General features: G+C 37.7%; 49 protein-coding genes and 2 riboswitches (1 of these 51 running past the window's edge). Of the genes, 1 reads left to right on the forward strand and 48 read right to left on the reverse strand.

What is annotated here, in order from left to right; translation table 11 throughout:
* On the forward strand, positions 1-278 hold the 3' portion of the coding sequence (locus I0Q91_RS10160) for a TlpA family protein disulfide reductase (RefSeq protein WP_270454409.1). Its footprint begins 259 nt before the window's first position; the window shows 278 of its 537 coding nt (coding positions 260-537); its start codon lies off the left edge, out of view; it ends in the stop codon at positions 276-278.
* 48 nt (positions 279-326) lie between these two features.
* Here I0Q91_RS10160 and I0Q91_RS10165 read toward each other — a convergent pair whose 3' ends face one another.
* From I0Q91_RS10165 to I0Q91_RS10400, 48 genes are all read right to left on the reverse strand, one after another.
* Positions 327-1,673 (reverse strand): FAD-dependent oxidoreductase, encoded by a 1,347-nt coding sequence (locus tag I0Q91_RS10165; RefSeq protein WP_270454410.1) that lies wholly within the window; start codon positions 1,671-1,673, stop codon positions 327-329.
* A gap of 67 nt (positions 1,674-1,740) precedes the next feature.
* Positions 1,741-4,077: an amino acid permease gene (locus I0Q91_RS10170; protein ID WP_270454411.1), complete on the reverse strand. Its 2,337-nt coding sequence runs from the start codon at positions 4,075-4,077 to the stop codon at positions 1,741-1,743.
* A 1-nt stretch (position 4,078) separates the two neighbouring features.
* Positions 4,079-5,560, reverse strand: a complete 1,482-nt coding sequence (locus I0Q91_RS10175; RefSeq protein ID WP_270454412.1) for a TrkH family potassium uptake protein — start codon at positions 5,558-5,560, stop codon at positions 4,079-4,081.
* Entirely contained in the window at positions 5,560-6,222 is a 663-nt protein-coding gene (locus tag I0Q91_RS10180; protein WP_270454413.1) for a potassium channel family protein, read from the reverse strand. Before I0Q91_RS10180 ends, I0Q91_RS10175 begins: the two co-directional genes overlap by 1 nt.
* Positions 6,222-6,635 (reverse strand): NAD-binding protein, encoded by a 414-nt coding sequence (locus I0Q91_RS10185; RefSeq protein ID WP_270454414.1) that lies wholly within the window; start codon positions 6,633-6,635, stop codon positions 6,222-6,224. The genes I0Q91_RS10180 and I0Q91_RS10185 overlap by 1 nt, the downstream gene beginning before the upstream one ends.
* Positions 6,636-6,637: 2 nt before the next feature.
* Complete coding sequence (locus I0Q91_RS10190; RefSeq protein WP_270454415.1) at positions 6,638-7,339, reverse strand: sigma-54-dependent transcriptional regulator; 702 nt, start codon at positions 7,337-7,339, stop codon at positions 6,638-6,640.
* A 15-nt stretch (positions 7,340-7,354) separates the two neighbouring features.
* Positions 7,355-7,717 carry a response regulator gene (locus I0Q91_RS10195; RefSeq protein WP_270454416.1) on the reverse strand — a complete coding sequence of 121 codons (363 nt, stop codon included), beginning with the start codon at positions 7,715-7,717 and terminating at the stop codon, positions 7,355-7,357.
* A complete protein-coding gene (locus I0Q91_RS10200) occupies positions 7,710-9,584 on the reverse strand; it encodes a HAMP domain-containing sensor histidine kinase (protein ID WP_270454417.1) in 1,875 nt (624 codons plus the stop codon). Before I0Q91_RS10200 ends, I0Q91_RS10195 begins: the two co-directional genes overlap by 8 nt.
* A gap of 124 nt (positions 9,585-9,708) precedes the next feature.
* A riboswitch (cyclic di-AMP (ydaO/yuaA leader) is annotated at positions 9,709-9,850 on the reverse strand.
* A 296-nt stretch (positions 9,851-10,146) separates the two neighbouring features.
* Entirely contained in the window at positions 10,147-11,808 is a 1,662-nt protein-coding gene (gene hcp, locus I0Q91_RS10205; RefSeq protein ID WP_345790978.1) for a hydroxylamine reductase, read from the reverse strand.
* Positions 11,809-11,904: 96 nt separating this feature from the next.
* Positions 11,905-12,459, reverse strand: a complete 555-nt coding sequence (locus I0Q91_RS10210; RefSeq protein WP_270454419.1) for an ECF transporter S component — start codon at positions 12,457-12,459, stop codon at positions 11,905-11,907.
* Between the two features lie 4 nt (positions 12,460-12,463).
* Positions 12,464-13,255: a DUF368 domain-containing protein gene (locus I0Q91_RS10215; RefSeq protein ID WP_270454420.1), complete on the reverse strand. Its 792-nt coding sequence runs from the start codon at positions 13,253-13,255 to the stop codon at positions 12,464-12,466.
* Positions 13,245-15,545 (reverse strand): family 65 glycosyl hydrolase domain-containing protein, encoded by a 2,301-nt coding sequence (locus tag I0Q91_RS10220; RefSeq protein WP_270454421.1) that lies wholly within the window; start codon positions 15,543-15,545, stop codon positions 13,245-13,247. The genes I0Q91_RS10215 and I0Q91_RS10220 overlap by 11 nt, the downstream gene beginning before the upstream one ends.
* Positions 15,529-16,455, reverse strand: a complete 927-nt coding sequence (locus tag I0Q91_RS10225; protein ID WP_270454422.1) for a glycosyltransferase family 9 protein — start codon at positions 16,453-16,455, stop codon at positions 15,529-15,531. The genes I0Q91_RS10220 and I0Q91_RS10225 overlap by 17 nt, the downstream gene beginning before the upstream one ends.
* Positions 16,456-16,583: 128 nt before the next feature.
* Positions 16,584-18,971: a glycosyltransferase N-terminal domain-containing protein gene (locus tag I0Q91_RS10230; RefSeq protein ID WP_270454423.1), complete on the reverse strand. Its 2,388-nt coding sequence runs from the start codon at positions 18,969-18,971 to the stop codon at positions 16,584-16,586.
* Positions 18,972-19,862 carry a lysophospholipid acyltransferase family protein gene (locus I0Q91_RS10235; protein ID WP_270454424.1) on the reverse strand — a complete coding sequence of 297 codons (891 nt, stop codon included), beginning with the start codon at positions 19,860-19,862 and terminating at the stop codon, positions 18,972-18,974. It lies immediately after the preceding gene.
* A 1-nt stretch (position 19,863) separates the two neighbouring features.
* A complete protein-coding gene (locus I0Q91_RS10240) occupies positions 19,864-20,862 on the reverse strand; it encodes a KpsF/GutQ family sugar-phosphate isomerase (protein ID WP_270454425.1) in 999 nt (332 codons plus the stop codon).
* 18 nt (positions 20,863-20,880) lie between these two features.
* Entirely contained in the window at positions 20,881-21,708 is an 828-nt protein-coding gene (kdsA, locus tag I0Q91_RS10245; RefSeq protein ID WP_270454426.1) for a 3-deoxy-8-phosphooctulonate synthase, read from the reverse strand.
* Position 21,709: 1 nt separating this feature from the next.
* On the reverse strand, positions 21,710-22,450 hold the full coding sequence (gene kdsB, locus I0Q91_RS10250) for a 3-deoxy-manno-octulosonate cytidylyltransferase (RefSeq protein WP_270454427.1): 741 nt from the start codon (positions 22,448-22,450) through the stop codon (positions 21,710-21,712).
* Positions 22,451-22,462: 12 nt separating this feature from the next.
* Entirely contained in the window at positions 22,463-23,593 is a 1,131-nt protein-coding gene (gene lpxK / locus I0Q91_RS10255; protein ID WP_270454428.1) for a tetraacyldisaccharide 4'-kinase, read from the reverse strand.
* Positions 23,594-23,597: 4 nt separating this feature from the next.
* Entirely contained in the window at positions 23,598-24,215 is a 618-nt protein-coding gene (locus I0Q91_RS10260) for a lysophospholipid acyltransferase family protein (protein ID WP_270454429.1), read from the reverse strand.
* Positions 24,216-24,240: 25 nt separating this feature from the next.
* On the reverse strand, positions 24,241-24,714 hold the full coding sequence (locus I0Q91_RS10265; protein WP_270454430.1) for a HutP family protein: 474 nt from the start codon (positions 24,712-24,714) through the stop codon (positions 24,241-24,243).
* An 80-nt stretch (positions 24,715-24,794) separates the two neighbouring features.
* The gene (locus I0Q91_RS10270) at positions 24,795-25,766 is read right to left on the reverse strand and encodes a YbgA family protein (RefSeq protein ID WP_270454431.1); all 972 of its coding nucleotides are present in this window, start codon (positions 25,764-25,766) and stop codon (positions 24,795-24,797) included.
* Between the two features lie 29 nt (positions 25,767-25,795).
* A complete protein-coding gene (clpB, locus tag I0Q91_RS10275) occupies positions 25,796-28,381 on the reverse strand; it encodes an ATP-dependent chaperone ClpB (RefSeq protein ID WP_270454432.1) in 2,586 nt (861 codons plus the stop codon).
* A 417-nt stretch (positions 28,382-28,798) separates the two neighbouring features.
* Positions 28,799-29,836, reverse strand: a complete 1,038-nt coding sequence (locus I0Q91_RS10280) for an ATP-binding cassette domain-containing protein (protein ID WP_270454433.1) — start codon at positions 29,834-29,836, stop codon at positions 28,799-28,801.
* Complete coding sequence (locus I0Q91_RS10285; protein ID WP_270454434.1) at positions 29,829-30,530, reverse strand: GTP-binding protein; 702 nt, start codon at positions 30,528-30,530, stop codon at positions 29,829-29,831. Before I0Q91_RS10285 ends, I0Q91_RS10280 begins: the two co-directional genes overlap by 8 nt.
* Before the next feature lies 1 nt (position 30,531).
* Entirely contained in the window at positions 30,532-31,758 is a 1,227-nt protein-coding gene (locus I0Q91_RS10290) for an ABC transporter substrate-binding protein (protein ID WP_270454436.1), read from the reverse strand.
* Positions 31,759-31,872: 114 nt separating this feature from the next.
* The gene (locus I0Q91_RS10295; RefSeq protein WP_270454437.1) at positions 31,873-33,318 is read right to left on the reverse strand and encodes an NAD(P)/FAD-dependent oxidoreductase; all 1,446 of its coding nucleotides are present in this window, start codon (positions 33,316-33,318) and stop codon (positions 31,873-31,875) included.
* 18 nt (positions 33,319-33,336) lie between these two features.
* Entirely contained in the window at positions 33,337-33,897 is a 561-nt protein-coding gene (locus I0Q91_RS10300) for a hypothetical protein (RefSeq protein WP_270454438.1), read from the reverse strand.
* A 29-nt stretch (positions 33,898-33,926) separates the two neighbouring features.
* On the reverse strand, positions 33,927-34,844 hold the full coding sequence (gene sppA, locus I0Q91_RS10305) for a signal peptide peptidase SppA (RefSeq protein WP_270454439.1): 918 nt from the start codon (positions 34,842-34,844) through the stop codon (positions 33,927-33,929).
* Positions 34,845-34,924: 80 nt separating this feature from the next.
* Positions 34,925-35,365 carry a universal stress protein gene (locus I0Q91_RS10310; RefSeq protein WP_270454440.1) on the reverse strand — a complete coding sequence of 147 codons (441 nt, stop codon included), beginning with the start codon at positions 35,363-35,365 and terminating at the stop codon, positions 34,925-34,927.
* 98 nt (positions 35,366-35,463) lie between these two features.
* A complete protein-coding gene (gene cobC, locus I0Q91_RS10315; RefSeq protein WP_270454441.1) occupies positions 35,464-36,075 on the reverse strand; it encodes an alpha-ribazole phosphatase in 612 nt (203 codons plus the stop codon).
* Positions 36,076-36,096: 21 nt separating this feature from the next.
* Positions 36,097-36,876, reverse strand: a complete 780-nt coding sequence (gene cobS / locus I0Q91_RS10320) for an adenosylcobinamide-GDP ribazoletransferase (RefSeq protein WP_270454442.1) — start codon at positions 36,874-36,876, stop codon at positions 36,097-36,099.
* Positions 36,873-37,469 carry a bifunctional adenosylcobinamide kinase/adenosylcobinamide-phosphate guanylyltransferase gene (gene cobU / locus I0Q91_RS10325; RefSeq protein ID WP_270454443.1) on the reverse strand — a complete coding sequence of 199 codons (597 nt, stop codon included), beginning with the start codon at positions 37,467-37,469 and terminating at the stop codon, positions 36,873-36,875. The genes cobS and cobU overlap by 4 nt, the downstream gene beginning before the upstream one ends.
* Entirely contained in the window at positions 37,469-38,392 is a 924-nt protein-coding gene (locus tag I0Q91_RS10330; RefSeq protein ID WP_270454444.1) for an ABC transporter substrate-binding protein, read from the reverse strand. The genes cobU and I0Q91_RS10330 overlap by 1 nt, the downstream gene beginning before the upstream one ends.
* 18 nt (positions 38,393-38,410) lie before the next feature.
* Complete coding sequence (locus tag I0Q91_RS10335) at positions 38,411-39,169, reverse strand: hypothetical protein (RefSeq protein ID WP_270454445.1); 759 nt, start codon at positions 39,167-39,169, stop codon at positions 38,411-38,413.
* Positions 39,153-39,644, reverse strand: coding sequence for an ECF transporter S component (locus I0Q91_RS10340; protein WP_270454446.1), 492 nt, complete (start codon positions 39,642-39,644; stop codon positions 39,153-39,155). The genes I0Q91_RS10335 and I0Q91_RS10340 overlap by 17 nt, the downstream gene beginning before the upstream one ends.
* A gap of 158 nt (positions 39,645-39,802) precedes the next feature.
* A riboswitch (cobalamin riboswitch) is annotated at positions 39,803-39,941 on the reverse strand.
* Positions 39,942-40,004: 63 nt separating this feature from the next.
* Positions 40,005-41,291: an MFS transporter gene (locus I0Q91_RS10345; RefSeq protein ID WP_270454447.1), complete on the reverse strand. Its 1,287-nt coding sequence runs from the start codon at positions 41,289-41,291 to the stop codon at positions 40,005-40,007.
* A gap of 155 nt (positions 41,292-41,446) precedes the next feature.
* Entirely contained in the window at positions 41,447-42,190 is a 744-nt protein-coding gene (gene nadE / locus I0Q91_RS10350; RefSeq protein ID WP_270454448.1) for an NAD(+) synthase, read from the reverse strand.
* A 17-nt stretch (positions 42,191-42,207) separates the two neighbouring features.
* Entirely contained in the window at positions 42,208-43,716 is a 1,509-nt protein-coding gene (locus tag I0Q91_RS10355; RefSeq protein ID WP_270454449.1) for a protein kinase domain-containing protein, read from the reverse strand.
* Between the two features lie 28 nt (positions 43,717-43,744).
* Positions 43,745-45,415: a glycoside hydrolase family 13 protein gene (locus I0Q91_RS10360; RefSeq protein ID WP_270454450.1), complete on the reverse strand. Its 1,671-nt coding sequence runs from the start codon at positions 45,413-45,415 to the stop codon at positions 43,745-43,747.
* 15 nt (positions 45,416-45,430) lie between these two features.
* A complete protein-coding gene (locus tag I0Q91_RS10365; RefSeq protein WP_270454451.1) occupies positions 45,431-46,828 on the reverse strand; it encodes a glucose-6-phosphate isomerase in 1,398 nt (465 codons plus the stop codon).
* A gap of 16 nt (positions 46,829-46,844) precedes the next feature.
* Positions 46,845-47,780 (reverse strand): pseudouridine-5'-phosphate glycosidase, encoded by a 936-nt coding sequence (locus tag I0Q91_RS10370; RefSeq protein ID WP_270454452.1) that lies wholly within the window; start codon positions 47,778-47,780, stop codon positions 46,845-46,847.
* A gap of 2 nt (positions 47,781-47,782) precedes the next feature.
* Positions 47,783-48,742 (reverse strand): carbohydrate kinase family protein, encoded by a 960-nt coding sequence (locus I0Q91_RS10375; protein ID WP_270454453.1) that lies wholly within the window; start codon positions 48,740-48,742, stop codon positions 47,783-47,785.
* Positions 48,743-48,824: 82 nt separating this feature from the next.
* Positions 48,825-49,175, reverse strand: a complete 351-nt coding sequence (locus I0Q91_RS10380; protein ID WP_270454454.1) for a class II SORL domain-containing protein — start codon at positions 49,173-49,175, stop codon at positions 48,825-48,827.
* A gap of 40 nt (positions 49,176-49,215) precedes the next feature.
* Entirely contained in the window at positions 49,216-49,770 is a 555-nt protein-coding gene (locus I0Q91_RS10385) for a rubrerythrin family protein (protein WP_270454455.1), read from the reverse strand.
* A 113-nt stretch (positions 49,771-49,883) separates the two neighbouring features.
* Complete coding sequence (locus tag I0Q91_RS10390; RefSeq protein ID WP_270454456.1) at positions 49,884-52,289, reverse strand: glycoside hydrolase family 31 protein; 2,406 nt, start codon at positions 52,287-52,289, stop codon at positions 49,884-49,886.
* Positions 52,282-53,163 carry a DUF4438 domain-containing protein gene (locus I0Q91_RS10395; protein WP_270454457.1) on the reverse strand — a complete coding sequence of 294 codons (882 nt, stop codon included), beginning with the start codon at positions 53,161-53,163 and terminating at the stop codon, positions 52,282-52,284. Before I0Q91_RS10395 ends, I0Q91_RS10390 begins: the two co-directional genes overlap by 8 nt.
* Positions 53,164-53,167: 4 nt before the next feature.
* Positions 53,168-53,659 carry a GAF domain-containing protein gene (locus I0Q91_RS10400; RefSeq protein ID WP_270454458.1) on the reverse strand — a complete coding sequence of 164 codons (492 nt, stop codon included), beginning with the start codon at positions 53,657-53,659 and terminating at the stop codon, positions 53,168-53,170.
* Positions 53,660-53,891: the final 232 nt, after the last annotated feature.

The raw sequence follows: 53,891 nt of genomic DNA on the forward strand, positions 1-53,891 counted from the left end.
TTCCACATTTAGAAGATCTCCAGAATAATTATCCTGATGATGTCAGGGTGCTGGCAGTTAATTTTGGTGAAAACCAGGCCACAATCAATGAGTTTATGGCTGATATGGAATTTGAAGATTTCATGGTCCTCCTGGATGAAGATCAGGCAGTCGGCAGGGAATATCTGGTTAGAGGTGTGCCAACCAATATGTTTATAGACCGGGATGGAACTGTAATAGACCGAATTGTCGGTTATATGGAATATGAAGATCTAATAGCGATATTTGAATTAAATTAAATCTAATTTCCAAATATTTTAGCGGGCCTGACCGGCCCGCTTTTTAAATTATATCTTCTTTTTAGCTAACATACCCAGGATTGCAACTGGATCTTTCGGCACTGAATAAGGAGGAGCATAACCGAGATCAATTTGGAAAAGATCATCTGCTGTCTGCTCGGCATAAATCGCTGTTGCCAGGACATCTATCCTTTTATCTACTCCACTCCGGCCAACTCCTTCTGCTCCTAAAATTCTTCCAGTCTCTTTATCAAAAATACCTCTTAAACTGAAATATTCAAAACCTGGATAATATCCTGCATGATTAGGTGCCTTAATTGTAATCGAAAATGGATCAAAGCCAGCTGCCTTAGCTTCATCTTCTTTAATTCCAGTTGTTGCAACAATGTAATCAAAGACCTTGGTAATACCGGTACCTAAAATCCCTCTATGAAAATTATTGCCGCCAACAGCATTCTCACCAGCGACTCTGCCCTGTTTATTAGCAGTCGAACCAAGAGGAACCCAGGCTGGATGACCACTGACTAGATTAACTGACTGAACACAATCTCCACAGGCCCAAATATCATCAAGGTTTGTTTCCATCCGACCATTAACCTTTATAGAATCTTGCACCCCTAGTTCAATGCCTGCTTCTTTGGCCAGCTTTGAAACTGGACGAATTCCAATCGCTATTAAAACCATATCTGTTTCTATCTCTTTTCCTGAGTCAAGAATTACCTTTTCAACTTTGTCTTTTCCTTTAAATTCAGTAACTCCCTGACCAAGAAAGAACTTAACCCCATTTTCTCTACAATGATTTTCAACCTTTTCAGAAAGCTCACTATTTATCAAGGACAGAATGTGTTCACTTTTTTCTACAACTGTAACTTCAAGGCCAAGCTCAGCATAAGCTTCTGCCATCTCCATACCGATAAGTCCTCCACCGACTATTGTTACTTTATTAACCTCTGAATTCGTTGTGATTCTTCTATGACGATCAGCATGGTTTACTGTCCTTAAAGACACTATATTCTTAAGATCAATCCCTGGTATTGGAGGCATTATCGGTTTCGCCCCTGTAGAAATAATTAGTTTATCATAACTATCAGTTCCTTCTTCATCATTTACTAAATCCTTATAATGGATCTCCTTTTTTTCTGGGTCGATTTTAGTAACTTCATGAGAAGCCTTCATAGTAATACCATATTTATCTGAAAACTTTTCAGGCGTATTAATGATTAAACTGCTCCGCTCATCAATAACCCCTGAAATATAATAGGGAAGCCCACAGCCTGAATAAGAAATATCATCATCTTTTTCATATAGAGTGACTTCAACGTCTGGATTTACTCTAGTTGCCCTGGCCGCTGCACTGGTCCCAGAGGCAACTCCACCAATAACAATTAATTTCATGTTATATCAATCCTCCTGCTCTTCTTTTTACTTATTATACCATTAATAAGATTAAAATAACAGGATCTTATATTTTTTCAGGTTCATCGCTCTTTTCAGCTTTCTCCTGGTCTTCTTTGCTAACTTTTTCAACTTCCTTTGAAATCTTCTTATCATAGGTTCTAACCATCAATACAGAACTTTCAACACTATCAGCAACAACATCAGGTATAGAACCAAATAAGATATTCTTAAATCGAAATTCTTTTGAAGCACCGATAATTGTTAAATCATATCCGCCCTGATTGGCTTCTTCAACAATACCCTCTGCAACAACATCATTTTCAACTACTTTGATTTCATAATTGACCTGTCTATCTTCTGGAAGAATTTTATCGACCTCTTTTTTGGCCCGAGATTTTTCTTTTTCAACATCAGTACCTGGTTTTACGACTCTTAGAATCGTGACCAGACAATCTTCAGTTTCACTGAAATCTCCAGCAAGGTCCAGACCAAATTCAGCATGTTCACTGCCTCTGAATGGAACAAGAATTTTACAGATCTCATCTAAACCCCTATCCTTTAAAACCCCAACTTTACATGGAGCTTTCCTGACCAGCTGGCCAACCATACTTCTAGATATTTTTGATAGGTTAATACTTCCATGCCAGCCAAGCATTAAGAAATCAACATTTTCATTTTTAATTGTATTAATCATTGTATTATATCTGTCTCTAGCATATTTAACCCGGGGATTAATCATCGTACCAGTTTCAGCTGAGATTTCCTGTACTAAATCAAACAGATCTTTTTGAGTTTTTTTACGTTGCTCCATAAAGCTTTCCCGGTCTCTGGCTGTATTCAAAGGAAGTTGTTCCGGAATCTCTATGATGTTAAGTACAGATATTTCTGAATCAAGGGCAGACCTTTCAAGTAATTTATTACTAATATTTAATAATGAACGACCACTTGCAGGATTGGCCACTGCTGTTAATAAATGATAAGGCGAAAATTCTCTTTTTGTACTAATTCCTGCAGTTGCACCATTTAATACCGGTGTTAAATTATCTTGAGTATTGAAAAATGAATATTCCTCTTTCCAATCAATATTTTCTGAAATACCAGATACTGTTGATCTCTTTTTACTGTAGACAAAAAACCAGGCCAGACTCAAGACCAGTAATACTGCTGCACTTATCTGGGCCGGTCTATCTGCTAAAAAGATTACTCCAACAGACGAAACTGTACCAACTATCTGTAAATAAGGATAACCTGGAGTTGTATAACTTGGCCGATAATCTTCTGGTGGCCTCATTCTTAAAACGATTACAGCAATATTTACCAGTGCATAATTAACTAAAGTTAAAACACCGGCTGCACTTGATAGGCTTTCGACATCTGCAGCAACAACTAAAAATATTGTGATACCACCTGTAAGTAAGATTGCCTTAGATGGGGTAAAGTATTTTTCATGGATATCATTAAAGAATTCTGGCAAGATTTTATCCCGGCCCATGGCAAAACTAATTCTGGAAGAAGCCAGAACAGAAGCATTGGCTGAAGAAGCAGTAGCCATTAAGGCTGCAAAGGTAATCGCAAGTGCTCCAAATGTACCGCCAAATACTCTTGCTGCCTCAACAATAGGGGCCTGCATATCAATAATTCCTTCTAATGGTAATATTCCAGCAGCAACTAATATTACTGCAACGTATAAAACTGTTGGTATTATTACAGAGCCAAATAAAGCAAGGGGCAAATTTCTTCCAGGATCTTTTATTTCTTCAGCTACAGCTGCAATTTCTCCAAAACCAATAAAGGAAACAAATACTAATGCTGTAACTGGAAGGATTTCGCCACCTCCATAGGGGAAGAAAGGAGTCAATTTAGTTGTGTCAACATTAAATGCTCCCCAGGTAACAAAACCGACTAAAATTGCCAGTAAGACTGCTGTAATTAAATTCTGGGTCGTGCCACTTTCTTTGACACCACGATAATTAATTGCTACAAACATAACCCCTATTATCAATGCGATAGCAATATGGTTTGCTCCAAAGGGCAATAACATCGCCATATATTCTCCAAAACCCTGGAGGTAAAAGGCGACAGCAAATGAAAGACTTAACCAGAGAGCCACCCCGGCAATAGTTCCCCAGAATGTTCCTAATGCTCTGGAGATAAAATAATATAATCCACCACTTTTAGGCATTCCAGTGGCTACTTCAGCTGTACTGGCTGCTGAAATTAAAGCTATAACCCCGGCCAGTAGATAAGCAAAAATTGCTGCTGGACCGGCGTTGCCTATTGCAAACCTCGGCAGGATAAAGATACCTGCACCGATCATCACTCCAATTCCTATCGTTAAAGCTTCAATTAAGCCTAAATCTTTAGCTAATTCGTCTTGTTTTTGAACATTTTCTTCTGCCATATTATTTGCCTCCTAAACTAACTTTTAAATCTTTAAATATTTTGCTTAATGAGAATATAATTATTAAAAATTCTAACCTTCCAAGAAACATTCCAATAACCTGAACCCAGAGTAAATGAACAGGTAAATCAGGCCCGGTTATTCCTATCGATAAACCTACTGTACCTAGAGTAGATGCAAATTCAAACATGCTGTCTCCAATCGAATAGCCTGCATGGACAAAAAAAGCAGATCCAATTAGGAATGTTACAAAATAGATAAATATATAGATAAATGCTTCTTTAATATGCTCTGGCCTTATATATACTTTATTCTCTCCTCGCCAGAGATAATCTTCTCTAACTGACCGCCTGGGCAGAAATTCATCCCTAACTGTCCATAACACTGCTTTAAAAGCCAAAAATATTCTGAACTGTTTAATACCTCCAGCAGTAGAGCCGGTCCCGCCACCAATTAACATCAATAGAATTATTAAAAAAATACCTATTGGAGACCAGGTTGCAAAATCAATAGTTGAAAAACCAGTGGTAGAAAGAGCAGATAATATTTGAAAGGCTGATATTCTTAGCTCACTTAACCAGTTTAAAGTTTCTCCAGGCCTGATTACAAAAGTATATAAGGACAAAAATATAATTGAGAGCCAGATCATCACCTTTATTTCAGCATTTCTTAGAAACTTTTTATATTCACCTTTTATCAATGTATAATGGGTTGCAAAATTTATTGTTCCTATAAGCATTAAAAGAATTGTTATAATCTCTATTGGCAGGCTATTGTAATGGCCTATACTTCCACCATAAATAGAAAAACCTCCTGTTGAAAGAGCTGCCATTGAATGATTGATTGCACTAAAGGGCTCCATTCCAGAGATTATGTAAGCTATAATTCCAAAAATAATAAAGACTGAATAGAGTTTAACAATCAATCTAGTCGATTTCTTAACATGGGGCAATAATTTATCGCTCCTGGCTTCTGCTCGATAGAGGCTCAGATTATTTACTGGCAAAATTGCAGATAGTGCAATAACTGTTATTCCAGCACCGCCTAAAAACTGCATTATACTCCTCCAGAGCAGAAATACTGCTGGAGTTTCTGACTCAGTAACAACACTTAAACCGGTTGTAGTCCAACCACTAACAGCCTCAAAGGTAGCCTGAGTAAAATTAAGTCCCATCCCCAGGATAAAGGGAATAGTCGATAATAGGATCAGAATTATCCAGCTAAATACAACAACAATCCCGCCTTCTTTTGTTGTAAGCTGAAGATTATCAGCTCTATTTTTAAAATAAAGATATAATGTCCCTCCAATTATTAAGCTGAGGATAATCGAGGGAATAAAAAACCTGAATAAACTTATTTCTGCTGGATAAAAAATAAAGCTGATCAGAGGTAGCAAAAATGCAAAACTGGCAAAAAAGATTACAAGTCCGCTATAATAGAATATCTGACTGTACTTTTTCTTTAGGTAACTAACAGCCGGCATTAATTTTCACCTCTTAATGCTGAGATCGCAGCTCCCTGTTCGGCAGGCAGTGAAATTATTATTACTTTATCTCCAGATTTGATCTTTGTACCACCTCTTGGAATTAGCATCTCACCATCCCTTAATATTCCACCTAAAACAATACTCAATGGCAGCTCCAACTCTTTCAGAGTTTTGCCATCAGCTGGTGCTTCCTCTGGAATTAAGCATTTAGTTACAGATAGATTGCCCTCTTCTATCATAAAGAGGTTGGTGACCTCTTCATGGGAGATATTCTGCTCTAAGAGTGATCCAAGTAAAGATGTGATATTGAATAAAGAATCAATATTTAAGTCATTAAAGATAGCCTGATTATCTGGGTCATTTATAAGTGCTGCAGTTCTGGGGATTTTATAATATTTTTGAGCCAGTCTGCAGATAATTAAATTATCCTGATCTTTATGGGTCAAAGCTGCCAGCATATCTACTTCTCTAATATTGGCATCCTCCAATACATCTGGATCAACGGCATCACCACAGACAATAGTAGCATTTAAATTCCTGGCAAGTTCTTTACTATATTCACGGTCTTTGTTGATAATTGTAATTTCATGGCCCTTTGAAATCAAGCGCCTGCTAAGATGATATACAAGCTCATCTCCGCCAACAATCAGAAGTTTCATTATCCTGACACCTCATTACTAACAATAGAATTATAAATCTTATCTACCAGTATATCTTTCTCTGAAAAGACAGTTACTTTATCGTGATCATAAATATCTATTAATTTAGGCTCAATACCCTTTACTATTATTTTTGTTCCTGGGTATTTATTCTGAATCAACTGACTGATCATAAAGTTGACTTTATCTTTATCTGTAGAAATAATGCATAAATCAGCCGTTTCAAGCCTTGCCTCTTCCAGGGTATTATGGACCAGAGCATTCCCTGTTATTTCAAAGCCAGAAAATTCTACCGGGAGATCCTGAAAGGTCTCTTCATTCTGATCAACTACAACTAAATCGTGGCCGGCCGAAGATAAATGTCCGGCCAGTCTGGAACCTGTTCTGCCACAGCCGATTATTACTATAAACATATCTATTCCTCCTGGTCTTTGATATCTTCACCTAAATTAGCATCATCAGGATAACTTTTAAAATCACTGGATCTTTCTAAATTTTCCTGGGCAGGTTTATAGGTTGGATCAATATCAAGAGCTGCCCGATACATTTTCATTGCCTGCCCTGAATCACCCCTGACTTCTGCTAAAACGCCCAGGAGATTAAAGGGTTCAGGCCGTTCTGACTTAATATTATTGGCTTTTTGCAAAAGGTTTTCTGCCAGCGAAAAATCTCTCTGATTAATTGCAGACTTTGCCCTTATTATTAGTGAATCATAGTCTTTAAAATCTTCAGCATCTTTGCCTGAAATCTCTTTTCGGTCAATTATCTGCTGAATCTGTTCTTTAATCTCTTCTGGATTAAAGGGTTTCTGGAGATAATCGATGGCTCCTAATTTCATAACCTTTACGGCACTATCAACACTTCCATACCCTGTAATTATTAATACAGGAGTTAGATTATCTTCTTCTCTTAACTGTTCTAAAACCTCTATACCATCCATGCCAGGAAGGTTGAGATCTAAAAGAATTAAATCAAAATTACCACCTTTAACTTTTTCAAGACCCTCTTCTCCATTGAGTGCAAGCTCAATTTGATAATTTTCAGCTTCTAAGGATTTCTTCAACATCTTTCTAATGTTCTCTTCATCATCTATAATCAATAGTTTTTTGTCTGTCATTTTATTCACCTCTAATTATATATATTTATCAACTTCGGCTAAAAGTTTGTTCCGATCTACTGGTTTGACTAGATAATTTTCTGCCCCGGCTTTTAATGTCTCTTCTATACTCTCATTATCAGAGCGGGCTGAAATGATTATTACAGGAATGTCTTTAGTATTCTCATCATCTTTAAGGGTATTTAAGATTTTAAACCCATCAAGTTTCGGAAGGACTAAATCCAGTAAGATTAAATCTGGAAGTTCGTCCTGGGCAAGCTCTAAACCTTTTAGCCCATCCTCGGCAGATATTACTTTATAGCCTTTATTCTCTAAGAGTCTTGAAAAAACAAATAGAATATTCTTTTCATCTTCAACAATGAGAATTTTTTTATTCATCTTTAATTTCCTCTATCTCTGGATTATTGTTTTTAGCCACAGGTAATGAGAAAGTAAATTTAGTCCAGCTACCTTTCTCGCTATCTACCCAGATCCTGCCATTATGAGCAGTAATAATCTCCTTGGCAATAGTTAAACCTAAACCTGACCCAGTTTTTGATTCATTACTTTCGCTCCGATAAAACTTTTCAAAAATCCTGCTTAAATCGGATTTTTTAATGCCTTTACCTGTATCATATACTTCTACATAAACCAGATTTCCCCTCTGTGAGGCAGAGATTTTTATTTGATCACCTTCACCGGTATACCTGAGAGCATTACCAACTAAATTTGAAATAACCCAGCTAATTTTGTTGGGATCAACATCTACTGTTAAATCCTCTGAAATATCGTCAATATAAAGATTTATTGACTTTTCTTCAGCCTGATCTGCAAAATGTTTAATAGTATTCTGAGTCAATTTTTTCAATTTTACAGATCTAATATCTAACTCTATCTTGCCTGATTCCATCTTGGAAAGATCAAGTAAATCTTCAACTAAACTTGTTAAACGATCGCAATCATCAAGAGAGTTCTGCAGGAGCTCTTCCTGGTCAGAATTAATATCTCCTAGATCTTCAGCTACCAGCATATTTAGAGCCATTGTAATTGAAGTTAATGGCGTTCTAAATTCATGGGAGACAGTTGAGATAAAATCTGATTTTAACTGGTCTATCTCTTTTAAGCGGGTTATATCTTCTAGCAATGTAACAGAGAATTTAAGTTTATTGTTATCTGATTTTATTTCTTTATAAACTCTTTTATTTAAGATCTTGTAATAATTTTTTGAATTATTTTTTTCTAGCTCTAAAACTGGTGTTCCTGCTTCATTTTTTTCACATTCTATTTCCCCTGTGATACAGGCAAAAAGTTCCTGATTATTTATGACTTCAAGGAAATGTTTATTTAAATCTTCATCTTTTAAATCAAAGAGGTCTTTACTTTCCTGGTTAAATAATATTAAATTATTTTCTGCATCTGTAACTAATAGGGGACTTGATATATGGTTGACAATAGCTTCAGACTTTTCTTTTTCAACAAGAAGTTTTCTGACATTTACATTTTCATATTCCTGAAGCTTATCGATCATTTTATTGAATTCTTCTGTTAATTCTCCAATTTCATCCTCAGAATTTACAGGAAGTTTCTCCTTAAAGTTCTTTGCTGCAACTTTTTGAATACCTGACTGGAGTTGCTCAACTGGAGCTAAAATTCTTTTTGTTAAATAAAACCCGGATAAAATTGCTATTATAATTCCGGCAATAGAGATTAGGGCTGTAGACAGCATTGCCCTGCCGGCTCTAAAATCTGCTGCCTGTTGAGCAGATATCATTTCATCCTGATTAATACTTCTTAATTCTCTTATTTTTTCTTTGGTCTCAAAAAATTGTTCTGAATAAACTTCATTATAAAACTGTTGCCGCTCTTCAAGTTCCAATTCTCTAAATTCATCGAATTTTACTAGAAACTCTGTATACCTCTCATTGAGTTCTGTAATAATCTGGCTTTCTCCAGATATAGTAATGTTATCTTCAGCTCGACTAAACCATTTCAAAAATTCCTGTTCATAATTTCTAAAAGCAGTCAGCCCTTCTGTTTCCTGGCCACTTAGCACAAGTAAAATGCTGCTATCCTGGCGTTCAATGGCCTCTATCATATTTTCACTGGACTGAATTGACCGGTAATTTTCCTCCATTATATTATTAATTGCTGAAGAGAGCTGACTGAAGTTGTTAATTGACCAGAGGGCAACTAAAAGTAATATTATTATCACAAGAATAAAACCAGTATATATCTTTCCTGAGATAGATTTTGTTAATTTTCTCATTGTTAAATCCTGCCCCTCTGATTAATTTTAAAATAAAAAAACCGCAGAGAAGACTCTACAGTAAATATATTCCATAAACAGCAGTTAGATATAACATTGGATAATTGCTGTAATATAGATAGTCTTCCCTTCGTATACGCTGCTGATGAGGTTAGCTTTAATGGTTCGGGCCGAAGGGAATTTCTAGCCCTACAGTAAAATCATCTACTGATTCACCTAAAATCGGGTCCCCCACTCTCCATGAGAAGATTAAGCAGTTAAATTTTTATTAAAATCGTTATTTTATATTATACTCCTGTTATTAAATAATGTCAAATAACCGATTTTCAAACTGCAAAGTTGAATTGCAAATGGTCTTGCTGACAGCAGGATAAAAAAGCTATATAATTAAATAATACCAAGCTAAATTAAATAGTCAATGAAGTATAATCCTGAATTAAATCAAATAAATATAAAGATTAACGAAGGTGGTAACTGTCAGGTAACTGTCAGTTTAATCTCTAAATAGAAAACCTCCTGCTAAAATCAACTGCAGGAGGTTTATTAATTAACTGATTAAATTTTAGTTGCCTGCCATTATGGCTTCAACATCTTCTTGAGCATCGCCTGTAGGTTTGATATCAAACTTATCGACTAAGACATTTAGGACGTTTTCTGAAACAAAGGCTGGAAGACGGGGGCCAAGCCTGATCCCCTTGACACCAAGTGAGAGTAGGGCAAGTAAGACTATTACTGCCTTCTGCTCATACCAGGCGATATCATAGGAAATCGGTAAATCGTTAATATCATCAACTCCAACAGCTTCTGCCAATTTCTGGGCAATAACAACTAATGAATAGGAGTCATTACACTGACCGGCATCAAGAACTCTTGGAATTCCGCCAATATCTCCGAGGTCAAGTTTATTGTAACGGTACTTGGCACAACCTGCTGTCAGGATAACTGCATTTTCTGGCAGTTCTTTAGCAACATCTGTGAAATAATCACGGTTCTTTAAGCGGCCATCACAACCACCCATGACAACAAAGCGACTGATATCTCCATTCTGGATAGCTTCGATAACTTTATCGGCAATTGAGAGGACTGTATTATGAGCAAAGCCTCCATGAACAATTCCTGTTTCTAACTCTTCTGGAGCTGCAGCATTCTTAGCAGCCTCAATTACTGGACTAAAGTCTTTGCTACCGCCTTCTGGACGGTCGGCGATATGGGTCATGCCATCAAAGCCGACAACACCGGTTGTAAAGACTTTATCTTTATATGAATCTTTAGGTGGTACCAGACAGTTAGTTGTCATTAAAATTGGTCCATTAAACTTCTCAAATTCTTCTTTCTGTTTCCACCAGGAGCCACCATAATTTCCTTTTAGATGGTCATACTTTTTGAATTCTGGATAGGAGTTAGCAGGTAGCATCTCACCATGGGTATAGATATCGATGCCAGTATCTTTAGTCTGTTCTAATAGTTCTTCAAAATCTTTAAGATCGTGGCCACTGACTAAGATACCTGGACGATCGCCAACACCAATATTGACTTCAGTTGGCTCTGGATGGCCATAGGCTGAGGTATTGGCTTCATCTAATAAGGCCATAGTTTTAACACCATACTCTCCACATTCAAGAACAAGACCGGTCAGTTCATCGGCAGAAAGACTATCATCTAGAGTTGCTGCCAGACCTTTCTGCATAAAATTAAAGATTTCTTTATCTTTTTTATCTAAAACATAAGCATGGTCATTATAGGCTGCAATACCTTTAATACCATAGGTTAATAGCTCTCTTAATGAACGGACATCTTCGTTTTCTGTTGTCAGGATGCCGACTTCAAAAGCTTTATCGTCATATTCATCTCTGCTGCCTTTCCAGGTCGCCTGTGGTGGCAGTGATCCCTGATATTCTGAGCCATTCTGCTCTTTATATAATCTATTGAATTTGTCTGCGACCTCTTCTCTGATCTCCTGGGCTTCATCGATTAATTCGACAAAGTCATCTGAGTCAAAGTTAGTATTGGTAACAGTTGCAAATAAACCTTTAGTAATAAATACATCAATCTCTTCGCTGGTATCGGAGCCCAGTTCTCTTAATTTCTCGCCATAGAACGAGATCCCTTTCAGTACATAGACCAGCAAATCCTGAAGATTGGCTGTTTCTGCTGTCTTTCCACAAACTCCTTTAATAGTACAGCCTTCATTTTTAGCTGTCTCTTCACACTGGTAACAAAACATTTCATAATCCATTTTTTATAACCTCCTGTATTCTGATTGATCTACTCATATTTTATGACAAATGAACCCGACTGGCTATGACATTTCTCACATTTCCTAAAATATTTTCGAATCTACTTTCAGACTATCAGGCAGAGCCTTTAAGACCAGGAGTGCTATACCACCTCCTACCAGTGCAGTATAGAGCTGAGGCAGAGTCATCATCTGGGCTATCGGTTCTGGAACCTGAACCATAAAGTTAACAGCCCAGGCCAGGATAAAGAATTTAGCAAGTGCCCCGACTATAACTGCTAAAATTGTTGAGATAGAAAAAACTTTTATTTTGGCTGTGGCAGGTTTAGTTCGTTTTCTGCTCCAGCTAATAAAAAAGAAGATAATTGCATAAAGGGCATTTCCAAAGACGATTGCTGGAATCATTGGTCCAAGTGGTGGTGGCAAAATTCCCCGGATAAAAGCTATAATCGGGGTGAAGGCTCCAATGATTACAGCAGCCAGTGGACCGATGAGGCCAACAGCTATTATCAGGACTGCATTGACTGCCGGCCCTGTTACTGGCTGGGGGAAGCCGCCCATCTGAAAGGCCAGGGCAGCTGCTAGCAGGATAGCTGTTCTTGTCCAGAATTTAGTTGAATTTATTGATATATCAGCCATCTTATCAAATTCCTTTCTTTCTGGAAGTTACCATTGTAAAGAGCAGAACCAGGACAAAACCGAGCAAAAAGAATAATAATTCATGCTGACCAAAACGGGCTGGAATAACTGACTGGACTGAACCTAAAATCAAACCACTTAAAATCATCATAACCGGCCTTCTTAAATTTTTTAATAGCCAGCTTATCAGCCAGGCAAATAAAATAAGACCAATAACCAGTCCTAAGCCAAACGCTCCTAGGGCAAGTATATCAAAGGTAGAAATAGCAGTCAATACAGGCCTATAAACACCTAGTATTACAAGGACTGTTCCACCGCTGATTCCTGGAAGAATCATTGTCATACTTCCTAAAAGGCCACCAATGAAAATTTGAAAATAATCAGTTGATCCAGTAACTGCTGCAGCTGTTTGATTGGCAGAAAAATAATAGGCCAGTGCAAAGCCAAAGAGAACAGCTGCTATATCAAGAAGAACCTTGCTGCTCCGCCGAAAATTACCGGCCTCCTTAATGGTGACCCTTGTGGAAGCCAGGATCATCCCGGCAATAAATGAATAGACTGTAGCAGTGTATAAATTAAATAACCGGCCCATGACAACTGCCCCAAAGAAGGCCCCTCCTGCTGCCCCCAGGCCAAAGGGGATTAAAAATTTTAGATCTATTTTTTTAATTGCTCTTAAAAGAGGCTCATAAATATAGAGAATAATAGCAACAGTTCCACCACTAATACCTGGCAGGGTATTGGCCAGCCCAAGGGGGAAACCCTGGAGCAGAAGTCTTGTCTGTTTATTTAGCAAGGGGCACCTCAGCTGGCTGGCTGCTTGTTAGCTTAAAATCTTCCTGATACAGACTGATGGTAAGTTCCGGGCCAGATTTAAGCTCAATTGTAACTTTATCTGCACCAACCTTTACTGAAATAATGCTCTGATTAATATTGAGCTGGAATGAAAACCCCTGCCAGTTTTCTGGAATAAATGGTGCGAATTGTAATTTGCCATCTCTCATTTTCATGCCGGCAAATCCATGGACTATTGACATCCAGGTCCCTGCCATGCTGGTGATATGGAGCCCATCTTCTGTATCATTATTATAGTTATCTAAATCCAGCCTGGCTGTCCTTAAATATAAATTATAGGCCTTCTCTTCATAGCCTAATTCTGAGGCCAGAATAGCATGAATGCATGGTGATAATGATGATTCATGGACAGTCTTAGGTTCATAGAAATCGAAATTATTTTTAATTGTCTCTAGATCATATTCTTCCTGGAGGAAATATAAGCCCTGTAATACATCGGCCTGTTTGATATAACAGGAACGGAGGATTCTATCCCAGGACCAATTCTGATGAAGAGGCCGGTCTTTTTCTGGAATCTCTGAAGCCGGTTTTAAAACTTTATCAAGATAACCATCCTGCTGCAGGAAGATTCCTCGTTCTTCATCTACCGGATAATAGATATTATCTATGATATCCTGCCAGTTCTCCAGCTCCTCTTCTGTAAGTTCAAGTTCAGTTAACAGTTCCTGGTATCTGGCTGGAGCCTCTTCCTTGATCTTATTTAAAGAATCAAGGGTAAACTCCATGGTCCAACTGGCCATTCTGTTGGTATGCCAGTTATTATGGACATTATTTTCATATTCATTTGGCCCGGTAACGCCAATTAGCATATAAACTTCTTTCCTGGGGTTATAATGGACTCTATCGGCCCAGTATCGGCTAACTTCAATTGCCACTTCTATGCCATAATCATATAGGTACTGGTAATCCCCGGTATAATCGAGATAATTTTTAATTGCATGAACTATGGCGCCATTCCGGTGGATCTCTTCAAAGGTTATCTCCCATTCGTTATGGGATTCCTCGCCATTCATTGTAACCATCGGATAGAGAGCGCCTTTAGAGCCGAGTTTGACTGCATTTTCTTTGGCCTTTTCCAGATGGCGATAGCGGTAATATAATAGGTTTCTGGCGATTTCATTATCACTGGTATTCAGGTAAAAAGGCAGGCAATAAGCCTCTGTATCCCAGTAAGTTGCTCCCCCATATTTTTCGCCGGTAAAGCCTTTTGGTCCTATATTAAGACGGGGATCATGGCCGGTATAGGTCTGATAGAGTTGAAAGATATTAAACCTGATACCCTGCTGGGCTTTAACATCACCTTTAATTACGATATCACTTTCCTCCCAGATAGCTTCCCAGGCTTTTTTGTGATCGATAAATAGTTGCTCTTCGCCGGTATTCATGGCATTGGCTGATATATTTTGAGCCCTTTGAGCTACCTGGTGATCTTGATAATCTCTATTTGTTGTTAAGCCTAGATACCTGGTTAACTTAAGTTCTTCTCCAGGTTCTACTGAGAATTCTGCATGATGTTGAATATTTTTTTCTGTTATATTATAGCTTCTATTGATTGGCTCCCTGCTATATTGATAATTAACTGCAGATGAGACAATATACTCAGTCTTTTTGGTCTTCATTGTTAAACAGGCCTGGTCTTTAAAGGCCTCTTTATCGACTTCATCCCAGAAGACTTCGCCATAATTGGCATCTTCATTGGTGATAGTGCCATCTAAATGGGGTGATAGCTCAAGCCGGGCAGTATGATTTAAAGGTTTAACCTGATAGGTTATTACTCCGACCTCCCTTTGGTCCATACTTAAAAACCTGCGACTGATAATCTCAGTCTGGCGGTCGTCCTGGTCTTTTACAGTAAACTTTCTCTGGAGCAGTCCCAGTTTCATATCCAGGGTTCTCTGAAAATTTTCAAGCTGCCAGTTATCTGATGCCAGGTCAAGCTCAACACCATTAATCTTTACATCTAAGCCAATAAAATCAACGGCATTAAGTACCTTGGCAAAATATTCAGGGTAACCGATCTTCCACCAGCCAACAACTGTCTTATCTGGGTAATATACTCCGGCAACATAGGTGCCCTGGAGTGAATCTCCTGAATACTTTTCAGCAAAGTTACCCCTTAAGCCCATATGGCCATTGCCGAGGCTCATTACACTTTCGGCAACTCTATTTTCTTCTGGATCGAATCCCTGCTCAATAATCTTCCATTTATCTACTTCAAAATAATCTTTCATCGAATCCCTCCTTGATTTTACTAAAAACTTGTTCAGAACTGATATCTTTTAAACATTTATGGTGATCTAAAGGACATTCATGCTGGCCACAGGGCCGGCAATGCAAGCCCTGATTGACAATAATCGGATAATTGTTTTTAGGCCTGTAAGGGCGGTAGAGAGTTTCATCAGATGGACCAAAAATTGTCAGGGCCGGTGTCCTGACCAGTCCAGCTATATGTACCGGTCCGGTATCGCCGCTAACCATGAATTCTGCTCCTGCTATAACTGCCATTAAATCAGCAATTGAAGTCCTGCCAGCTGTATTATGCAAACGTTTTTCCTGGCCGGCAGAAATCTGCTTTAGAATCTGATTATTCCTTTCAATATCTCCAGGTCCACCGGTTAAAACCAGGTCTAAATCTGTCTCTTTTATGAATTCATCTGCAAGGGAGGCAAATTTATCTACTGGCCACCTTTTGGTTGGCCAGCTGCCTCCTGGATTTAAAATTAAATAGGGCTGACCGGCCAAACCAAGTTCAGAGTTTTTTTCTGGAGAAAGCTCTGCCGGTTTAAATTCTGGTAATTTAATTTCTTCTGGCGACTCAATTCCTAACTCTGGCAACCAGCCTAAAAAATATTCTACCATATGCTCTCTGCCAGGATCCCAGTCTTTATGATAATGATAGAAAAAACGCTGACCGGAACGATTATAGCCGGCTCTAAAGTCTGTAGCTATTAGCCGCTGGAGGAGTGCAGTTCTCCAGTTGCCATGAATGTTTAGACTCAATGGGATTTTCATTTTTTTAAGTTTGCTGGCAAATCGGAAGGATTTATTTAAGGGCCAGCTTTTATTGTAACTTAAAGTTCTATCAATAAAATTTAGCTGCCTGGGCAGATCTATAAAATTTGAATTGGCTATTAAAGTCAACTCTAAATCTGGTCTGGAATCTTTGATGGCATTTAAAAGGGGCAGAGAAAAGACCAGGTCTCCAAGATAAAGAAGGTTTATAATCAGGATTCTATCTGTTGCTTGAAATTCTCTCTTTAATGCTTTGATTATAATTCCTCCCTATCTTTATATTGAAGAGTCATTGAAAATAGTTTGATTGCTGCCTCTTTAACTTCCTGGGTTGTAATCTCATCCATACAGCGATTGGTCTTAAGTGGACATTTTCTCTCCCAGCAATTGATACATTCTAGCTCTTTCTTATGGATTACCAGATTGTCCTGACCATATGGCCCATGGGTAACAGGGTCTGTTGGCCCCATCAGGGCCAGACAGGTTGTACCTGAGGCTGCTGCTAAATGGAGCGGCCCGGTATCGCCACCGATAAAGAGATTTGCGGCCTTAGAGAGGCCAAACTGTTCTATAAGGCTTAACTTTCCAGCCAGGTTAAAAAGCTGGCCATTATGGTGCTCTCCCTGGTTTTTATTAATTAAAGGTTCAAATTTTGCAGCCAGCTCACCGGCCTCGGCCGGTCCTCCACTTATAACTATATTTATACCTTTATTCAAAAAGTCCTCTACTAAATTAAAATATCTTTCTAAAGTCCAGTCTTTACTGGCCCAGCTTGACCTGGGATGAATTATGATAAAAGCCTGATTTAAAAGGTTTTCAGGAATATTTATATCCCATTCAGGAGGTAAGCTGAGACCATAATCTATCTGATAGTCTTTATCTAATTTAATGCCAAGACTGCTGGCAACCTCTGCTAAATATTTTTCTATCTGATGGACTTTCTCGTCTTTACCTTTAAATTTTTTTTGATAGAATAAACTGCTTGCCTCTTTTCCCCTGGCCGGGCCATAGGTCCGGCCTGGATGGGCCAGATAGGCTGGCAGGGCGCTCTTAAAGAGGCCATGGAGATCAAAACTAAGATCATATTTCTCCTGCTGCAGCCGTTTTGTCCAGTCATTAAATGTTATTAACCTGGAAGTTAATGGCAGTTTATTCCTGCCCCGCCATTTGCTCTTTGGCAAAATCTTAACCTGGTCAATATCCTTTTGATGCTGAAGCAGGGGGGCTGTCAGCTCCTCAACCAGCCAGTGGAGTTTATATTCCGGTCGATTTTCCTTTAAGAGTGAAAATGCCGGAAGGGTATGGACTATATCTCCAATTGCACTTAATCTGATAAACAGGGTTTTCTTTTTTCCTGGTCCCAGGGGCATAAGTCGTAAAATTGAATCTGTGAGCTTATCTATCTCCCTGGCTTTCTCCTCTAACTTAAGATAACCTGATCGACCGGATTCTTTAATTAAATCTTCATCTGCAAGCAGGCTGGAAATTTTATCAGCCAGTTGATCTGTATTATTGAAAAAATGGATACCCTGGCCGTCTGCAAAATCTTTAAGCAGACTCCTGATATTTGATTGATTCGGTCCTATCAGAACAGGCACCTGAAAGCTTAATGGTTCCAAAAAATTATGGCCACCGACATCGGCAATGGTGCCTCCAATAAAGGCCAGGTCTGCATAGGAATATATTTCTGTTAAGTCACCGATTGTGTCAACTACAATAACTTCAGTCTCAGCTGATAGCTCTACTTTCTCTTTGAGTTTTGACCAGAGCTGATAGTTTAAGGAATTTTTATTTAAGAGATCTTCTATTTCTGGCCTTCTTTCAATATGCCTGGGGGCCAGGATAAGTAATGGCCTCTTAGTGGCATCAAGGTTTTGATAGATTGAAATTAATCTTTTTTCTTCAGGAGGATGACTGCTCCCGGCTACAAATTTTTTTTTATCCAGAGAGTTGAATTTATCAGCTGAACCAGGCTGTAAATCCAGTGCCCCTCCATATTTTAAGTTGACCATATTCTCAACATCTTCAGGCCTGGCACCTAGCTCAATTATCCGTCTGGAATCAGTTGAACTCTGCATATAAAATCTATCTATTAATCTTAAAAACGGCCTGAAGAAGAATTGCAACTTATTATACCTGGGAAAACTTTTATCGCTTAATCTGCCATTAACTAAACTGATCTTAACCCCATTGCTGGCAGCCTGGTTAATCAGGCCAGGCCATAACTCAGTCTCTATTAATAATAAAAGGTCAGGCTGGAGCCTTTTGATAAAAAGCTTGATCAGGGGGTAAAAATCAAAGGGAAGATATGAGATAATATCGATCCCGGATAAGTCTTTTATGGCCAGTGATCTGCCAGCTGGCGTCATAACTGTTAAAATAAAAAAATAGGACTGATCAGATTCAGATTTAAGCTCCTTGATCAGCTGATCTGCTACTTTAACTTCGCCAACTGAGGCTGCCTGGATCCAGATGATCTGCTTGCCCTGACTCTTTTTAAACTGACGGTCTTTTAAGAGGCCAAGTCTTTCTCTAATCTCTAAAAATCTGCCCTGAACAGCTAAATAAATTAGATAGGGGATAAGAATGAAAATAGTGGCCAAAAACATAATTAAATTATAAAGAAGGTATAAGAGTGATTTCATTTAGCCCTCACCTCTATCAACTTTCCAGCGTTTATGGAACCATAACCATTGTTCAGGAGATTGTCTGATCGCCTCTTCAGTTGCCCTTAATAAAGGCTTTAGGTATTCAGGTTCATCGGCTTTTTTAATGCCCCTGGGGACACTGACAGCTTCACCTAGTTGAACTTTATATTTTGCAAAGGCTTCCCGATGGATAAAAATAGGCAAGACTATTGCATCGGTTTTAGTGGCCAGCCTGACTGCTCCACGGTGGACACTGGCTGGTTCACCAAAGAAGTCCATAATATGTACTATTCCACTGGCATGTTGATCCCCTAATATTATTGTAGAGTTGCCTGACTTAAGATTTTTGTAAATCTTTATTAAACCTTTGCTGGTAGCTGTTGTTGTTTCAACGCCAACATTTTTACGGATCTTATTTATTTTATCGCCTAGATCACCTAATCGCTGTCTCTTTTCAATGGAAAGAAAATCACTGGTATGGCTGGCTATTTCAGCTCCAAGCCATTCCCAATTGCCAAAATGGGCTGTATAAAAAATTACTCCCTGTTCTGATTCCAGTAGTTCCTTGAATCTTTCAGGATTTTCAAGGCTAATTCTATTCTGCCATTCTTTTTGCTTTAATTTCTCTATCAGGAGGAATTCAATTAAAACCTGGCCAAAATGAAGATATGTATCCTTTAAAATCTTTTCTATTTCCTCTGATGAATATCTGTTTCCAAGAGCCAGTTCCAGATTGCTTCTGGCTACTTTTTTCCTCACCTTGAAAAAATACAGGACTTTACCGATGCCTCTGCCAGTCTTTTCAGCAATTATTTCAGGAACAAACTTAAAGAATTTATATAAAATGTTAAATATAAGGGTGATTAATAGGGCTTTGATTTTATCCATATTACCAGACCTTAGCCCTTAATAAATCCTGGAAGTTAACCATACCCAGGGGAGAGCCATTATCATCAATTATAGGCAGATGATTAATTTCTTTCTGTTCCATTAATTTTAGGGCTTCAGCAGCCAGTTTTTCTTCGCCAATAGTTTCTGGATCGGCTGTCATAATCTCAGAGACTCTGGCATTAAGAAGATCTTTATTTTGAGATTTTACCGCTCTTCTGATATCACCATCGGTGACTATGCCAATTAAACGGCCTGCCTGATTTATAACGGCAGTTGAACCCATTCTACTTTCAGTCATCGTAAATAGGGCCTGCTGGACTGATGCCTCGGCTTTGATTTTAGGATTCTGATCCCTGATTTTTAGGACATCAGCAACGGTAGTCAATAATTTTCTACCCAGGCTACCTGCTGGGTGATAGAGGGCAAAGTCCTCTTCTGTCAGGCCATTAAGGCCGGCCAGGGAAACTGCCAGGGCATCGCCTAGAGCCAGTGAGGCTGTTGTCGATGTTGTTGGAGCTAAATCTAAATGGCAGGCCTCGCCGGTGACCCCTGTTGAAATAACTGAATCGGCCTGATTGGCCAGGGTGGAATCCAGATTCGATGTGATCAGATATAATCTGGCGCCGATTCTTTTTATCGATGGAATCAGTTTGATTATCTCCTCAGTCTCGCCGCTATTGGAGATAGTTATGATTATATCTTCACCGGTTACCATTCCCAGGTCTCCATGGAGGGCTTCCCCGGCATGAACGAAATAGGCCGGTGTTCCTGTGCTGGAGAAGGTAGCAGCTATTTTGCGGGCAATCAGACCTGACTTGCCAACGCCTGTCAGGATAATCCGGCCTTCAGATAAATAGATCCCTGAAAGAAATTCTGAAAAGTTACCATCGATCTCTTCTGCCAGATTTTTAACAGCAGTTGCTTCATTTATTAAGACCTGCCTGGCCTGATTTAGGGCCTGTTTGATTTTATTTGGATCAATATTTTTTCTAGCCATTATTCGAGATACACCTTTCTATATACCTTTTTTAAGATCGTCAAATGCCTTAATCTCTTTTAATAAATTCTCCATCTTATCAACTGGAATCATAGTCGCACTGTCACTTAATGCTTCAGCTGGATTGGGGTGGGTTTCAATAAATAAGCTTGAAATACCAACAGCTGTTGCTGCTCTGGCCAGGGCCGGTGCATATTCCTTTTCGCCACCTGAGCTATCACCGGCAGCTCCTGGGAGCTGTACGCTATGGGTTACATCAAAGACAACTGGATAGCCGGTTTCAGCCATCCTTACCAGGGAGCGGAAATCTGAGACCAGATTATTATAGCCAAAACTTGCCCCTCTTTCAGTTAAAAGGATTTTATGGTTGCCAGTACTTTCAAGTTTTTCTACAACCTGATCGATATCCCAGGGGGCCAGAAACTGCCCCTTTTTGACATTGGCTATCTTTTTTGTTTCTCCAACAGCCAGTACCAGGTCTGTCTGGCGACACAGGAATGCCGGTATTTGAATTATATCCAGGACTCTGCCGGCAATCTCTGCCTCCTCTGGTGAATGGACATCTGAAAGAACCGGAATGTCCAGGGTATCTTTAACTTCTGCCAGTATGTCCAGCCCTTCATCCAGGCCAGGGCCTCTAAAGGATTCATGGGATGAACGATTGGCTTTATCATAGGAGGATTTAAAGACAAAGGGGATTCCTAGTTTATCTGTGATATTCTTTAGAGTTGAAGCTGTTTCTAAAGCCATCTCCCTGGATTCGATAACACAGGGACCGGCTATTAGGACAAATGGCTCCTTCTGGCTAAAGACTACATTATCATTTACTCTTATTTTAGTTGCCATCTTAATTTAAGCCTCCATTATCTTTTAAAATTTTGCTGACTTCCTTTAAATCTTCAGGGCGGTCGATTCCAGGTCCATGATGCTCTGTTATCCCGACTTTAATTTTATAACCATTTTCTAGAGCCCTTAACTGCTCCAGAGATTCTGCTTTTTCCAGTGGAGTTGGCTCTAACTCGGTATATTTCAGTAAAAAATCTTTTCTATAGACATAGAGACCTATATGCTGGAGAAAATTCTGGTCCAGGATATCTTCTTCTCTATAATAGGGGATTTTAGATCTGGAAAAATACAGGGCCAGGTTATTTTTATCCAGGACAACTTTAACTCTATCAGGTTTTCTGGCCTCAATTTCTGAGATAGGGCTTGCCAGAGTTGCCATTTCGGCATCTTTGCTATCTTTTAGAATTTTAATGGCCTGATCTATCATCTCTGGCCTGATTAATGGTTCATCGCCCTGAACATTGACAATGAAATCTGCAGTTAACTCACTGGCTACCTCTGCCAGCCGATCAGTTCCGCTCCGGTGTTCAGAGGAGGTCATAACTGCCTGGCCACCAAAGCCTTCGACCTTTTTATAAATTCTCCGGTCGTCAGTTGCAATTATTACTCTATCAACAAGCTCTGCCTGAATTGAACGTTGATAGACATGATCAATAACAGGCTTTCCATTCAGGTCAGCGATGATTTTCCCAGGAAATCTCTTCGAACTATATCTTGCAGGTATGATAACTACTGAATTCAATATTAGCACCTCTTAATCTTCAATATTTTCCAGTAAACGGGTTGCAATATTTTTAGACTGGCCTGTCTGGTCTTTAAAGGCCATTTTGATCTCAAAACTATATAAACCTATATTTTGAATACTTAAAAAATCGAGTAAGGAATCGTCTAATTTGACTATATCTTTGCCAGTTGTTATTAGATAATCTATATTTTCACTGGCAAATTTTTCAACTATCTGCTTGAAGTCTTCTCTAGTATAAATATGATGATCTGGAAAAATAAAATGTTTGACCAGATTACAGCCCTGCTCCTGTAATGAAGCTTCAAAAGCCCCGGGGTTGCCCAGGCCACTAAAGGCTATAACATCTTTATTATTTAGTTTATTAAGTCCAAGCTTCTCGCCATTAATGCTCTGTAAATGTGACGGGACATGATTTGACAGATATATGTAAGATAAATCGTTATAACTCTTTAATTGATTTATAATCTCATTTAAGCTGGAATTACTAACCTGATCGACCCTTGATATGATAAAACCATCTGCCCTTTTTAATGAGCTTTTTGGCTCCCTTAATAATCCTCCTGGAAGCAGGTGATTATAACCAAAGGGATTTGTGGCATCAATTAATACTATATCATAATCTCTAATTATTTTTCTATGCTGGAAGCTATCATCTAATAGAATAATATCTGGATTAAATTCAGCCTGGACATAGCTGGCTGCCTTTAATCTATCCCTGCAGATGACAACAGGTATTTCAGGCAGTTTGTTGGCCAGCATAAAGGCTTCGTCTCCTGCAAATTTAGCTCCGACTAGAATTTTTTCGCCATTTGATACTACCAGGGGTTCCTGATTATCGCCTTTATAACCTCTACTGATAATAACAATATCTTTGCCAGAATTTTTTAATTCAGTGGCAAAGGCTTCTACTGCCGGGGTTTTACCTGTGCCCCCTGTTGTAATATTGCCAATACTTATAGTTTTAGCAGCAACTCTGCCCTGTTTGATGATATCTTTATCATAGAGCAGATTTCTAAGCATTACTGCCAGCCGATATATATATGATAAAAGGATTAATAATATCCTTAAGATAGCTGGTATCAGGCCCTTTTTATTGCCACTGATAATATCTAATAGATAATTGATTAATTTATTTTTCATCTTTTTAAAGCCTCTCTTCAGCAGCTTCATTTGCTTTTTCAAGGCTGGCTTCAATTATTTTAGCTGCCTCCTGCCGCTCTAGATCTTCTAAATCTTTAATCGGTTGGCCATAGTAGATTACAATTTTGCTAAAAAGTAAAGGCAACTCAAAATTATCCCAGCTCTTTTTAAAGGTATGTTTCCAGCCATTGGCCACACCTATTGGGATGATCGGACAGCCACTCCGCTGCTGGATCATAACTGCCCCAAGTTTTATTTTTCTGGCCGGGCCTCTAGGGCCGTCAGGGGTTATAACTAGCTGGCGCTGATTCCTAACTAATTTTAACATTTTTTTCAATGAACTAACAGCCCCTGATGAACTGGAGCCCCGAACAACTTTCCAGCCTAATTTTTCTAATGACTGGCTAATAATTTCCCCTTCTCTACTCTGGCTGGCTAAGGCTGTATAATTATGCCTGGCAAGGGCTACTGCTATAGACCAGAGATGGCAGTGCCAGCCTAACATCAGGCCACCCTGGCTGATAGCACCTTCAGCTTCCAGACGATTATGTTCTTCAATTCTATATGTTAATCTTCCTAATCTCATTAATTTTTCTAAAATAAATGGATAATGTTTTTCCATAATACCCCTTCCGAAACTGGCTGAATTAGTTCTGCTTGTCATCAGCCAGACCATAATAATGAATACCCATCCCTGAAACTTCATGATCTACACTTAAACCTGGTATCCCCAGTTTACCATAAAGTCCAACAGCAAGATGGAAGCCTTTTCTGACAATCCCAATTTTTATTCCAGCACCAGATATGCTTAACATCGGCCTGTCAAAATCTCCTAAAGCCCGTTCTACTGTTCTGGTTAAAACCCGCTGATCCTGGACGTCTTCATCAATAACTCCACCTTTGATGGCAGCTCCCAGGGAATTTCTTAATATCTTATTTTTAACTTCCTCACCCTTCCCGCCTGCTCTGGTTATGACAGGCAGGTAGCCCTCTGTCTTTAGGGCTTCAATAAATTCATCATCTCTATCATCATCAACCATAGCCAAAATAATGGCCACTTTACCAAGTGACCGCTCTCCTTCAATATTTATGAATTCACTGATCATAAAATCGTCTAACATTTTTTCACCTCATCTAAGAATACTTAATCATCCTACTTAACTATAATTCAATATTTATAGTTATTCTCCTGCTTTAAGCGTTAATCTAATTTATGCTTGCGACCAGAATCGGTCTGATCTATTAATTCTTCAGGGAACGGTTTGAAATAAACCTGATTTATTAAATAATCTACATCCTGCTCTATAATCCAACCGTTAAGGAGGTATAGGGGAACACTTAGTGGAACCATGCCTTTTCTATATTTTTTGACTGTGTCCAGGAAAAATTCTATCTCACCTGTTTTTAGTTGATCTGAAATATAGCCAAAACAATGGTTTAAGACATTCTCCTGCAGCCCTGGCTTTGAACTTCGGTTGATTGTATCTTTTAGAAGTTCTTTATACTGACTGATTAATTCATCTATAGCTAAGTCTTTATTATTTGCAGTTAACTGGCCCATTAATTTTAGGTTTTTAGGGGAGAGAGCCATTAATAGATATTTGTGTCTGGTATGAAAATCAATCAGATCCTTTATCTTTTTAGATTCTTCAACTTTTCTAAATCTGGCCATTGTAAAGATAGCTGTTAAGAAATCCTCTCGCATCTGGAGATTATTTAATCTGCCATCATTTTCAGCAGGGATATTGCCGTAATAATCAAAAACTGCCCTGGCAAAAAGGCCCTCTGTCTTTTTATGGGGGGCAACATCTTTTAAGGCTGGATATAATTTAACTGATTTGCAGCCACATGATGGTGAGCCTTCCTTGCAGATAAAGCCATCAATTTTTTGATTGTCTTTAAAAAAATTAAGGGCGGTGGCCTTTAATTTATCAGTTAAATCTGCCCCTGTAGCTGGCTGGCGGAGTCTAATTTCTTTGCCCTCTTCAACTAAACGAAGGGTCTGCCTGGGAACAGGCAGACCTATTTCAACTTCAGGGCAGATCGGATGGTATTCAACGAATTCTCCTAGCTTTTTTAGAAATTTAATATCAAATCTCTGGCCTGAATAATAACAATGGGCAAAACCTAGACATTTACTTATTATTAATTCTGGAGCTGGATAGTCTATCATTTTCTCTCCTCCTGATATCTGGGATTAGATTATGCAATTTTTATTACAAAGTCATCTCTTTCTTCTGAGTAACCGATCTCAATAACTGAGCCCTGTTCAGGTTCTTCTTCTAAAAGAAATAATGCCAGTTTATCCTTGATCTGATTCTGGATTACCCTTTCTAAAGGCCTGGCACCATAGGCAGGGTCGTAACCTAGAACTGCAAGCTGGTCTTTAGCAGCTTCAGTTACTGTTAAGTCAAATTCCTGTTCAATGACTTTTTCAGCCAACTCCTGGACCTTGATTTCTACGATCTGTCTGATATGGTTTTCATCAAGGCTATGGAATATGATTCTGCCATCTATTCTATTGATAAATTCAGGCCTAAAAGTCTGTTTCAATGCCTGATTGACTTTTTCTTTGATTCTTTCGTGATCATCTAAGTCCTGGATATATTCTGAACCGATATTTGATGTCATGATGATAACAGTATTTCTAAAATCAACTTCTTTCCCGTGGCTATCGGTAAGGATACCGTCGTCTAAAATCTGGAGTAATATATTGAAGACATCAGAATGGGCCTTTTCAATCTCATCCAGGAGAATTACTGAATAGGGCTGCCGTCTGACCTTTTCTGTTAGCTGGCCACCTTCATCATAACCGACATAACCTGGAGGGGAACCGATCATTTTGGCAACTGCATGGCGCTCCATATATTCTGACATATCAAGCCTGATTAGATTCTTCTCCCGATCAAATAGATGGGCTGCCAGGGTCTTGGCAAGTTCTGTCTTGCCGACTCCAGTCGGTCCCATAAAGAGGAATGAACCTAATGGCCTATCCTCGCTCTGGAGGCCGGTTCTGGATCTTCTAATGGCGTTGCTTACAGCATTAATGGCTTCATCCTGGCCGACGACCCGTTTTGAGAGCTCTTCTTCCAGTTTTAATAATTTTTCCTTTTCTGATGAGAGTAACTGCTGAACAGGGATATCTGTCCAGGATGCGACTATACCGGCGATATCCTCCTCTGTTACCTCTTCTCTCAGGATATCCTGCTGTTCAGGACTTCCTTCAACTTTCTCCCTGATCTGGTTTAGTTCCTTTTCTAAATCTGAGAGTTTACCGTATTTTAATCTGGCAGCCTCCTCATAGTTTGCTTCTCTTTCTGCATTTTCTGCTGCCAGCTTGACTTTTTCTATCTCCTCTTTTAATTCCCGCTGTCGCTTAATTAAATCCTTTTCCTGGTTCCAGCGGGCCATTAGAGGATCTCTTTTTTCTTTTAATTCGTTAATCTTTTCAGTCAGTTCTGCCAGCTTTTCTTCAGAGCCTTCCTCTTCTTCATTTTTTAAAACTTCCCTTTCTGTTTCCAGTCTTCTTAAGCGGCGATTTAATTCATCGATCTCTAAAGGCATTGAGTCTATATCTATCTTGACCTTGGCTGCAGCTTCATCTACCAGGTCGATTGATTTATCTGGCTGATAGCGTTCAGTTAAATATCGTTCTGATAATTTGGCAGCTGCCTCTAGAGCTTTATCCTGGATTCTTACGCCATGATGGATCTCATATTTTTCTTTTAAGCCTCTCAGGATTGAAAGGGTATCTTCTAAATCTGGCTCTTTGATCTGGACTGGCTGGAATCTTCTTTCTAAAGCTGCATCCTTTTCAATATGCTTTTTATATTCATCCAGGGTTGTGGCTCCTATACAGTGAAGCTCTCCTCTGGCCAGTGCCGGTTTTAAGAGATTGGAGGCATCCATGGCGCCTTCGCTGGCACCGGCACCGACTATTGTATGCATCTCATCAATAAAGACAATATATTTGCCTTCAGCTTCTTTAATCTTTTTTAGGACAGATTTTAATCTATCTTCAAACTCACCCCGGTATTTGGCTCCGGCTAAGAGTGAGCCCATATCCAGTTCTATTACTTTTTTGTTCTTTAATACCCCGGGGATATCTCCAGTGACTATTCTCTGGGCAAGGCCTTCAACTACTGCAGTTTTACCGACTCCTGGTTCGCCGATTAAAACAGGATTGTTCTTCCGTCGCCTGGAGAGAACCTGCATTATTCTCCGAATTCTTTCATCTCTTCCAATTACCGGGTCAAGTTTTCCTTCCTTTGCCATATCAGTAAGGTCAATTGTATATCTCTCTAAAGCCTGGAATTGATCTTCAGAATCAGGACTATCGACTTTTGCTCCCTGCCTGATCTCATTGATTATATTTTTTATTTTTTCTTTATCTATTTCTTTATCTGTAAATAGTTTTGCTGTTTTATTGTCTGAACTAACAAGGGCAAGCAGGATATGCTCGGTTGAAATATAATCATCATTTAATTTCTTTGCTTCCTGACGGGACTGCTGTAAGATATTATGCATATCCCTGGACATATATATTTGATTGCTATCAGAACTATAAACTTCTGGAAGCTGGGTAATTAATTTCTGGCAATCTTTAGATAGTTGCTCTAAATTTAAACCTAGCTGTTCTAAAATTGGCCTGGTTACTCCCTGGTCTTCCTCAAGCATAGCTTTTAGTAAGTGGGGTGGATAGATTTCCTGATTATTATTATCTGTAGCTATCTGCTGGGCAGTAGCCAGTAACTCCTGTGACCTTCTTGTAAAGTCATCCATTTTCATAGATATCACCTCATGCTGTTATTTTCTTTTTTATATTATACAGCAATGGTCAAAGATAGTCAAACTTTTTATTTTGCAATTAATTACCGTCTAATATAATAGTTCTCGGCCAGGGCACTTATTCCTTTTAAAATATAAAATCGGTGACTAATTATATCTAAACCAGGTTTATTAATTGGAGATGATTTTAAGGTAGCTATCTCTCAGGAATAGGTTGTTAAAGTTTTAGGACTGGGTTGATACTGGGTTGGTACTGGGTTAGTACTGGGTTGGTAGCGGTTCGGCACCGGGGAGGTACCGAGGAGATACCGGGGTGGGACTGGAGGAAAGGTATATTACTCTACTTCTAATTAGTTTTATCAGTAAATTAATCTGAGATAAAAATAACCCTGTGGTTTTAGTCACAGGGCCTTTTAATTAACATATAAGTGCTTTTTTATCTGAGTCGGAAAACCGCTCAAGCTGTTTACCATAGCGGAGGTTTTCTCTATAATTATATAGCTTATTATCGATTACTTTTAGCTCTTTTAATAATTCTTTTTCTTCATTAGTTGTCTCAATCTGCTCTACAATCCCACCATTATTGATTATAATTCTTTTATCTGCCATTAAAGCCAGGATAGGATCGTGGGTGGCCATCAGAACTATTTTATCTTCGCCTACCAGTAGATCCAGGGCCTTTTCTCTATCGATACCGGCATTTTCTATTTCATCGATCAGGACAATTGGCGATGAGCTTAAAATTGCTGTGTCGGCTATCATTAATGCTCTGGACTGGCCGCCACTCAAGCTTGTTATCTGGGCATCTGCAGGAAACTTTTCTCCAGCCAGTTCATTGGCCTCCTGGATAATTCTTGCGACTATTTCATCAAGGTTTTTGACCAGCCTGCTTTCCCCATGGAGACGGATGAAATCTTTTACTGATAGATCCATAACAAAGTTCATATTCTGGGATAACTGGGCAACCAGTTTCTTATTTCCAGATAGCCTCCATTTTTTATCAGGAACCTGGCCATCGATCAGGGTATGCCTGGAGGTTGGGGTATCGCCCTGGGCAGTCCATTCTATATCTGCCAGCAACCTGCTTTTTCCAGAACCAGTTGGACCTACAATTGAGACAATCTCTCCTGCTTCAATTGTAATCTCATCAAAATTTTCTTCCTTGCCTTCTTTATTCAGGCCTGGCAATAATGTTAATGAGGTAACTCTATCCTCTGTGGTTCCTAAAAATTCTTCCATATTTTTTATATATGCAATCAGCTGGTCGACAAAACCATCCAGGTCATACATTATTTCTTCTCTCTCTTCAAGAGAGAGGTTCTGATAAATCTCTGTTAGAGTTTTATCTTTATTCTTTATTGGTAGATCCTGTTCTTCCAGATATGATTCAATGAACGGATATTTATTTATTAAATTCTTTACTGATATATTTTTTATATAATTTCTTTTAATCATTGTCATCACCTAAATCTATTTTTTTAACATTTCCTAGTTGATGTTCGTCGCCAATTCTTGTTTCGCCAAGACAGTATGAACACATTGCTGATGGCATTGAGAATCTTAGCTTACGACCGGTTACAGTTTCAATATCCTCTTCTTCGTCATAGAGGAAGGTTGAAAATTCATAGGCTCCCTGGCCAGTCAGTCCGTTAACATGCATTACTAATGCTGATGGGTTAACATCACTGACCCTGGAGGCAAAGACTTCTCTTTCTGCCTGGGATACGATGTCACCTTTAGTAATTACAACCATATCAGCTCTTTTAAGCATTGGCCCGATTTTACGGGGGGTATTAATTCCGCTCAGGTTGTCAATTACACAGATTGCTTTTATTTCATTGATATAGGGTGAACATCTATTACATAAACCGGCACTTTCGGTAATTAGCATATCCAGTCCTTTTTTTCTCCCCCACTGGACAACCTCTTCTATATTACTAACAAAATAATGGTCAGGGCATAACGAGCCTGAAAGTCCTTTTTTGACAGGGATGCCCTCTTTTGCATATAACTCATCATCATCTGTATAAAGGCAGTCAAATTTAACGACTCCAACATTGATATTGCGCTCTTTTAGAGCATTGATAGTCTTTAAGATAACAGCAGTTTTTCCTGAAGAAGGCGGACCTGAAAATGTTACTAGATTCATATTATATCGCCTCCCTGGCTGTCTGATTAAATTTATCTGTCAATTCGTCTATTAATTCTCCTGGATTATTCTCCCGCAAGAAGTCCCAGCCTGGCCACATGAACTTGCTATTCTCTGGCAGGTTGTTGTCGATATCGGCTCTTACAGATGGGAATAAACCCTGTTCTGAGAGAATTGAACCGACCTTTTTTGAGGCAAAGAAATCTACAACTGGCTGTAATTCTGGCAGAGATGATTCTTTGATTAGCATAAAGATAGGGCTGATGATGGCTCCATCTTCTGGCCAGACAAATTCCATATGTGGAAATCTTTTGGCCATTCTGGTAAAGAAGTAGGGCATGATTGTTACTGCCGGTTCACCCTGCTTTTTTCGGCCACCTTCTTTAACCATCTCTGAAGGATGCAATGATTTCTGCATTGAGCGGCCAAGCTTTTCTACTCCTTCAGTTCCGTATTTTTTATAAATATTAATTAATATAGCATTGAATAAATCAAAATCACTTACAGGCAGACTGATACTATTTTCAAATTCTGGCTTTAGAAGATCTGCCCAGGTTTTAGGAGCTTCACGACCGGCAAGCTCTTCCTGGTTAACCAGGAATACTGCTGGAACGACACCTATTATCGAATAGTCACCTTCTGGATCAAAAAGATTGATATCATTTCTAACAAAGTCATTATTTAGGTCTGTTAAGCCTGTTGTATCTTTGAAGATATCTTTCCGCCTGTAATGATCCATTAAGTCTCTATCAAAGAAGAGATCGAACCCAGCTGAAATATATAGATCAGAAAGTTTTTCTGCAGATGGCTTATCCTCAATACTTTCTTTTAACCAGTCTAAGCCCTGGGATGCTGATTTAAGTTCTCTTTTGATAGGTGAACTGATTTCATTTTCTAATTGATCTATACCTTCCAATAGAGGCATCTTTACTGGACATGGGAGTAAACCTGTTATTTTTAAAGTCTTTTTGTCATTATCCCCATTATCGATATCTCTTTGCTCAGCTGAGTTATCAAGCTCAGTTATTAATAACTGAACCAGCTTATCCAGGTCTAGAGACTTCATCATTGTAGCCTGTTTTAAGCTTATCTTGCTGCCAAAAGCCTCTCTTTTTTCATCATCTTTAAGCTGTTCGAAACCTTTATTAGCCAACAAGTCAATTAATTCTGGATATCTGTCTGTAATTTCATATAGCGTATCATTAACAGAGAAATATTTATTTTCCACTTTTATCACTCCTGTATTTATTATCATATTTCATCTTTGTTTTTTATCACTATATAAAATATACCATTATACTATACTTTTCTCTGTGACAGATATCACGGTAAGAGAAAAAGTTTATTTTTCTATTTGTCTGATTTTATTAATACTTACTCTCTGGGGCTTTTCAGCTTCATCTCTAACCTTTACATCTTCTGGCTTACAGTTATGATAATCTGCGATCAGCCTTTTCACCCTGGAGCGGCAGAAATTTGCCTGACAATTGCCCATGCCAGCTCTTGTTCTCCTTTTAATTGCATCAGCTGTCTTAATCGTTATATCTCTATTTAGGGCATCTAAAATCTCGGCTTCAGTTACTGTTTCACATCTACAGATTATATTTTTTTCAGGATCTTTAGCATCTATTTTGCCATCAAAGTTTTCATCTTTTATTTTGATTATAGGCTCTCTTTTAGGATTAAAATCCTGGTTCTTTTCCAGTTTAAGCCCGGAATTCTCTAATATCTTAACTACTTTTTCTGCAATTGCAGGAGCAGCTGTTAAACCTGGGGAATCTATACCTGCAACATTAATAAAGTTAGAAACCCTGCTTTCTTCAATTATAAAATCATCACGGTCTGAACTGGCTCTGACCCCTGCAAAGGTTGTCAGGGCTCTCTTTAAATTGAAGTCTGGAATAGATTTCCTGGCAGTCTCAATTATATTTTCTAACTCTTCAATGGTTGTATCAATATTTTCTGGTTTATCTATCTCCTCACTATTTGGTCCGATCATAAAGTTGCCATGATAGGTGGTCGTTACCAGGACCCCTTTAGTTTCCGGTGTCGGAGTTTGAAAAATTACTTTTTCAACTAAATCAGCCTGATCCTTGCCAAATAATATATACTGACCTCTTCTTGGGTTTATAGAGAAATTATCTGCTCCAGCATATGATGCTACTTTTTCACTCCCTGTTCCAGCTGCATTAATTAGAAATCTACTTTTATAGTTTTGCTTTTTAGTGATAATTTCAAAATGGTCTTCCTGATTATTTATATTGGTAACCTCTGATGATAATTTAAGTTCAACTCCATTATCAACTGCATTTTCGGCTAAAGCAACAACCATTTCATAGGGAGAGGCAACTCCGACTGAGTGACAGTAAAAGGCTATCTCAACTTCTTCATTAATATTTGGCTCAAGTGATTTGATTTTATCATAATCGATTATTTCAATATCATCTTCACTATGCCCGACTGCCAGGGCGTTCTCATAAATTTTTTCAAGTTGCTTTTTATCCTGTTCATTAAAACCAATCACCAGGGCACCAGGTCTTCTAAAGCCAAAGTTTAACTCTGAATCAAGTTTCTTAAAGGCTTTATTGCCTTTAATACATAACTCGCCCTTTAGAGTACCGGCTTTTCCGACATAACCTCCATGGACAATTCCGCTATTTGCTTTTGAGGCACCGGTACTGACATCAGATTCTTTTTCGATCAAAACAGTCTGCAAATTATATTTAGAAAGTTCCCTGGCGATTGCAGTTCCTGTTACTCCTCCGCCAACAATTGCTATATCATACATATTAACCCTCCATTTTATCTAGACAAATAAAGCCATAAGACTGCCTGCAATACTTATTGATATTAGTAATGTTAAGATAACCATGCTGGCAAAGGAGCCAGTTATAGTTAATATTGAGCTAAATAAAGATATCTCCTGGGTCTTTCTGATTACTTCAATTGTTAGCAGAAGATACCAGATAAATACCAGAATCCTTAGAAAGTCATTTATCATGAATATTGAAGTATACTCAGCAATAAATAATCCTACTGGTAAAAATGCAAAGACTATTGTGCTTAATGCTAATCCGGTAAATAGGGCAAAGTAATTTCCGCTGCCTCCTAGGAATTTGCTGAGAAAGACTAAAATCAATGATAGAAAAATAGTCCCGAAAATATAGCTAAAGGCTCCGACTAAAATCAATGGGGCCAGATTAATATTATTTGCCGGTACGATAAGATTTGTGTTTGTTATAGTGATGATTAGTGAAGATATAAATAAGACAAATAAGCCAGATTTTATAGGTTCAAATTCCTTGATTTTTAAAATTGTTTTTTGAGGTGTAAAGATTATTCCATAAACCCAATCAGAAAACCTCATAGTATCAACTCACTTTCTTAGATAAATAATTAAAAGCCTGGAACCTGATATTTCAATGCTGGCTTTAAGCCATCCTCTAATCTCTCTAAAAGAATTAGTTCAGGATCTTTCTGGCCCTGTATTATTTGAGGAATTCTTGCAGCCAGTCCGCTCATTCTTTGAAATAATCCTGGTTCTGATGGATAATAATATTCTGGATCTTCAATACCTGAGAGTTCTCCAGCAACTCTTAGGGCTTCACTTCTTCCGCCTAAAGAATCAATTAATCCATATTCTAATGCCTGGCTGCCTAAGAAGATTTCTCCAGTTGCATGGGGCAGGATATCCTCCTGGCTCATATCTCTGCCTTCAGCTATATGATTAATAAACTGATCATAAGCCTGATCAGTTAAAGTCTGCATCTTTTCTCTTTCATCATCAGTTAAGGTCCTGGAAAACATATCTTTATGTTCTCCAGACATAACAGTCTCTCTTTCAATGCCTAAATTTTCTAGTAGTCCATCTGGATCGTAAAAGGTTGTTATGACTCCAATAGATCCGGTCATAGTTCCTGGATGGGCAATTATGCTATCTGCTGCTGCCGAAATATAATAGCCACCTGATGCTGCCATATCTCCCATTGAAATAACTATCGGCTTTTCATAATCGGAGATAATCTGATAGATTTCCTGGGAAGCACCGATTGCTCCACCTGGCGAGTCTATTCTCATGACCACTGCCTCAATACCGTTAATATCTTCAAGGTTATTTAATTTCTGGGCAACTCTATCAGGGGTTATTACTCCTGTACCAAAACCTGCCAGGCCCTCCTGGATTGGACCCTGGAATGAAATATAAGCCACTCTATCTTCCAGCGTCTCTGTGGCATCAGGATAATAAAATAAACCAAAAATTGCTCCAGCAACCACCAGAACCAATAAGACAATGAATACTTTTCTCAAGATCATTTTTATCCTCCTTTTGATGTTAAGATTAAAAATACGACCGGCTAGTTCGCCGGCCGTGAATAAAATAATTTTAATATATTTTATTTAACTATCAAAACTGAAGTCTTTGCATGGTGAACGACTTTATCTGTAATACTTCCTAAAAGAAATCTCTTAACAGCGCCTAACCCTTTATCAGCAATAACTATTAAGTCAAAACCATTTTCAATAGCATAATCACAGATTAAATCCGCAGGATCGCCAACATCTATTTCTGTTTTAGCAGTTACTCCCTGTTCAGCCACCAATTCTTTTGCTTCCTTTAAAATTTTCTGGCCTCTCTCCATATAAGCTTCTCTTCTTTCTAATAGACCCTCTGTTTGAACAGTTGCATAATAAGCTGAAGCTGAGCTGGCAGTAATTTCCGGGACAACATTTATCAGTGTAACCTCTGCATCAAGAGACTTAGCCATTTCTGCACCTTTTTTAGCAGCCTTTTTAGAGTGATCAGAGCCATCAACTGCAATTAAAATCTTTTTCATGTTTTTTGCCCCCTTTTATATGCTAAAGACAGAATATTAAATTTTGGTTGCTTATTATTATAATTATAGATTAATTGAAAAATTCCTTGTTGATAATTTTATTTCATATGACTCTGGCTATTAAATTCCTTTAAGACATAACTATTATCATATAAATTAACCCTGGTAATCCCGGTATTGGCGACTTCAAATTTTCGATAATTAATTAAGGGCATTTCCAGAATAGTTGCTAGAAAAACCATAATAACTCCACCATGAGTTACTATTGCATTTCTATCAAAACCATTTTCTAAAATAGTATTAAATCCTTCCAGGACTCTATCCTGAAATTCTTTTAATGTTTCACCTGCTGGAGGTGAAAATTTAATCGGATCTTCAATCCATTTTTGAAAGTCTTCAGGATAATCATTTTTGATCTCTTTAAAACCTTTTCCTTCCCATTCTCCAAAATTCATCTCCCGGAGTTCTTTAAATTCTTTTATATTATTATTGTGAAATGATGCGATAATTTCTGCGGTTTCCCTGGCCCTTTTTAAATCACTGCTGGCAAAATAATCGATATCTAGATTTGCTAGCTCTTTAGCTGCCTCACCAGCCTGCTGTCTTCCCCAGTCATTTAATTCAATATCCATATGACCCTGGTATTTTCTGACCTTATTCCATTCAGTTTCACCGTGCCTGATTAAAATGATCTCTTTTTTATCTGCCAAGATTAATTACCTCCATTTAGTCTAGGTATAATAAATTGTAAGAATAGTTAATAGGATAATTATTTCCCCAATCTCATTAATCATACCATAAATATCTCCAGTTAAACCATCGATCTTATTAATAGTATAGCTTGCTATATAAATTGTTATTAATACTGGTATTATTATTAAGGAAATTGCTAATCCTAATGAAATTATATCATAAAATAGATAAATTAAAATAATTAATGCTGGCAAAATTGAAGAAATCAAAAAATCTTTATTTGCAATTTTATAATCAAAACCTTCACCAAGGCTGCTCTTTTCAGCTCTGGGGAAGAATTTTATTGCAAAAATTACTAGCCATCTACTTAAAACCGGGAATATTATTAATGTTGAAATGAAATTTGTCTCCTGCAACTTATAAAAAAGAATGAACTTCACCAATAAGTAGATAACAGCTGTTACTGTTGCAAAGGAGCCATTCAGGCTATCTTTCATAATCTCTAATATTTCTTGCTTTGATCTATTACTAAATAATCCATCCACTGAATCCAATAAACCATCTAAATGAATTGCTCCAGTTAAGTAAATATAAAAACCTAAAAGTATAGGGGCTATTAAAATTGGGGGCCAGAATAAACTAAAAAGTCGATAAATTATAGCTAAAATCAGACCTAAGATAAGGCCTATAAATGTAAAGTATTTTATCGATATAGATGGAAGCCGGTTATGATAGTTAATTTTAAAGGGGACAGGTATCCTTGTTAAAAAGGTGATTGCAAAGAAAACCCCCTGGAGTTCCTGATTTAAGGATTTCATAAAGTCTCCCCTCCAGAGTAAAAATTTTCTGGTTTAATAATTTCATCATTAAATTTCTTTTTATCTAATTCAACAGGAATTCCTGCCACAGTAAAGAATGATTTATCAGCCTTTGCTGCCAGCCATTGATTCAACCAGCCTGCCTGATCCCTAAATTCTCTGCTTAATTTATTGCCAGGAACAATGCCCAGGCCTGTCTCATTTGCAACAAAAATTATTAAAGAATTTTTCCCATGCAAAAATTTTATCAAATTATTTAATTTATCTTTAATTGCTTGAAGTTCAAAGTCTTCTTGAGCCATCATATGGTTTGTAAGTAGCAATGTTATACAATCTAAAATGACCACAGATTCTTCAGGAATATCAGCAGATTTTATTGCCTGATATGGATTTAAATCTGCTTCAATAGTCATCCAATTTTCAGGGCGTTCTGCTTGATGCCTTTTGATTCTGGTCTCCATTTCTCCATCTTTAGCTGTAGCTGTGGCTAAATAAATAATCTGCCGGCTATATTTTTCCTCCTGGCCGGCAGCTATTTTTTCAGCTAAAGAGCTTTTTCCGCTCCTGGCTCCTCCTAAAATAAAGACAATCATTAAATATCCTCAAGTTCTTCCTGGATTTCAGGATAAATAGCTCCTGCTAAAGCTTTTAATCCATCTATTAGTCTAGGTGATGGACGGCTAACAAGATCCTGATCTATTATATGAACTCTATCTTCCTGAACTGCAGTTAATACCTGATAATTATCTCTATTTAAGATTTCTTCTTTAGATACTTGATGGTCAGCGCTATGGGGTGTCGAAATATAAACTTCTGGATCTAAATAAATTAGATCTTCTAAGCCGAATTGAGGCCAACCACTGCCGGCTTCAGCACCTATATTTTCTCCACCTGCTAAGGAAATCATATTATCTATAAAATTATCGCCACCAGCAGTTGTTAAAGGTTCATTCCAGATCTCATAAAAGACCTGAGGCCTCTCATCTCTATCTCCTATTAAATCAAGAATTGCATTCATTCTAGATTCCATCTCATTAACAACCTCTGTTGTTTCTTCGATATTTCCAGTTACCAGACCTAATCGATTCATTGCAGAAAAAGTATCCTGAACACTTGCTGGATAAAAACCTGCTACATTCATATCAAGTTCCTGTAAACGTTCAATAACTTCCATAGGATTAATACCATCAGCCACAATTAAATCTGGCTCTTTGCTAACGATTGCCTCTATATTTGGTTCTGTAATGCTCCCGATAGTATCAACTTCCATGGCTTCTTCTGGATAATCACAGTAAGTAGTTATGCCAACGACTCTATCACCAAGGCCAACAGCAAATAGCATCTCAGTTATATTTGGGGCGAGAGAGATAATTCTTTCAGGGGCTTCATCTAGCTCAACTTCATTGCCTAAATCATCTGTTATACCAACTGTTGCAGATTGAACAGCAGGGGGTATAAGTAAGGCAATTAATAATAAAATAGAACTTATTTTCATAATTCTACTAAATATTTTCATAATAAATACCTCCAATTATTAAATCAACTTTCCTAATTGAGTTATAGGAATTTTTAGCTCATTTTGATAATAATCAATTTCTCTATTTGAAACTAATAAAATCGCCGTTGCAGGTCCAGCTGACTTATTCTCAAGTTGGTTATTAAAAGATTTATATTCCAGCCCAGTTTTGTCCATTATAGCTTTAATTCTCATTAAAGCTCCTCCTGAGCCAATAGGCATTAAATTTTTAGTCGATTCATCTTCGACTAAGTTTTGAAATACCTCAGGGTTGATGATTTTATCTGAATTCCTTAAAACTTCTGCACCAACAACTGGTTTTCCAACAATAAATAAGTTATCTCCTTTATTTACCTGAAGCCAGTTAAGCCTATCCTCCGTTGATAAGCCAGTGGCCATAATAGAAACTGATGTCTGCTTTGATTTGAAATTATCCTCAGTGCTCCCGGTAATTTGATTTTTTATTTCTATTGACCATTCATCTAAAGCTTTTAAAATACCAGTTTTAACATCTTCATAATAACTATTTGATAGGGAGGTTGAAAAGGCAATTAATACAGGTCTACCACCAGTTACTAATATATCCAGCAGAGCAACTCTGGTTGTAAAATAAGCAATAGTTTCAACTTCGACGAAAAATTCATCTTCTTTGAGTATACCAATCCCTGAAGCAATATCAATACTGGTCAAAATATAGATATCATCAGGCTGGCCAGATACTTCTTTTTTATATAAACTTATATCAACTGGTAAAATGCCTCTATAATTCTCTGACATTTTCAAATCTCCTCTCTAATAAATTAACCATTAAAGTTGCCACTGATATGTTAAAGGCAGCTCCTATTGTTAAGACTGGTATCATGGCTAAAAAGAATTGTATACCTAATAGAGGAATTAAAAAGGCATTAATCACAAATCCATTTAAAATTATCCCGACTAAACCGGCAATCCAGTGATTATATTTCTGCCAGAAATAAGAATAAAATGGAGCTATTCCAGCCATCAATACTGCTATTATTAGATGGATAGGACCAAGAGGAAGACCTGATCTAACTGCTGTTAGAATATGACCCAGGCCTAAAACTAATGCCCCTGAACCTCCTCCTAATAAAATTGAAGCAATAAAACCTGGAGCTGAATCTAAAGCAACAGATCCTATAGGACCTGGCAGCATAATATAAGAGCCGATAGCTGAAAGGGCCACAAATAATGCAATTAATGTTAGCTTATTTAAAGGCAAATCCCTGTTCAAAACTACACCCCCTTCTGCCAGTGAATTTTCAACCTGCAGTCAGGGCTTCAAATAAAAAAACCTGACTATCTACATCTCCAGTAGTAGTCAGGGTATTATCAGCATAAATTTCTAGCTATCTTATACCATGACCTACAATCCTTGTTCCCGAAGTATGCAGGTTTTATCGATATCAGGCAGGTCTCCTGGCTCCTATCAGAAATGATAGTTACAGTGGCGGGCCCGCTCAGGTCTTTCACCTGATTCCCTATTCTCCTCTGAAAATAATCAAAGGCACCTAAATATCGCTTAATTATCTAATTATCTGGCTTAATATCAATATTCTCTGTTTATTCTTAATCTCCTGCAAATATAAATATTTTATTTTAATGAAGAATACCGCCAGGAGATTTTATCACTCTGTTTCATATTAAATCCAATTTCTAGTTTCTTAAAAGTCTTACCTAATTCATAATTTTTTAAGATTATAAATGGAATCAAACCAGAGGCCATTAAAAGAAGAGCTATAATAAATATATTATTAAATGAAAGGTGATTTATTAATAAGCCACCTATAATTGGACCTATTAAGCCTCTTAAACCCAGGCCTGTTAAATAGATACCACTATAGACTGCAGATTTTCCTTTTCCTAATTTAATAATCTGGTTTAACCAGCCAACCTCCAGTGCTGAACCAGCAGCACCTGCTGTCATTGAAGCTATAGGTAAAATATAAAAGATTGGATCCATAAAGTATATAACTGGTGATATTAAAAATAATATAATTGCAGACTTAATAACGATAAGTGGGTTCTTTCTATCATTTAAACTTCCCCAGAAAGGGGCAGATATAAACCAGCCAATCATCCAGAATACTGATAGTTGTCCAATCTGGAAGTTATTCAAACCCATTTTATTTACCTGATATAATGGATAAATAGGCACAAGCAGCATATTTCCAAGATCGAAAATAAAAAATCCTAGCATAGTCAGCCTGAATAATTTATCTGTTTTTAATATATTAGCTGTTTCTTTTATAGAAAACTTTCTTTTTTTCAGTGCCTTATCAGTAATTTCAACAGGATCTTTAACTTTTCTAATAATATATGAAGCTACCATGCCTGATATGCCGGCAATAATAAATAAGCGTCCATGGCCATAATGATCAATCATTAAACCGGCACCATAAGTCACTGCAACTCTGCAAATACCAATAATAAATTGTATCAGCCCCATTAAGCGGCCTCTTTCTCTAGCAGGATAAATATTTTGCATTAATGCAGTAAATGCCGGCCAGCCTGCTGCTGTAATTGCAAAATGCAAGATAAGCATAATAGCAAAGACTGTTGAATTTGTAACTAATCCTAGGGCTATTAGTAACATTCTAGAAATAAATCCACTATAGAAAACAAATTTTCTTTTAGATTTATTTTCACTACTATGACCCCAGTATACTGCAAATATATGCCCCATAAAAGGAGAGGCTGTTAAAAGAGCCAATAGAAGGCCATCTATTCCTAACCGTACTGCTGTAGCAGGAAAAAATGGATACAATACCCCTGCATAGAGTGCAAAAAATACAGATGCTGTAGCATCAATCTTAAAATTATATTGTGTTGTTTTGTCCAGATTATTTAATAACTTCATTTTAGGTACTACCAAGTTCATTCTCATCACTTCCCTGACATTGAATTATCAGTTTCAAATTTTACATATATAAACCGGCTCTTTTCTAGAGCCGGTGGTTAAATCCAATATATAAAATAACAAACTCATATTAATATAACGCAGTTAATAATCTTTGTCAAGGATTATATCTAAATTTACTTAAAAACTTTTCTTTCCGGGATAGGAGGCATATTCAATTTATGTCTGGCCGAATCTCTCAACTCTTCAATTCTTTCTTTATCTGATTCCTTTACATCTTCTCCAAGTATATATTTATCAAGAATTTCATAGCTAACTCCCATCTCTTCTTCATCTGTCTGCTCAGTCCAGAGCCCTGCAGATGGCTTCCTTTCTATAATCTTATCAGGTATATCTAAATATCTTGCTAACTCTCTAACCTCTGTCTTTACAAGTCTCCCCAGTGGAGCAAGATCTATGCCTCCATCACCAAATTTAGTAAAGTAACCTGTAAATAATTCGCTCCAATTATCAGTTCCTATTACTAAATAGTTTTTTCTGGCTGCCAGGTAATACAGGGAAATCATTCTTAGCCTGGGTTTAATATTAGCTTCAGCTAATTTATCTTCTCCTGGCATTAGAGATTTAAGGTCTTCTAATAAAAGATCATAATGCTTTGACAGATCCAATTCATCATAGTCGATATTTAAGGTATCTGCAACTAAAATTGCATCTTCTCTATCTTCTCCATTGCTATGGCAGGGCATTATCAACCCAAAAGTCTCAATATCAGCAGCTCTTTTTAGGAGAGCTGCTGTTACAGCTGAATCAATTCCTCCACTAAGTCCAACAATCCCTCCTGACTTATTGGCCCCTTTAATCTTTTCTGTAAGCCAATCAGTCAAATAATCTGTAACCTCTTTATAATCTAAATCAGACATAAAACTCTCCTTCCATTTTAAATACCTTGAAATTCTCCTCTAATAATATCTTCTAAAAAGCCTCTTATTCCTGTTATCTGCCAGCGGTCATTAATTCTATTAAGCCTCAGGTAATCCTTGGCCTGCCAGTCAACTCTTCCATTTTCTGAATTTATGAAAAATATATAATTTGCTTCAATTATAATTTCATCATTTTCCTGAAGATAATTAATCTCAAGCGAATTAACGCCAAAAATTGCACTATCTTCTTCATTATCTGGTATATCCAGCTCTTCTTCTACTGAAGGAAGTTCATCCTCAACCATTTCTTCTGGAGCTTCTAATTCAGGCTCAACTTCTAAATCAGCATCCTCATCAATTGAAATTTCAACATCCTCACCATTTTCAATTTCTGACTCTTCAGTTGGAGCCTGCATTTCATAGAATTGCCTGACTGTTTCCAATACATGGGTTTCAGTAACCATCCGTCTTAATTGTCCTAAATCTATAGAATTTGTATCATCCAGCATTGTTACATTCTTTTCATCTATAGCCTGATAGAAATATTCAACAACTTCATGGGGCTGATGAGCAGAAGTTACAATATCATCAGTGCCTGCAGTAAAGAACATCGCAAAAAAACCAACAACTAGTATTGAGATTAAAGCCAGGACCTGCCAGCGTTGTTTGAAGTTATAAATTATACTCTGTTTTAGTTGAAATCTCTGCTGTTTTTTCTGATTATTTTTTATTTTAGCTTCTTTAATATTATTTTCTACAATATTATTTAATTTTATTCTGTTTATTTCTTCAAGCAAAAAAGCCATGTCAGGTCTTTTATCAGAATCAGGTTTTAAACAACTATTTATTAATGAACTTAATTCTTCTGAAAGTTCAGATCTTATAATAGCAGGAGAAAGTCGACGGCCTCCAAGAATTCTATCTAAAGTATCAGTCTGGTCCCGACCTCCAAATGGATTTTCACCAGTAACCAGCAAATAAATGATTACTCCAAGACTAAAAACCATAGCCTTTTCATTTTTACTATCAGATTCATTATTTATATCTTCAGGTGGCCTGTATGAGTTAGTATCAATAAATCTTTCTTTTAAATTATACTTGGTTATAATTTCTTCAAAGGGCTTAGGTATCAACTTTATATTATCATTTTGATCAAGCCTTAAATTTTCAATAGTTAGAATATGCCAGTCTTTATTCCAGGGTTCTGTTTCAGTAAGTGCAGTTAATAAATCTTCCCACCAGTCAAGAACCTTTGATAATTCCATGCCACCAGGTTCAGGCTCTAACTTTTTTGTCCAGGCAGGAGATTCTGTAATTAAATAATAACTATTATCTCGCCTTTGAAAGTCAATAAAATCAACCAATACACCATGACTATCAGTTGACCAGCGTTTTGAAGATTCTGCTAGCTGTTTATTAATATTTCTTATCAGTCTTGACTTAGGCTTTCTCTCCGTAAATAATTCAAGACCATATAATTCATCAGTTTCAAACTTTTTAAAGTCTGTAGCTTTATCTATTGACATACTGATAGCCTCCTGAATAAATCAAAAATTAATTTGACTGTCTATAAATTCTTGCTTCATAGGGTTTTAAATCTGGCAGAGAATTATCTGGATGTTCTTTTTCCTCAAAATAATTGCCATTAACATAACTTAAAATAGAGCAAAAGGAATCAGCTAAAAAACTCTGTTCTTTATTAGAGAAGTTCAATAAAACTAAATAACTAACCCCATCAAGCCTCCTCCAATAAGCAAAAATTTCCTCATCATCAGCAGCAATCTGTTCAAAAGAACCGGATATTAATGCCTGGTTGTTTCTTCTAAACTCTATTAAAGCTCTATAATAATTTAAAATAGAATCTTCGTCATCCCTCTGCTGACTTAAATTTATAGCTTGATAATTAGGATTAACCTTTATCCAGGGCTTACCCTCTGAAAAGCCGGCATTTAATTCCTTTGACCATTGTACAGGAGTTCTGGCATTGTCTCTACCTATTTCAGAAATCCTTTTTAAGGCTGCTTTTTCCTTATTTTCTTTTGCTTTGCTTTTATAATAATTAATAGATTCAATATCTCTTAATTCATTAAAATCTTGAAAATTATAGTTTGTCATCCCTATCTCTTCGCCCTGATAAACAAAGGGAGTAGCAGGTAATGTTAAAAGCATAGTAGCCAGCATTGTGGCAGACTGATAATGGTAATTCTCATCGTCTCCAAAACGGCTTACTGCTCTGGGCTGGTCATGGTTATTTAGATAAAAAGCATTCCAGCCTTCCGGCCTTATCTCTTTATCCCAGTTATCAATTATATTTTTAAATTCTACCAGATCAAATTCCGCTTTATCCCACTTCCCATCTCCATGATCAACAGACATATGCTCAAAATGAATAAGCATATCAAGGGGATGGTTCTCAGAACTAATAAAGGTTTTAGCCTGACTGGCATCTGTTGCTATTGTTTCGCCAATAGTAACCATATCATAATGGCGAAAAACTTCATTGTTCATCTCTGCCAGATAGTCATCCAATCTATCACCATTACTGAAATAAGGAACTCCATTACCATACTTTTGGCCATCTTTAATCTGACCATCTGGATACCCATCTGCTTTATCCAAAAGATTAATAACATCAAGCCGAAAACCATCAACACCTCTATCAAGCCAGTGCCTCATCATCTTATAAATTTCCTGCCTGACTTCAGGATTTTCCCAGTTTAAATCAGGCTGCTTTTTATGGAATAAATGGAGATAATATTCCTGGCGGATTTCATCCCAGGTCCAGGCAGGCCCTCCAAAAAACGAGCCCCAATTAGATGGCAACTCTCCATTATTGCCAGGTTGCCAGTGATAGAAATCACCATATGGCCCGGCTGGATCTTTTCTTGATTTTTGAAACCACTCATGTTCATCAGATGTATGATTAACAACCATATCTAAAATCAGTCTAATATCTCTACGATGAAGTTCTATTAATAATTCCTCAAAATCCTGATCAGAACCGAATTCAGGCCTTATTTTATAATAATCACTAATATCATAGCCATTATCAGCATCAGGAGACTCATAGATCGGGCTGATCCAGAGCATATCTATCCCTAGATAATCTAAATAATCCAGACGTGATATTATACCAGGAATATCACCTATTCCATCTCCATTTGAGTCCTGAAAACTCTTTGGATATATCTGATAAATAATACCATCTTTCCACCAATTAGACATTTAGAATGCACTCCTTTATATGATCAAATCAGAATCTGGCTCAGGTCTATCTGCAAATTCTTTAGCTTTATCCTCATAATTTTCTCTACCGAGAATACCATAGGTATAATGCTTGCCTAATTCAACACCTGGCTGGTTATAGGCATTGATGTTCATTAATTCGCCAACAAAAGCAGTCTCCAGCTCCAGCATATAAATAAACTGGCCGACTGTATGCTCGTTTAATTCCGGGAATATAATCGTATTGTTCATTCTATTTCTTTTTGTTAAAGCAAGTTCAGTAGCCTGTTTCTCAGTATTAATCAGCTTTTCAAGGCTATGGCCTCCTAAATAATTGACACCATCTAAATCCTGATATTCCTCAGGGATCTCAATATCCTGTTTATGATTTTCAACTTCTAAAAAAGTAATTAACTTATCAAAGGGACCTTCCATATAAAGTTGTGCCTGGGAGTGCTGATCAGTAGCACCTAGAGCCTTAACAGGTGTTGGCCCAACATTAACAGTATTGCCCTCCCGGTCAACTTCTTTACCCAGTGATTCAGCCCATAGCTGCCTGTACCAGTCAGCAAAATCCTTTAAACCATGGTTATAGGGCATCATAACTGAGATAGTCTTCCCCTTTTTATAGGCAAGCAGTTGCAAAATGCCATGCATATAAGCAGGGTTATTCCAGATATCAGCTGTGGCTGTTCTCTCTTTCATGGCTCTGGCCCCGGCTAATAGTTTTTCGATATCAATTCCAGCAAAGGCCGCTGAGACAAGGCCAACTGGAGTTAATACAGAGAACCTACCCCCGACATTGTCAGGGATATAGAATTTAGGCATACCTTCCCTTTCAGCTATTTCAATTAAAAAGCCAGAATCCTTACTGGTTGTTGCCAGGAAATGATCCTTAATAGCATCCTCACCTAATTCTGCTGCTACCTGGCCTCTGGCAATTAAGAACTGACTCATAGTTTCGGCAGTACTTCCAGATTTAGAGATCACATTAAATAAAGTCCTGCTTAAATCAAGAGTTTCCAGCAGGCTCTTAAACCTATCAGGATCGACATTATCAGGAAAAAATACTCTGGGGTGCTCTCCTCTGTAATCTGCATTAAGATTGTAATAAGGGTTATTTAGAGCTGTCTGCAGGGCAATATTACCTAAAGCAGAACCGCCAATACCTAATACAACAAAGTTATCGTATTTATCAAGATTATTATCTACAAATTCATTAATTTCTTTAACGATTTCAGCCTGGCTATCCGGCAGTTCCATAAAGCCAGGATTTGAATCAGTTATCTTTTCATGGGCAGCTTCAGCAGCTAGCTTTAAATTTTCAATTTCTTTAAAGCTAATACCATGTTCTTTACCTAATTTATCAGCCATCATATTATTATAATCTAACTTAATTTCATTATTACTCATTTTATTCAGCTCCTCTTTATAATTGATAACCTGCAGCTAAAAACTGTTTATGGGCAAGAGCTACCTCTGCTCCTAATCTGGCATTATTTTTTACCAGTGATATATTGGCTTCCAGACTTCTTCCTTCAGTAATCTCTTTTATTCTATCCAGTAAAAAAGGAGTAATATCTTTACCAGAAATCCCTTTATCTTCAGCCTCTTTTACAGCTCTAATAATTTCTGGATTAATCTCATCAGCTGGGATTTCATCTTTTTCAGGTATTGGATTGGTTACCAGAATACCATTATCTATCTCCAGTGATTCCTGGGCTGCAACTAATTTAGCAATATCCCTTGCTGTATCAAGGCGAATTGGCGCTTTTATTCCGCTGATCCTGGAATAAAATGCCGGAATTTCATCAGTTCTATATGCAATTACTGGAACACCTTCAGTTTCGAGTTTTTCATAGGTTAGTGGAAGATCCAGAATCGCTTTAGCACCTGCAGCTATAACAGTTACTGGCGTTCTTCCTAATTCAGAAATATCGGCAGATATATCAAAGGTATTATTGCCACCTCGATGAACTCCCCCAATCCCGCCTGTTACAAAAAACTTAATTCCAGCTCTTGCTGCAATAGCCATCGTTCCAGCGACAGTCGTTGCACCATATTTACCCATAGATGTAACCCAGGCCAGATCCCTTCTGCTGACCTTTTTAACCTCCTGATCAGTTTCAGCCAACTCCTTAATCTCATCTCTACTTAATCCTACTTTTATTTTACCATCAATTATTGCAATTGTGGCCGGTTCAGCACCAATTTCTCTTATAATTTCTTCAATCTCTAAAGCAGTTTCAACATTCTCCGGATAGGGCATCCCATGGGTAATGATTGTTGATTCTAAAGCCACAACCGGTTTATGTTGATATTTCGATTCCTCTATTCTTGGAGCAATTTTAATTAATTCAGACATAATTATAATACACCTCTTTCCTTTAGCCTCTCTAAACTATCTTTTCTAACTGTGTCATCAGCAATAATATTTATACTCGCCATTTCCTGACCTATTCTAACTGATTCTCTGATAGATTTTGATCGACTTAAACCATAAATAATACCAGCATTTAAAGCATCACCGGCACCAGTAGTCTCTATTATTTTATCACTTAAATCGACCGCAGATTCCCAGAAGTTTTGCTCAGGGCCTGAATATATAATCCCTTCTGCCCCTAATGTGATTATTAATTCAGTTTTAGAGCTAACTCTCTTTCGATTATTATCTATTAAGTCTAATAGCTCTCTATTTTCATTCTTTGAAATCAATAATTCTGTCTCTGAAGAATCTATATCATATAAATAGCAAAATTCCATTAAGTTTGGAGTTATAATATCAATCTCATCCAATCTATTTTTAATCTTACTGGATTTCTCAATTGATACAGGGTCTATAATTATTTTACCAGAAAAATTTCTATTAAGCATCCAGGAAATAATATCTCTATTTAAGTTAGTATCAATAAATATCCAGTCTGCCTGTTCTAAAACTTTCAGGTTTTTCTTTAAATAATCTCTATCAATTCCATTAATAATCTCCATAGAATTTACAGCACCAACCAGTTCACCTTTTTGGTCGATAACAGCAAGGTATGTTCCAGTTGAATAAACCTCCATTGTTCTTATATATTCAAGATTAACTCCACATTTTCCTGTATCAGAAATTAATTTTTCTCCTCTATAATCATTACCTATTGCCGATAATAATGTTACCTGACAGCCTAAGTTCCCCAGGTTAGCGGCGACATTTCTTCCAACTCCACCTGAGCTCTCTTTTATTATACCACTATTTGAACTGCCATGTTGAAAAGTATTTGCAGAATAGCCCTTAATATCGATATTTGCACCACCTACAACTACAATCTTTGGGTCGTTTAACATAAATCTCCACTCCTTACAATTAAGTTCAAGCTATAAAACCCCCGGTAAACACCGGGGGTCAGTTATATTCTATTAATATATATTACTCTACAGTAATTTCCTTACTGGCTTCCCACTGTCCATGAAGATTGCAGCTTTCAAAAGCTCTTAAAGTACAGGACTCTTCCAATTTAATCTGTAAGGTAGCTTCTGCTTTAACTTCAGGAGTGAAGTCTACTCTGGCAAGCTGGAAATATTCAGCATAAAGTTCAACATACTGAATGAAATGACCTTCTTCCATTGGATGATCAATCTCATTACCCATTTGAACAGTGACTTCAAAAAGTTCTCCTTTTTTTACTTTGTCCGGGGCGATAATGTGAGGAACATGCTTCTTTTCAAGAGCAGTCTTATCATCATGATTGACAAGTGTTTTAATTTCATATTTAGACATTTAATATAACCCCCTAATAATTTATGTTTAAGAAAATATTTTAAGCAAAAGTCTCAAATACCTCATCAGGTTCTCCACAAATCGGACAGTAATCTGGCATTTCGTCCTTTATAGTGTAGCCACAGACACTGCAGACATTAACTTCTTCTAACTCAATGTCATTGCCTTCCTCAACAGAATCCTTTGCCTCATTAAACAACTTTGAATGAGCTTTTTCAGCCTCCAAAGCATAATGAAAAGTTTTAATGGCATCATTTTCTTTCTGATTTTTAGCAACTATTGAATACGCTGGATACATCTGCTCAATCTCATGATCTTCACCGGCAATAGCGCCTTCAAGATTCTCAACAGTATCACCATATCCAAAAACGGCACCTGAAGCTACTAAATGATCACCTTTAACATTTTCTAAAGCCTTAAAATGGTTGGCTGCATGAACCTGCTCGGCATAAGCAATAGCCTCAAACAGGACACCAACATTTGGAAAACCATCCTCTTCAGCTTTTTCTCCCCAGACCATGTATCTCTGGTAAGCCTGGCTTTCTCCACCATAAGCTGATCTCAGATTTTCTGCGGTCATGTCATTCTCGACCATAAACATCACTCCTTTTCTCTCTGTGGCATTATTTTAAAGGAAATACAAATATTTAAAGTCCTACTCCTTTTAATAATATCACTAGTAATAATTTTTGTCAAGCAATTAACAACTTAAAGTGAATTAATTAGCATAGACCCTTCTTCTTGATATGGCAGGGATATTAATAAATCATCACCCTGGTAAAAGTAGTCCTCATCTCTGATATCTTCTCCATTAAAGGTGATTTCTACACTTTCAGAATCCAGATTTAAAATTCTAATCTGAAGATTGTCAAGCTCAGACTCAAAGCCAGTCTTCTTATTGTTAAATTCTAACCTGAGTCCATTACCCTCTGCAGAAACTTTATATTCTATTAGATTATAATTATCCTGCTGATATTCAAAGCTGAAACCATCATCTTCATAGATATTACCCTCAAATTCAAAACCATCCTCATCAAGAACAATATTTAGGGTTAAATCACTAAAACTTCCATCTACATACTGAACAGGCTCCATAGTCATATAAGAGCTGCCTGCTTTTATAAATAAAGGCAATCTATCAAGCTCGGCCTGATAAAGATAAGACCTGCCACCTTCATAGATTTCTCCAGTCCAGAAATCATACCAGTTCCCTTCTGGAAAATAGACCAATCTTTCAGCTCGATCAGGCCTCATAACAGGAGCCAACATAATATTTTCTCCAACTAAAACCTGATCGCTTATATTATAAGTCTTTTCATCATCCTGATGATGGAAAAATAATGGCCTCCAGACAGGTAAGCCTGACTGGCTCTGTTCATAGAATAGCTTATAAATTTGAGGTAAGAAATGGTATCTTAATTCAATATATTCTCTGATAATACTGGTATAAGGTTCACCAAAAGCCCAGGGTTCCTGGTCCTTTGAACCTACTGTTGTATGATTACGGAAGAAAGGCATAAAAGCCCCTAATTGATACCAGCGAGTCAGTAATTCACCTGAGGTATCTCCAGTAAAACCACCAACATCACAGCCAGCAAAACCAAGTCCACTAATCCCCATATTTGTAATCATCGGAATCGATAGCTCAATATGTTCCCAGAAACTCCTATTATCACCGGTCCAGACAGCTGAATAACGCTGACTCCCGGCAAAAGCTGCCCTGCTTAAAACAAAGGGCCGCTCATTAAGAAATTTCTCAAGGGCCTGATTTGTTGCCATAGCCTCAAAAAATCCATAGAGATTATGAAACCTTTTATGGGGCCCTGGATCGCCATCATTTTTATGCTCAATCATCTCATCCATGGTAGCAGTCTCATTAAAAACTGCTGGCTCATTCATATCATTCCAGAAACCCTTTACCCCCTGTTCTATCATCTCTTCATGCAGGTCTCGCCACCAATCTCTGACGACAGTTTCAGTAAAATCAGGAAAAACACTTTCTCCTGGCCAGACATCTCCAGAATAAAGTTTGCCATCAAGATAGCGGCAGAAAAAGTCGTTGATCTGACCTGAACGATAAACCTCATATTCTGGATCTTTTTTTACTCCAGGATCAACTATATTTACAAGTTTAAAGCCGGCATCCTCAAGATCAGTTAACATACTTTCAGGATCTGGAAACTTATCTTCATCCCAGGTGAAAACCCGATAGTCATCCATATAATGGATATCAAGATGGATTACATCACAGGGAATCTCCTCTTCCCTAAAGCGATTGGCCAGTTCATAGACTCTTTCTTCAGGATAATAACTATACCTGGATTGATGATGTCCTAATGACCATAGCGGTGGCAGAGGAGTTCTGCCAGTCAGCCAGGTATATTTTTTGACCACATCTTTAACTTCATCAGCAGCAATAAAATAATAATCTATCCTGCCGCCAGCAGCCTGAATCGAAAGAATCTCATCCTGATCTGCCCCAAGATCAAATTCTGTCCGATAACTATTGTCAAAATATAGCCCGAAACTCAACTGACCATCAAGAGAGAGATAGAATGGCACAGAGATATAAAGAGGATCTGTCGATGGGACATGGGCATCAAAGGTATCGGTATTCCACATCTCATAGCTTTTACCTCTCTTATCTAAAAAGCCTGTCTTCTCTCCAAGTCCATAAATTCTTTCATTGGACTTTAAAACCTTATTAATCTCAACCTCTCCCCGGTTAAAGCCATAGGCCTGGCCAGGAAAGTCGGCCTGTAATAAATTTTCATCCTTATCAAAGAAAAGAAGCCCAAAAGGATCCAGTTGAACCCTGACTTCTAATTCAGGTCCTGAAACTCGAACCTGCTCTTCTCGATAAAAATAATTTAGCTCAACCTCATCAAAGTCAGCAATTACTGCCGGTGTAGAAGGTTCGTCATCAAGCTCATCCCGCTCATCAATCAAGACTCTGACCAGCCCTGGCCGGTACCAGATTAGTTCAATCTCTTTATCGGCAAAATATATACTCAACCCGGTTGGGTTTTCTCTAACTGATTCAGGGTTTGCAAGAAACTTAAATACCTTTTCTTCATCTAACTGATCTCTATCTTTAATTGCCTCACTATTCATTCTTCAATGACTCCATATATTTAGAAATATTGGCCTCAGGATCAATAGCAGGTACAAGTTTAGATTCCTTTGAAGTTAAAATAGTTGTCACGCCAGGACCATGACCCATCTTGATACAGTCACTATGGACTACAACTCCAATACTGCCAGCACCGGTAATATATTCCCTGCCATAGGTATTATCGCAATTTGATAGATAGACTAGATCACCTAATTTTAACTGGTCTATTCCATACTCTTCCATGATATCTTTATCGCCAGTTGTGATATCATAATCACCCATGGCTACAGTTGAAGCACCAATACCTGATCCCATGATATGCCCTGGAATCTCAGCTGCTACTGGTACAGTCAATTTGCCATCGTCCTCTTCAATTCCCAATTTCTCAAGCAATTCAGGGGCAATATTAAAAACCTTAATTTCAGGATAATCCTTGAGTTCAAGGCCCTGACCGGCAGCTTTAACTAAAATATCATCACCGACTTTCATCTCTTCCATATCATCCTGATCAAAATCTATTATAACATGATTAATACCGCCATGAAGCCCGGTAACATAGCCCTCTGCCCCCTGGGCTTCGCCACTGACAACCCTAGCTTTATTGCCAATACAGGCCAGTAAACCCAGTCCATAATTATCAGTAGAACGGGACTTATCGCTTATCTTCATACTAACACCAGGCTCAATATGGTCACCAGCCCAGCCAAATGCAGGATCTCCAACCCTTACATTATATGATATACCACCGGTTCCAGGAATATTATGGCCTTTACCTTCTCTATCCATTCTATAGGGCAGTCTGCCTGCTCCAGGGTGGGAAATGCTCCCCTGTACCGACTGAACAACAATTCTATCTTTATTAGTATTTAACATCTAATTATCGCCTCTCTCTTTCTAATAATGGTGTAAAATCAGTCTCTTCAATTAATATCTTAACTGCTTTTTCAAGATAATCCTGATCTTCTCTGTTAAACCTGGCCTCAGCCGGGCTATCAATGTCTAAAACTCCAATAATTGTTCCCTCAATCTCTAGAGGAATAACAAGTTCTGATTTTGAAGCCGGATCACAGGCTATATGGCCATCAAAATCATGGACATTTTCAACCAGCTGAGTCTTCCTCTTAGCAACCGCAGTTCCGCAGACCCCATTACCAACCTTGATTCTCACACAGGCCGGTTGGCCCTGAAAAGGCCCGAGTACCATCTCTTCTTCACTATCCATAAGATAAAAACCTACCCAGTTTAACTTAGGGACGAGATTATAAATCAGCGAAGCAGTATTGGCCAGATTAGCAAGCCAATCTCTCTCATCTTTTAATAAAGATTTCAACTGCTTTAAAAAATCTGAATAATATTCTTCTCTTATCATCTTTTCACCCCTAACATATTATTTCATCATCAACACTTCTTTTTATATTTTACCACAAAAAAGAGACCAATCAAAATCACTCAAGTATGTAAAATAACTATAATTTTCAAACTGGACCTGACGTTTACCCGACGGTTACCAAGTAGTATCTCTTAACAAATTTCACAAAGTATTTGCTGCCCTCCTGAAGAAAAATTTTAAAGTTATTTCTCCTGAAAGGCAGCAATTAAAA

Source organism: Halonatronomonas betaini, assembly GCF_015666175.1.
Lineage (GTDB): Bacteria > Bacillota > Halanaerobiia > Halanaerobiales > Halarsenatibacteraceae > Halonatronomonas > Halonatronomonas betaini.

Coding starts and splice junctions, on each gene's coding strand:
- I0Q91_RS10355 (WP_270454449.1), bottom strand. CDS start 43,716: ATGTCAATAGATAAAGCTACAGACTTTAAAAAGTTTGAAACTGATGAA.
- sppA (WP_270454439.1), bottom strand. CDS start 34,844: ATGATCTTGAGAAAAGTATTCATTGTCTTATTGGTTCTGGTGGTTGCT.
- I0Q91_RS10190 (WP_270454415.1), bottom strand. CDS start 7,339: ATGACAGACAAAAAACTATTGATTATAGATGATGAAGAGAACATTAGA.
- nadE (WP_270454448.1), bottom strand. CDS start 42,190: ATGTCTGATTTAGATTATAAAGAGGTTACAGATTATTTGACTGATTGG.
- I0Q91_RS10345 (WP_270454447.1), bottom strand. CDS start 41,291: ATGAACTTGGTAGTACCTAAAATGAAGTTATTAAATAATCTGGACAAA.
- I0Q91_RS10395 (WP_270454457.1), bottom strand. CDS start 53,163: ATGTTAAATACTAATAAAGATAGAATTGTTGTTCAGTCGGTACAGGGG.
- I0Q91_RS10210 (WP_270454419.1), bottom strand. CDS start 12,459: ATGGCTGATATATCAATAAATTCAACTAAATTCTGGACAAGAACAGCT.
- I0Q91_RS10375 (WP_270454453.1), bottom strand. CDS start 48,742: ATGTTAAACGACCCAAAGATTGTAGTTGTAGGTGGTGCAAATATCGAT.
- lpxK (WP_270454428.1), bottom strand. CDS start 23,593: ATGAAAAATAAATTAATCAATTATCTATTAGATATTATCAGTGGCAAT.
- I0Q91_RS10380 (WP_270454454.1), bottom strand. CDS start 49,175: ATGTCTAAATATGAAATTAAAACACTTGTCAATCATGATGATAAGACT.
- I0Q91_RS10230 (WP_270454423.1), bottom strand. CDS start 18,971: ATGAAATCACTCTTATACCTTCTTTATAATTTAATTATGTTTTTGGCC.
- I0Q91_RS10175 (WP_270454412.1), bottom strand. CDS start 5,560: ATGCCGGCTGTTAGTTACCTAAAGAAAAAGTACAGTCAGATATTCTAT.
- I0Q91_RS10365 (WP_270454451.1), bottom strand. CDS start 46,828: ATGAGTAATAATGAAATTAAGTTAGATTATAATAATATGATGGCTGAT.
- I0Q91_RS10240 (WP_270454425.1), bottom strand. CDS start 20,862: ATGGCTAGAAAAAATATTGATCCAAATAAAATCAAACAGGCCCTAAAT.
- I0Q91_RS10300 (WP_270454438.1), bottom strand. CDS start 33,897: ATGAGGTTTTCTGATTGGGTTTATGGAATAATCTTTACACCTCAAAAA.
- kdsA (WP_270454426.1), bottom strand. CDS start 21,708: ATGGCAACTAAAATAAGAGTAAATGATAATGTAGTCTTTAGCCAGAAG.
- I0Q91_RS10330 (WP_270454444.1), bottom strand. CDS start 38,392: ATGAAAATATTTAGTAGAATTATGAAAATAAGTTCTATTTTATTATTA.
- clpB (WP_270454432.1), bottom strand. CDS start 28,381: ATGAAAATGGATGACTTTACAAGAAGGTCACAGGAGTTACTGGCTACT.
- I0Q91_RS10260 (WP_270454429.1), bottom strand. CDS start 24,215: ATGGAAAAACATTATCCATTTATTTTAGAAAAATTAATGAGATTAGGA.
- I0Q91_RS10400 (WP_270454458.1), bottom strand. CDS start 53,659: ATGATAAGAGAAGAATATTATTCAGATTTTTTAAAGCAGTTGAAATCT.
- cobU (WP_270454443.1), bottom strand. CDS start 37,469: ATGATTGTCTTTATTTTAGGAGGAGCCAGGAGCGGAAAAAGCTCTTTA.
- I0Q91_RS10390 (WP_270454456.1), bottom strand. CDS start 52,289: ATGAATAGTGAGGCAATTAAAGATAGAGATCAGTTAGATGAAGAAAAG.
- I0Q91_RS10270 (WP_270454431.1), bottom strand. CDS start 25,766: ATGATAGACTATCCAGCTCCAGAATTAATAATAAGTAAATGTCTAGGT.
- I0Q91_RS10335 (WP_270454445.1), bottom strand. CDS start 39,169: ATGTCAGAGAATTATAGAGGCATTTTACCAGTTGATATAAGTTTATAT.
- I0Q91_RS10165 (WP_270454410.1), bottom strand. CDS start 1,673: ATGAAATTAATTGTTATTGGTGGAGTTGCCTCTGGGACCAGTGCAGCG.
- I0Q91_RS10295 (WP_270454437.1), bottom strand. CDS start 33,318: ATGTATGATATAGCAATTGTTGGCGGAGGAGTAACAGGAACTGCAATC.
- I0Q91_RS10180 (WP_270454413.1), bottom strand. CDS start 6,222: ATGAAACTTCTGATTGTTGGCGGAGATGAGCTTGTATATCATCTTAGC.
- I0Q91_RS10360 (WP_270454450.1), bottom strand. CDS start 45,415: ATGTCTAATTGGTGGAAAGATGGTATTATTTATCAGATATATCCAAAG.
- I0Q91_RS10285 (WP_270454434.1), bottom strand. CDS start 30,530: ATGAATCTAGTAACATTTTCAGGTCCGCCTTCTTCAGGAAAAACTGCT.
- I0Q91_RS10385 (WP_270454455.1), bottom strand. CDS start 49,770: ATGGTCGAGAATGACATGACCGCAGAAAATCTGAGATCAGCTTATGGT.
- I0Q91_RS10170 (WP_270454411.1), bottom strand. CDS start 4,077: ATGGCAGAAGAAAATGTTCAAAAACAAGACGAATTAGCTAAAGATTTA.
- I0Q91_RS10280 (WP_270454433.1), bottom strand. CDS start 29,836: ATGATTAAAAGAAATTATATAAAAAATATATCAGTAAAGAATTTAATA.
- I0Q91_RS10185 (WP_270454414.1), bottom strand. CDS start 6,635: ATGTTTATAGTAATAATCGGCTGTGGCAGAACAGGTTCCAGACTGGCC.
- I0Q91_RS10265 (WP_270454430.1), bottom strand. CDS start 24,714: ATGTTAGACGATTTTATGATCAGTGAATTCATAAATATTGAAGGAGAG.
- I0Q91_RS10310 (WP_270454440.1), bottom strand. CDS start 35,365: ATGAAAAAGATTTTAATTGCAGTTGATGGCTCTGATCACTCTAAAAAG.
- cobS (WP_270454442.1), bottom strand. CDS start 36,876: ATGAAATCCTTAAATCAGGAACTCCAGGGGGTTTTCTTTGCAATCACC.
- I0Q91_RS10235 (WP_270454424.1), bottom strand. CDS start 19,862: ATGGATAAAATCAAAGCCCTATTAATCACCCTTATATTTAACATTTTA.
- I0Q91_RS10220 (WP_270454421.1), bottom strand. CDS start 15,545: ATGAAAGATTATTTTGAAGTAGATAAATGGAAGATTATTGAGCAGGGA.
- hcp (WP_345790978.1), bottom strand. CDS start 11,808: ATGTTTTGTTACCAGTGTGAAGAGACAGCTAAAAATGAAGGCTGTACT.
- I0Q91_RS10195 (WP_270454416.1), bottom strand. CDS start 7,717: ATGAATAAAAAAATTCTCATTGTTGAAGATGAAAAGAATATTCTATTT.
- I0Q91_RS10200 (WP_270454417.1), bottom strand. CDS start 9,584: ATGAGAAAATTAACAAAATCTATCTCAGGAAAGATATATACTGGTTTT.
- I0Q91_RS10370 (WP_270454452.1), bottom strand. CDS start 47,780: ATGTCTGAATTAATTAAAATTGCTCCAAGAATAGAGGAATCGAAATAT.